Source organism: Streptomyces sp. NPDC017943, from assembly GCF_044328425.1.
Lineage (GTDB): Bacteria > Actinomycetota > Actinomycetes > Streptomycetales > Streptomycetaceae > Streptomyces > Streptomyces djakartensis_A.
In genome coordinates this window covers 752,126-808,820 of the sequence record NZ_JBIRHH010000001.1, presented here as the reverse complement: position 1 = coordinate 808,820, position 56,695 = coordinate 752,126, and the positions used below count along the sequence as shown (strand labels likewise).

49 protein-coding genes (2 of these 49 cut by a window edge) are annotated in these 56,695 nt (G+C 72.5%); 27 read left to right on the top strand and 22 right to left on the bottom strand.

Translation table 11 applies throughout. The features are described 5' to 3' along the window. From ACH4C6_RS03530 to ACH4C6_RS03520, 3 genes are all read right to left on the bottom strand, one after another. A protein-coding gene (locus ACH4C6_RS03530; RefSeq protein ID WP_398106847.1) for an MFS transporter crosses the window boundary here: on the bottom strand, positions 1–1,090 show its 5' portion. The gene continues 101 nt to the left of window position 1, outside the view; the window shows 1,090 of its 1,191 coding nt (coding positions 1–1,090); its start codon is at positions 1,088–1,090; its stop codon lies off the left edge, out of view. A gap of 75 nt (positions 1,091–1,165) precedes the next feature. Further along, positions 1,166–2,272: an AI-2E family transporter gene (locus ACH4C6_RS03525; RefSeq protein WP_398107121.1), complete on the bottom strand. Its 1,107-nt coding sequence runs from the start codon at positions 2,270–2,272 to the stop codon at positions 1,166–1,168. Positions 2,273–2,407: 135 nt separating this feature from the next. Further along, entirely contained in the window at positions 2,408–3,526 is a 1,119-nt protein-coding gene (locus ACH4C6_RS03520; protein WP_398106846.1) for a hypothetical protein, read from the bottom strand. A gap of 173 nt (positions 3,527–3,699) precedes the next feature. Here ACH4C6_RS03520 and ACH4C6_RS03515 point away from each other — a divergent pair, with 173 nt between their 5' ends. Next, positions 3,700–4,854, top strand: a complete 1,155-nt coding sequence (locus ACH4C6_RS03515; protein ID WP_398106845.1) for a cystathionine gamma-synthase — start codon at positions 3,700–3,702, stop codon at positions 4,852–4,854. A 22-nt stretch (positions 4,855–4,876) separates the two neighbouring features. On the opposite strand, the gene ACH4C6_RS03510 is transcribed toward ACH4C6_RS03515, so the two are convergent. The 3 genes from ACH4C6_RS03510 to ACH4C6_RS03500 all read right to left on the bottom strand — a co-directional run bounded on the left by ACH4C6_RS03510 (position 4,877) and on the right by ACH4C6_RS03500 (position 6,369). Further along, complete coding sequence (locus ACH4C6_RS03510) at positions 4,877–5,125, bottom strand: hypothetical protein (RefSeq protein WP_398106844.1); 249 nt, start codon at positions 5,123–5,125, stop codon at positions 4,877–4,879. Between the two features lie 37 nt (positions 5,126–5,162). Beyond that, positions 5,163–5,663 (bottom strand): sigma factor-like helix-turn-helix DNA-binding protein, encoded by a 501-nt coding sequence (locus ACH4C6_RS03505; protein WP_398106843.1) that lies wholly within the window; start codon positions 5,661–5,663, stop codon positions 5,163–5,165. Between the two features lie 199 nt (positions 5,664–5,862). Next, positions 5,863–6,369: a MarR family winged helix-turn-helix transcriptional regulator gene (locus tag ACH4C6_RS03500; RefSeq protein ID WP_398107120.1), complete on the bottom strand. Its 507-nt coding sequence runs from the start codon at positions 6,367–6,369 to the stop codon at positions 5,863–5,865. 164 nt (positions 6,370–6,533) lie between these two features. On the opposite strand from ACH4C6_RS03500, the gene ilvA reads away from it, so the two are divergent. The 3 genes from ilvA to ACH4C6_RS03485 all read left to right on the top strand — a co-directional run bounded on the left by ilvA (position 6,534) and on the right by ACH4C6_RS03485 (position 9,773). Next, entirely contained in the window at positions 6,534–7,763 is a 1,230-nt protein-coding gene (gene ilvA / locus ACH4C6_RS03495) for a threonine ammonia-lyase (RefSeq protein WP_398106842.1), read from the top strand. 178 nt (positions 7,764–7,941) lie between these two features. Continuing rightward, positions 7,942–8,919, top strand: a complete 978-nt coding sequence (locus tag ACH4C6_RS03490; protein WP_398106841.1) for an ATP-binding cassette domain-containing protein — start codon at positions 7,942–7,944, stop codon at positions 8,917–8,919. Beyond that, positions 8,916–9,773 carry an ABC transporter permease gene (locus ACH4C6_RS03485; protein ID WP_398106840.1) on the top strand — a complete coding sequence of 286 codons (858 nt, stop codon included), beginning with the start codon at positions 8,916–8,918 and terminating at the stop codon, positions 9,771–9,773. Before ACH4C6_RS03490 ends, ACH4C6_RS03485 begins: the two co-directional genes overlap by 4 nt. A 58-nt stretch (positions 9,774–9,831) precedes the next feature. On the opposite strand, the gene greA is transcribed toward ACH4C6_RS03485, so the two are convergent. After that, a complete protein-coding gene (greA, locus tag ACH4C6_RS03480; RefSeq protein WP_398106839.1) occupies positions 9,832–10,329 on the bottom strand; it encodes a transcription elongation factor GreA in 498 nt (165 codons plus the stop codon). Between the two features lie 179 nt (positions 10,330–10,508). Next, the gene (locus ACH4C6_RS03475; protein WP_398106838.1) at positions 10,509–10,907 is read right to left on the bottom strand and encodes a DUF4307 domain-containing protein; all 399 of its coding nucleotides are present in this window, start codon (positions 10,905–10,907) and stop codon (positions 10,509–10,511) included. A 147-nt stretch (positions 10,908–11,054) separates the two neighbouring features. Here ACH4C6_RS03475 and mca point away from each other — a divergent pair, with 147 nt between their 5' ends. Both mca and ACH4C6_RS03465 read left to right on the top strand, forming a co-directional pair. Next, positions 11,055–11,936, top strand: a complete 882-nt coding sequence (gene mca, locus ACH4C6_RS03470; RefSeq protein WP_398106837.1) for a mycothiol conjugate amidase Mca — start codon at positions 11,055–11,057, stop codon at positions 11,934–11,936. Further along, positions 11,929–12,216, top strand: coding sequence for a hypothetical protein (locus tag ACH4C6_RS03465; RefSeq protein ID WP_398106836.1), 288 nt, complete (start codon positions 11,929–11,931; stop codon positions 12,214–12,216). The genes mca and ACH4C6_RS03465 overlap by 8 nt, the downstream gene beginning before the upstream one ends. Before the next feature lie 173 nt (positions 12,217–12,389). On the opposite strand, the gene ACH4C6_RS03460 is transcribed toward ACH4C6_RS03465, so the two are convergent. Both ACH4C6_RS03460 and ACH4C6_RS03455 read right to left on the bottom strand, forming a co-directional pair. Beyond that, positions 12,390–15,587, bottom strand: a complete 3,198-nt coding sequence (locus ACH4C6_RS03460; protein WP_398106835.1) for a tetratricopeptide repeat protein — start codon at positions 15,585–15,587, stop codon at positions 12,390–12,392. A 519-nt stretch (positions 15,588–16,106) separates the two neighbouring features. Next, on the bottom strand, positions 16,107–16,673 hold the full coding sequence (locus ACH4C6_RS03455; RefSeq protein ID WP_398106834.1) for a Uma2 family endonuclease: 567 nt from the start codon (positions 16,671–16,673) through the stop codon (positions 16,107–16,109). Between the two features lie 230 nt (positions 16,674–16,903). Here ACH4C6_RS03455 and ACH4C6_RS03450 point away from each other — a divergent pair, with 230 nt between their 5' ends. The 5 genes from ACH4C6_RS03450 (at position 16,904) to ACH4C6_RS03430 (ending at position 25,602) form a co-directional block, all read left to right on the top strand. Further along, entirely contained in the window at positions 16,904–18,934 is a 2,031-nt protein-coding gene (locus ACH4C6_RS03450; RefSeq protein ID WP_398106833.1) for a thioredoxin domain-containing protein, read from the top strand. Between the two features lie 146 nt (positions 18,935–19,080). Next, complete coding sequence (locus tag ACH4C6_RS03445; RefSeq protein WP_398106832.1) at positions 19,081–20,364, top strand: glycosyltransferase; 1,284 nt, start codon at positions 19,081–19,083, stop codon at positions 20,362–20,364. Then, the gene (locus ACH4C6_RS03440; RefSeq protein ID WP_398106831.1) at positions 20,361–22,010 is read left to right on the top strand and encodes an ArnT family glycosyltransferase; all 1,650 of its coding nucleotides are present in this window, start codon (positions 20,361–20,363) and stop codon (positions 22,008–22,010) included. The genes ACH4C6_RS03445 and ACH4C6_RS03440 overlap by 4 nt, the downstream gene beginning before the upstream one ends. Further along, positions 22,007–23,200, top strand: coding sequence for a glycosyltransferase (locus ACH4C6_RS03435; protein WP_398106830.1), 1,194 nt, complete (start codon positions 22,007–22,009; stop codon positions 23,198–23,200). The genes ACH4C6_RS03440 and ACH4C6_RS03435 overlap by 4 nt, the downstream gene beginning before the upstream one ends. 59 nt (positions 23,201–23,259) lie before the next feature. Further along, entirely contained in the window at positions 23,260–25,602 is a 2,343-nt protein-coding gene (locus ACH4C6_RS03430) for a galactose oxidase-like domain-containing protein (RefSeq protein WP_398107119.1), read from the top strand. Positions 25,603–25,684: 82 nt separating this feature from the next. Here the strand turns inward: ACH4C6_RS03430 and ACH4C6_RS03425 are convergent, their stop codons facing one another. Next, positions 25,685–26,425, bottom strand: a complete 741-nt coding sequence (locus ACH4C6_RS03425; RefSeq protein ID WP_398106829.1) for a Mut7-C RNAse domain-containing protein — start codon at positions 26,423–26,425, stop codon at positions 25,685–25,687. Positions 26,426–26,537: 112 nt separating this feature from the next. Further along, positions 26,538–27,251, bottom strand: a complete 714-nt coding sequence (locus ACH4C6_RS03420) for a hemolysin III family protein (RefSeq protein ID WP_398106828.1) — start codon at positions 27,249–27,251, stop codon at positions 26,538–26,540. A gap of 325 nt (positions 27,252–27,576) precedes the next feature. Between ACH4C6_RS03420 and ACH4C6_RS03415 the strand changes: the two genes are divergently transcribed. Both ACH4C6_RS03415 and ACH4C6_RS03410 read left to right on the top strand, forming a co-directional pair. After that, the gene (locus tag ACH4C6_RS03415) at positions 27,577–29,406 is read left to right on the top strand and encodes a phosphoenolpyruvate carboxykinase (GTP) (RefSeq protein ID WP_398106827.1); all 1,830 of its coding nucleotides are present in this window, start codon (positions 27,577–27,579) and stop codon (positions 29,404–29,406) included. A 401-nt stretch (positions 29,407–29,807) separates the two neighbouring features. Next, positions 29,808–30,869, top strand: coding sequence for a hypothetical protein (locus tag ACH4C6_RS03410; RefSeq protein WP_398106826.1), 1,062 nt, complete (start codon positions 29,808–29,810; stop codon positions 30,867–30,869). A 162-nt stretch (positions 30,870–31,031) separates the two neighbouring features. Here the strand turns inward: ACH4C6_RS03410 and ACH4C6_RS03405 are convergent, their stop codons facing one another. Both ACH4C6_RS03405 and ACH4C6_RS03400 read right to left on the bottom strand, forming a co-directional pair. Beyond that, the gene (locus ACH4C6_RS03405; RefSeq protein ID WP_398106825.1) at positions 31,032–31,448 is read right to left on the bottom strand and encodes a hypothetical protein; all 417 of its coding nucleotides are present in this window, start codon (positions 31,446–31,448) and stop codon (positions 31,032–31,034) included. Positions 31,449–31,600: 152 nt separating this feature from the next. After that, complete coding sequence (locus ACH4C6_RS03400; RefSeq protein ID WP_398106824.1) at positions 31,601–32,812, bottom strand: pyridoxal phosphate-dependent aminotransferase; 1,212 nt, start codon at positions 32,810–32,812, stop codon at positions 31,601–31,603. Between the two features lie 125 nt (positions 32,813–32,937). Between ACH4C6_RS03400 and ACH4C6_RS03395 the strand changes: the two genes are divergently transcribed. Then, the gene (locus ACH4C6_RS03395) at positions 32,938–33,696 is read left to right on the top strand and encodes a hypothetical protein (RefSeq protein ID WP_398106823.1); all 759 of its coding nucleotides are present in this window, start codon (positions 32,938–32,940) and stop codon (positions 33,694–33,696) included. Positions 33,697–33,857: 161 nt separating this feature from the next. Then, a complete protein-coding gene (locus ACH4C6_RS03390; RefSeq protein WP_398106822.1) occupies positions 33,858–34,784 on the top strand; it encodes a serine protease in 927 nt (308 codons plus the stop codon). A gap of 20 nt (positions 34,785–34,804) precedes the next feature. Here the strand turns inward: ACH4C6_RS03390 and ACH4C6_RS03385 are convergent, their stop codons facing one another. Further along, positions 34,805–36,418 carry an amidohydrolase family protein gene (locus tag ACH4C6_RS03385; RefSeq protein WP_398106821.1) on the bottom strand — a complete coding sequence of 538 codons (1,614 nt, stop codon included), beginning with the start codon at positions 36,416–36,418 and terminating at the stop codon, positions 34,805–34,807. Between the two features lie 13 nt (positions 36,419–36,431). Further along, the gene (locus ACH4C6_RS03380; RefSeq protein WP_398106820.1) at positions 36,432–37,715 is read right to left on the bottom strand and encodes an amino acid deaminase; all 1,284 of its coding nucleotides are present in this window, start codon (positions 37,713–37,715) and stop codon (positions 36,432–36,434) included. 133 nt (positions 37,716–37,848) lie between these two features. On the opposite strand from ACH4C6_RS03380, the gene ACH4C6_RS03375 reads away from it, so the two are divergent. The 5 genes from ACH4C6_RS03375 to ACH4C6_RS03355 all read left to right on the top strand — a co-directional run bounded on the left by ACH4C6_RS03375 (position 37,849) and on the right by ACH4C6_RS03355 (position 42,223). After that, complete coding sequence (locus ACH4C6_RS03375; protein WP_398106819.1) at positions 37,849–38,889, top strand: sugar kinase; 1,041 nt, start codon at positions 37,849–37,851, stop codon at positions 38,887–38,889. Beyond that, positions 38,886–39,653, top strand: coding sequence for an IclR family transcriptional regulator (locus ACH4C6_RS03370; RefSeq protein WP_398106818.1), 768 nt, complete (start codon positions 38,886–38,888; stop codon positions 39,651–39,653). The genes ACH4C6_RS03375 and ACH4C6_RS03370 overlap by 4 nt, the downstream gene beginning before the upstream one ends. After that, positions 39,650–40,060, top strand: a complete 411-nt coding sequence (locus tag ACH4C6_RS03365; RefSeq protein WP_398106817.1) for a RidA family protein — start codon at positions 39,650–39,652, stop codon at positions 40,058–40,060. Before ACH4C6_RS03370 ends, ACH4C6_RS03365 begins: the two co-directional genes overlap by 4 nt. Positions 40,061–40,163: 103 nt before the next feature. Further along, entirely contained in the window at positions 40,164–41,642 is a 1,479-nt protein-coding gene (locus ACH4C6_RS03360; protein WP_398106816.1) for a GntP family permease, read from the top strand. A gap of 65 nt (positions 41,643–41,707) precedes the next feature. Continuing rightward, a complete protein-coding gene (locus ACH4C6_RS03355) occupies positions 41,708–42,223 on the top strand; it encodes a hypothetical protein (protein WP_398106815.1) in 516 nt (171 codons plus the stop codon). Between the two features lie 22 nt (positions 42,224–42,245). On the opposite strand, the gene ACH4C6_RS03350 is transcribed toward ACH4C6_RS03355, so the two are convergent. After that, positions 42,246–43,592: a M14 family metallopeptidase gene (locus ACH4C6_RS03350; RefSeq protein ID WP_398106814.1), complete on the bottom strand. Its 1,347-nt coding sequence runs from the start codon at positions 43,590–43,592 to the stop codon at positions 42,246–42,248. Between the two features lie 273 nt (positions 43,593–43,865). Here ACH4C6_RS03350 and ACH4C6_RS03345 point away from each other — a divergent pair, with 273 nt between their 5' ends. The 4 genes from ACH4C6_RS03345 to ACH4C6_RS03330 all read left to right on the top strand — a co-directional run bounded on the left by ACH4C6_RS03345 (position 43,866) and on the right by ACH4C6_RS03330 (position 49,643). After that, on the top strand, positions 43,866–46,709 hold the full coding sequence (locus ACH4C6_RS03345) for a LuxR C-terminal-related transcriptional regulator (protein ID WP_398106813.1): 2,844 nt from the start codon (positions 43,866–43,868) through the stop codon (positions 46,707–46,709). A 42-nt stretch (positions 46,710–46,751) separates the two neighbouring features. Further along, positions 46,752–47,657 carry an anti-sigma factor RsbA family regulatory protein gene (locus ACH4C6_RS03340; RefSeq protein ID WP_398106812.1) on the top strand — a complete coding sequence of 302 codons (906 nt, stop codon included), beginning with the start codon at positions 46,752–46,754 and terminating at the stop codon, positions 47,655–47,657. An 81-nt stretch (positions 47,658–47,738) separates the two neighbouring features. Continuing rightward, positions 47,739–48,221, top strand: a complete 483-nt coding sequence (locus ACH4C6_RS03335) for an ATP-binding protein (RefSeq protein ID WP_398106811.1) — start codon at positions 47,739–47,741, stop codon at positions 48,219–48,221. A gap of 117 nt (positions 48,222–48,338) precedes the next feature. Next, positions 48,339–49,643 (top strand): Nramp family divalent metal transporter, encoded by a 1,305-nt coding sequence (locus ACH4C6_RS03330; RefSeq protein WP_398106810.1) that lies wholly within the window; start codon positions 48,339–48,341, stop codon positions 49,641–49,643. A 96-nt stretch (positions 49,644–49,739) separates the two neighbouring features. Here ACH4C6_RS03330 and ACH4C6_RS03325 read toward each other — a convergent pair whose 3' ends face one another. The 5 genes from ACH4C6_RS03325 to ACH4C6_RS03305 are packed head-to-tail and all read right to left on the bottom strand — an operon-like array spanning position 49,740 to position 54,419. Further along, positions 49,740–51,425, bottom strand: a complete 1,686-nt coding sequence (locus ACH4C6_RS03325) for a chitinase (protein ID WP_398106809.1) — start codon at positions 51,423–51,425, stop codon at positions 49,740–49,742. A 31-nt stretch (positions 51,426–51,456) separates the two neighbouring features. Next, positions 51,457–51,846 carry a hypothetical protein gene (locus ACH4C6_RS03320; protein ID WP_398106808.1) on the bottom strand — a complete coding sequence of 130 codons (390 nt, stop codon included), beginning with the start codon at positions 51,844–51,846 and terminating at the stop codon, positions 51,457–51,459. Further along, entirely contained in the window at positions 51,843–52,277 is a 435-nt protein-coding gene (locus ACH4C6_RS03315; protein ID WP_398106807.1) for a DUF3592 domain-containing protein, read from the bottom strand. Before ACH4C6_RS03315 ends, ACH4C6_RS03320 begins: the two co-directional genes overlap by 4 nt. Before the next feature lie 2 nt (positions 52,278–52,279). Further along, positions 52,280–52,840, bottom strand: coding sequence for a hypothetical protein (locus tag ACH4C6_RS03310; protein WP_398106806.1), 561 nt, complete (start codon positions 52,838–52,840; stop codon positions 52,280–52,282). A 19-nt stretch (positions 52,841–52,859) separates the two neighbouring features. Beyond that, positions 52,860–54,419: a hypothetical protein gene (locus tag ACH4C6_RS03305; protein ID WP_398106805.1), complete on the bottom strand. Its 1,560-nt coding sequence runs from the start codon at positions 54,417–54,419 to the stop codon at positions 52,860–52,862. Between the two features lie 385 nt (positions 54,420–54,804). Between ACH4C6_RS03305 and ACH4C6_RS03300 the strand changes: the two genes are divergently transcribed. From ACH4C6_RS03300 to ACH4C6_RS03290, 3 genes are all read left to right on the top strand, one after another. Further along, the gene (locus tag ACH4C6_RS03300) at positions 54,805–55,638 is read left to right on the top strand and encodes a hypothetical protein (protein ID WP_398107118.1); all 834 of its coding nucleotides are present in this window, start codon (positions 54,805–54,807) and stop codon (positions 55,636–55,638) included. 70 nt (positions 55,639–55,708) lie between these two features. Further along, positions 55,709–56,416 carry a Flp pilus assembly protein CpaB gene (gene cpaB / locus ACH4C6_RS03295; RefSeq protein ID WP_398106804.1) on the top strand — a complete coding sequence of 236 codons (708 nt, stop codon included), beginning with the start codon at positions 55,709–55,711 and terminating at the stop codon, positions 56,414–56,416. A gap of 6 nt (positions 56,417–56,422) precedes the next feature. Continuing rightward, positions 56,423–56,695: the 5' portion of a CpaE family protein gene (locus ACH4C6_RS03290; protein ID WP_398106803.1), read on the top strand. Its footprint extends 981 nt past the window's final position; 273 of the gene's 1,254 nt are visible here — the first part of the coding sequence; the start codon lies at positions 56,423–56,425; its stop codon lies off the right edge, out of view.

Below are 56,695 nucleotides of genomic sequence, written 5' to 3'. Positions count from 1 at the left end.
CGAGCGGTTGCGTCAGCAGCCCGACGCCGATCACCGGGACCGAGATCCCGGCGTACGCCACGACGAACAGCGTCGAGATCACCGCCGCCCTCCGGTCCGCCGGAGACGCCGCGGCCACCGCGGACAGCGCCCCGCGGAACGCCAGTCCCTGCCCGACACCGCCGACGAGCGCGCTCAGCACCACCAGCGCCAGCAGGTTCCAGAGCAGGGCGCCCGCGAGCAGCAGCAGCCCGGCGAACAGCACGGCGCAGCCCAGCGGCAGGGACCGGCCGACGCCGACGCGCCCGACCGCGAGCTGCCCGGCGGTCGAGGAGAAGAAGGCCAGCGCGACGACCAGTCCGCTCACGGCGTGGTCGTGCAGATCCAGGGACTCGGCGAGGAACGCCGGGCTGACGGCCGTGAACACCCCGAACAACGCGAACCCGACGAACGAGGCGGTCGCCGCCGGGCCGAACACGGCCCGCACCTGCGCGGGCAGCGCGGGCCGCTGTGGCCGGACGGTGCGCGGCGGCCGCAGCTCCCGCACGGTCTCCGGCAGGCGCAGCAGGACGGCGGCCGACAGCACCACCAGGGCCAGGTGCACGGCGAACGGCAGGGAGAGCGGCCAGGGAGCGTACTGGGCGAGCAGCCCGGCCAGCAGCGGACCGCAACCGAGACCGCCCATGTTGGCGGCGGTCGCCACGAAGGTGGCCCGGGAGGCGCCGCCGCGGGGCGCCAGCTCCATCACGTACGCCGTGGCCGCCCCCGTGAACAGGCCCGCGGACAGTCCCGACAGCAGCCGGCCCGCGTACAGCCAGCCCAGCCCCGTCGCGCACAGGAAGCAGACGGCGCTGGCCGCCGAGAACCCGAGGCCGCCCAGCAGCACCAGCCGCCGGCCCACGGCGTCGGAGGCGTTGCCGGCCAGCAGCAGCACGCCGATGACGGCGAAGGCGTACACCGCGTAGACGACGGTCACGGTGAGCTCGGAGAAGCCGAGTTCCGCCTGGTAGAGGGGGTACAGCGGGGTGGGCAGGGTGGTCCCGGCCATGCACACGGCGAACACGGCGCCGGCGAGCAAGCAGCGGAGCCATCCCGGACGATCACCGTTCATGCGCCGACGGTATCCCTGCGGAGCCCCGCTACCGGGCCGACAGGGCGGCGACCGCGGGGACGCGACGGGCGGCCGTCAGGGGGTGACGGGGGCACCGGCCGTGTCGGTGCCGTCCGGGTCCCCGCCGGCCGCCGGGTCGACGAGCTGTTCGCGGACGTAGTTCCACACCACCGCGATCAGCGCCACGACGGGCACGGCGAGCAGGCTGCCGACGATGCCGGCGAGGCTGCCGCCCAGGGTCACCGCCAGCAGGACCACGGCCGCGTGCAGTCCGAGGCCCCGGCTCTGGATCATGGGCTGGAAGACGTTGCCCTCCAGTTGCTGCACCACGACGATGATGCCCAGCACGATCAGTGCGTCCATGAGCCCGTTGGACACGAGCGCGATGAGGACCGCGACGAACCCCGCGAAGAAGGCGCCGATGATCGGCACGAACGCCGACACGAACGTCAGCACCGCCAGGGGCAGCACCAGCGGCACGTCCAGGACCCACAGGCCCAGGCCGATCAGCACGGCGTCGATCAGACCGACGGCGGCCTGCGACCGCACGAACGCGCCGAGGGTCGCCCAGCCGCGGTCGAAGACGGTCGGCACGTCGGTGGCGAGCCGACCGGGCAGCTGACGGCCGAGCCAGGGCAGGAACCGCGGCCCGTCCTTGAGGAAGAAGAACATTAGGAACAGCGCGAGGACGGCCGTGACGACCCCGTTCACCACGGTGCTCACGCCCGTGACGACCGCGCCGACCATGCTGCCCACGCCCTCCTGGGCGCGGGCGACGGCACTGTCGAACGCCTTGTTGATCTGCGCGTCCCCGATGTTCAGCGGCGGCCCGGCCGCCCACTCGCGCAGGCGCTGGATGCCTTCCACGACCCCGTCGGTCAGCTCGCCGGACTGCGAGGCCACCGGCACGGCGATCAGCGCCACGACGCCCGCGGCGAGCAGCAGGAACAGCACCGTCACCACGGACGCGGCCAGCGCGGGCGGCCACCCGCGCCGGCGCAGGTACCGGGCGACGGGCCAGGTCAGGGTGGTCATCAGCAGCCCGACCACGAGCGGCCACACGATCGACCACATCCGGCCCAGCAACCACAGGGCGACCGCCGTCGCGGCGAACACCAGCAGGAACTCGGCGGACACCCGCGCGCTTATCCGCAGCGCGGCACGGGACTTGTCGGAACTCAGGGGCGCAGTCACGCAGGCACCCTATTGGGTGCCCCCCGGACACCGGACCCCACCCGTCGCCTCCGGTTCCCCGCCCTCAGCCCTGGCCCGGGCCACCCCCCCCCACCGGGCAGGGCCGGTGCCGGGCGCTCCGGCTCAGTGCGGCAGGCTCGCCGGGCTGCCGCCGTTCGCCTCGTAGCCCGCCACCGCCAGCGCCCGGTACACCGCGAACTCCGCCGCCGGGTCGGCGGACAGCGTCCACGGCAGGGCGCCCACATGGCCGTCGACGTGCACCAGCTGGCTCATCGCCTCCGACCAGCGCTCGCTGCGGACCAGGAAGAACACCAGCATGTGCCGCACGTGCGCCAGCATCGGGTCGTCCGGGCGGGCCGAATGGACCGCGTGCAGCGCGCCGTGCACCGCCTTGGTGACGACCTCGCTCTGCCAGAAGCTGCTGACCAGCGTCACCTCGGGAAGGTGCTCGAACACCGCGAACAGCGGCATGGCCGCCAGCAGGGACCCCTGCGGGGCGCGGGCCGCCGCGGCCTCCGCGAACGCGTACGCCTCTTGCCGCGAGCCGTGCCACTTCTCGCACCAGTAGTGCAGCGCGGCCAGATGCGCCCCCATGTGGACCGGGGCGTGGTCCAGGATCTTCAGCCACACCTGCTCGAAGTCCTTCTGCGAGTAGGCCAGTCCGCGGGCCACCGACAGCTCCACGATGGAGGGGACCGGATCGCCCGGGGCGAGCAGCGCGGCCTCGCCGCACGCCGCCCTGGCCTCCTCCATGATGATCCGGAACTCGTCCGACCCGGGCGTGGCCGTGCGCCACGCCTGCTGGACCAGGAACTCGGCATGCACCGCGGCGCCGCCCGCATCCTTGGGCGCCTCGGCCCGCCACACCCGCAGCCACTGGCCGCCCGGCGCGTCGCTCACCCCGCCGGGCCGCCGGGCCAGCTCCAGCGAGGCCGCTCCCGCGAAGGCCTGCACGCGCTGCCAGCGGCGCTCGCCCTCGGCCTCCGTGCCCGCGAGGAGCTGCTGGGCCGCGCGGAAGTCCTGCGTGCGCTGCACCACGTCCAGGACGTCCAGCAGGTCCTGGTCGGGGCCGGGCATGCGGATGTCGAGCTCCTCCTCGCGGAGGAAGCCGTAGTTCGCCGGGTCCGCCGCGTCCGGGTGGTCAGGCGAGACCAGCCCGACCGCACCGCGCCTGCGCCGCAGGAAGGGAAGCAGCACGAAGCCCAGCATGACCAGCGCGATCAGGACCCAGAGAATCTCCATGCGTCAAGCGAACCAGACCGCGCCGACAATTGGCCAACCTGCTCCCCGCACCTATGGAAAACCCCGCCGCGCGGGCGGGCCGGCCCGGGGGAAAACCCTCGGAATCGCCACTGCGGCGCCCGCGCCGCCCCGTCCCCCGGCACTCGGCGTCCCGGCGCACTACCCTCGGGCCCATGAGCGACAGGCACATCAGTCAGCACTTCGAGACGCTCGCGATCCACGCGGGCAACACCGCCGACCCCCTGACGGGCGCGGTCGTCCCGCCGATCTACCAGGTCTCCACCTACAAGCAGGACGGCGTCGGCGGCCTGCGCGGCGGCTACGAGTACAGCCGCAGCGCCAATCCGACCAGGACCGCGCTGGAGGAGAACCTCGCCGCCCTCGAGGGCGGCCGCCGCGGTCTCGCGTTCGCGTCCGGGCTGGCGGCCGAGGACTGCCTGCTGCGCACGCTGCTCGCCCCCGGCGACCACGTGGTCATCCCCAACGACGCCTACGGCGGCACGTTCCGGCTGTTCGCCAAGGTCGTCGCCCGCTGGGGGGTCGAGTGGTCGGTGGCCGACACCAGCGACCCGGCGGCCGTGCGCGCCGCCCTCACGCCCAGGACCAAGGTCGTCTGGGTGGAGACCCCCTCCAACCCGCTGCTCGGCATCACCGACATCGCCGCCGTCGCCCAGGTCGCCCGGGACGGGGGCGCCCGCCTCGTCGTCGACAACACCTTCGCCACGCCCTACCTCCAGCAGCCGCTGGCGCTCGGCGCGGACGTCGTCGTGCACTCCCTGACCAAGTACATGGGCGGCCACTCCGACGTCGTCGGCGGCGCGCTGATCACGGCCGACGCCGGGCTGGGCGAGGAACTGGCCTTCCACCAGAACGCCATGGGCGCCGTCGCCGGTCCCTTCGACTCCTGGCTGGTGCTGCGCGGCACCAAGACGCTCGCCGTGCGCATGGACCGGCACAGCGAGAACGCCGCCAAGGTCGCCGACATGCTGTCCCGCCACCCGCGCGTGACGAGCGTGCTGTACCCGGGCCTGCCGGAGCACCCCGGCCACGAGGTCGCCGCCAAGCAGATGAAGTCCTTCGGCGGCATGATCTCCTTCCGGGTCGAGGGCGGCGAGCAGGCGGCCGTCGAGGTCTGCAACCGCGCCCAGGTGTTCACCCTGGGCGAGTCCCTGGGCGGCGTCGAGTCGCTGATCGAGCACCCGGGCCGGATGACGCACGCGTCCGTGGCCGGCTCGCTGCTGGAGGTCCCCGGCGACCTGGTGCGGCTGTCGGTCGGCATCGAGAACGCCGACGACCTGCTCGGCGACCTTCAGCAGGCGCTCGGCTAGGACCGGGGCGTCCCGGCCGGGGTCACCAGCCGGACAGGGGTGGAGTCGTCTCCGACGGCGGCTCCACCCAGGGCTGGACGGTCAGCGCCCACACGGTGAACGCCGTGGCGGCCGCGACGAGCAGCAGCCACATCAGACGGCGCGCCAGCGCCCTGCGCCGCAGCATCCGGCCGCCCCGGCGCACCGCCTCCGCGTGGATCCCGGGCGGCACGGTGCGCTGCCCCTGCTCCAGCATCCGCCGCAGGGCGGCCTCCCGGTCGCCGCCCCTCATGCCCGGCCCCCGCCGCGCGCCGCACGGGACGAGCCGGTCATGACGGCACCGCCTTGGCCGCCGTGACGGCCGGTGCGCCAGGGCCCGGCCGGTGCAGCAGGGCCGACTTCGCCCGGTGGCAGATCGCCCGCACCCGCTCCGGGGACAGGCCGAGCAGGGCCGCCACCTGCTCCTCGGCGACGCCCTCGTGGAGCCGGAGCACCAGGACCAGCCGCTCCTGCGGGGTGAGGGACGCCAGCGGCCCGGCGGCCGGGGCCCGCCGCCGGAGGGCGGCGTGGTGGTGCCACGCGCCGCGGGCGAAGCGGGTGGCCAGGTACTGCCGGGTGCGGTCGTACGGGTCGTCGCCGCGCAGCCGGTCCCAGCACGCGTACGTGTGGGCCAGCGCCAGGGTCAGCAGGCGCCGCGCGCGGGGGTTGTCGTCCGGGGGCTCGGCGGTGAGCAGGGTGGCGGCGTGCAGCAGCCGCCCGGCCGCGCCCGCGACGAACGCCTCGAACTCACGGGCCCGGCGGGCTGCCTGGACAGCGTGCCGCTCTCGCACCGCGCCTCCCGCCCGACGGCGACCCCGGGGATGCGGTCCCGGCCGCATCCGGCGGGGACCCGGTCTCATATCAGACCGGCGACGCCCCCGCGGTCAAGAGCCGCGCAGCCGAACGACCGTTCACGCGCGCCGCCCGGGCGACGGTGTCGGCGTCCGCCTCCGAGTGCCACGCGCGTGTGCGGCCCGTTCGTACGGGTGGTCAGGACTCCGGCTGGGCCTCCGGGCCCGGCACGCCCTGCGCCGACATCCGGGAGGACAGCGCGCTGTTGAAGCGGGTCAGGAGCGAGCAGAACGCCTCGCGTTCCTCCGGCTGCCAGTCCTGGGTCAGCTCGGCCATCAACTGGCGGCGCGAGGAGCGTACTTCCTCCAGGCGGGCCTGCCCGCGCGGGGAGAGCTGCAGGACCACCGCGCGTCCGTCCTCGGGGTGCGAGGTGCGCTTGACGAGGCCGGTGTCGACGAGCGGAGCCACCTGGCGGGTGACCGTCGAGGAGTCGATCCCCATGCTCGCGGCGAGCGCCTTGACGCCCATGGGGCCTTCCTTGTCCAGACGGTTGAGCAGCAGGTAGGCGGCGCGGTCCATGGAGTTGCGCACCTGCCCCACCCCGCCCAGCCGGGTCTGTTCGGCACGGCGGGCGAACAGCGCCACCTCGTGCTGCAGCGTGTCGAGGAGACCGCTGTCACCGACGGTCGTCATGTCCATCGACATTCCAGGTGTTGTGGGCATGGCCGGGGGCTCACTTCGTGGAGGGCTGGCAGATTGGGGGACAGGGTACGCGGCCGGGGGGCGGGCCGTACCGGCGCTGCGCAAAGCGGGTCTCGGAGGTTGGTCACAACGGTCGTTCCCGCCCGTGAACTGCGATGCTGGGAGTCATGAGCTACAGCACGGCTGACTCCTTGCGCTCGGTCACCCTCGACGACGTGCGCGGTGCCCAGAAGATGCTCGCGGGCGTGGCGCGGGCGACCGCGCTGGAGGGCAGCAGGCACCTGTCCCGGATGGTGGGCGCGCCGGTCCACCTGAAGTGCGAGAACCTCCAGCGGACGGGCTCGTTCAAGCTGCGCGGCGCCTATGTCAGGATCTCCGGCCTGCTGCCCGAGGAGCGCGCGGCCGGTGTGGTCGCGGCGAGCGCCGGGAACCACGCGCAGGGTGTGGCGCTCGCGTCGTCGCTGCTCGGCGTGCGTTCGACGGTGTTCATGCCGCAGGGCGCCCCGCTGCCGAAGGTCAGCGCGACCCGGGAGTACGGCGCCGAGGTGCGGCTGCACGGGCAGGTCGTCGACGAGACGCTCGCCGCCGCGCAGGAGTACGCGGCCGAGACGGGCGCGGTGTTCATCCATCCCTTCGACCACCCCGACGTCATCGCCGGGCAGGGCACGGTGGGGCTGGAGATCCTCGATCAGTGCCCCGAGGCCGCGACGATCGTCGTCGGGATCGGCGGTGGCGGGCTGGCCGCCGGGATCGCGGTGGCCGTCAAGGCCCTGCGGCCCGACGTGCGGATCGTGGGCGTGCAGGCGGCGGGCGCGGCCGCCTATCCGCCGTCGCTGGCGGCGGGACGGCCGGTGACGGTCGACAACCCGGCCACGATGGCCGACGGCATCAAGGTCGGACGGCCCGGTGACGTGCCGTTCGGCATCATCGGCGAGCTGGTCGACGAGGTGCGCACGGTCAGCGAGGACGAGCTGTCCGCCGCGCTGCTGCTGTGCCTGGAGAGGGCGAAGCTGGTGGTGGAGCCGGCCGGGGCGAGCCCGGTCGCGGCCCTGCTGAGCGACCCCGGCTCCTTCACGGGCCCGGTCGTCGCGGTGCTGTCCGGCGGGAACGTCGACCCGGTGCTGATGGAGCGGGTGCTGCGGCACGGCATGGCCGCGCAAGGCCGCTACCTGGCGGTCCGGCTGCGGCTGACGGACCGGCCCGGCGCCCTCGCGCACCTGCTGGGCGTGTTGTCGCAGGCCGACGCCAACGTCCTGGACGTGCGCCACGTGCGGACCGACCCGCGGCTGGGGCTCACGGAGGCGGAGGTGGAACTGCACCTGGAGACCAAGGGGCCGGCGCACTGCGCCGAGGTGGGCCGGTCGTTGCGCGGAGCGGGTTACACGATCATGGACTGAGGTGTCGCGGACCCGGCCGGTCCGCGGCCGGTTCGTGATCACGGAGTGCGACGCGCTGAAACTCATTGTAAGACGCGATACATCGCGTTATGGTGGGTCGCGAGCAACCTCACTGGACGTCCGTCCGGCAACCTCACCGGACGTCCGTCCGGGAATCCCCGAAGACGTGGAGACTCATATGCCAGGCGCCATTCATGCCGAAGGGCTGGTCAAGACCTTCGGTGACGTCAGGGCCTTGGACGGCGTCGACCTCGACGTGCCCGAGGGCACCGTCCTCGGTCTGCTCGGGCCGAACGGCGCGGGCAAGACGACCACCGTCCGCTGCCTGACCACCCTGCTGCGGCCCGACAGCGGGCGGGCGGTCGTCGCCGGGATCGACGTGCTGAAGCAGCCCGACGCGGTCCGCCGCTCCATCGGCCTGTCCGGCCAGTTCGCGGCGGTCGACGAATACCTGACCGGCCGCGAGAACCTCCAGATGGTCGGCCAGCTGTACCAGATGAAGGCCAAGGCGGCGAAGCAGCGCGCGGCCGAGCTGCTGGAGCAGTTCCACCTCACCGACGCCGCCGACCGCCCCACCAAGACCTACTCGGGCGGCATGCGCCGCCGCCTCGACCTCGCCGCCGCCCTCGTCGTCTCCCCGCCCGTGATGTTCATGGACGAGCCGACGACCGGCCTGGACCCGCGCAACCGCCAGCAGCTGTGGGAGGTCATCAAGCAGCTGGTCTCCGGGGGCACGACACTGCTGCTGACCACGCAGTACCTGGAGGAGGCCGACCACCTGGCGCACGACATCGCGGTCGTCGACCACGGCAAGGTCATCGCCAAGGGCACCTCCGACCAGCTCAAGGCCCGCACCGGCGGGGAGCGCGTCGAGCTCGTGGTGCACGAGCGCGAGCACATCGCCACCGCCGCCGAGGTGCTCGCCGGCTTCGGCAAGGGCGACACCAAGGTCGAGGAACACATGCGCAAGCTCACCACCCCGGTCACCGGCGGCGCCAAGCTCCTGGCCGAGGTCATCCGCGAGCTGGACACCCGCGGCATCGAGATCGACGACATCGGGCTGCGCAGGCCCACCCTCGACGACGTCTTCCTGTCCCTGACGGGGCACGTGGCCGAGACCAAGGACGAGGACAGCGACGAGGAGGCCGCGAAATGAGCGCCGTCACCGACACCGTGCGGGTCGCGCCGGCCGCGAACCCGGTCAGCCAGTCGATCCGGGACTCGATGGTGGTCGCCAAGCGGAACCTGATCCGCATGAGCCGCATCCCCGAGATGATCATCTACGGCCTGATCCAGCCGATCATGTTCGTGGTGCTGTTCACCTACGTCTTCGGCGGCTCCATGCAGATCGGCGACAGCACCAGCGCCACCGACTACAAGAACTTCCTGATGGCCGGCATCTTCGCGCAGACCGTCACCTTCGCCACCGCCAGCTCCGGCGCCGGCATCGCCGACGACATGCACAAGGGCCTCATCGACCGCTTCCGCTCCCTGCCCATGGCACGCGGCGCGGTCCTCACCGGACGCACCCTCGCCGACTCGGTGCAGACGGCCCTCACCCTCGTCGTCCTCGCCGCCGTCGCCCTGCTCGTCGGCTGGCGCGTCGGGTCCGACGGCAGCACCAACGCCGCCAAGGTCCTCGCGGCCTTCGGCCTGCTGCTCCTGCTCGGCTACGCGTTCACCTGGATCGGCGCCCTGATCGGCATGTCCGTGCGGACACCGGAGGCGGCCACCTCCAGCGGCCTCATCTGGCTCTTCCCGGTCACCTTCATCTCCAACGCGTTCGTCGACACCAGCCACATGACCCCCTGGCTGCGCCACATCGCCGAGTGGAACCCCTTCAGCGCCACCGTGCAGGCCTGCCGGGTGCTGTTCGCCAACCCGGGCCGGTCCACCTCGGACGCCTGGCCCATGCAGCACCCCGTGTGGGCCTCGCTGATCTACTCGGTCGTCATCATCGTGGTGTTCCGCACCCTGGCGGTGCGCAAGTACCGCTCCGCGACCGCATGACGAAGCCCCCGGCGCCGCGCGGCGCCGGGGGCAGGTCGATGATCCGGGAAGGAGAGGGTCAGCCCTCGTACGGCTCGGCCTTGAGGATCTTCACCGAGGCCTTCTTGCCGTTCGGCAGCTCGTACTCCGCGTCCTCGCCGACCTTGTGGCCGATCACGCCGGTGCCCAGCGGGGACTGCGGGGAGTAGGTCTCGATGTCGGAGCTGGCGTACTCGCGCGAGGCGAGCAGGAAGGTCAGCGTGTCGTCCTCGTCACCGTCGAAGGCGATCGTGACGACCATGCCGGGAGCCACCGCACCGTCGGCGGCGGGCGCCTCACCGACCTTGGCGTTCTCGAGGAGCTGGGTGAGCTGGCGCACACGGAGCTCCTGCTTGCCCTGCTCCTCCTTGGCCGCGTGGTACCCGCCGTTCTCCCGCAGGTCGCCCTCCTCACGCGCCGCGGCGATCTTCGCCGAGATCTCCGCCCGCGCAGGACCAGTAAGGTACTCAAGCTCAGCCTTGAGCTTGTTGTACGCCTCCTGGGTCAGCCAGGTGACGTTCTCGCTGGTCTGGGTCACAGGTGCTCCTCGTAGGTACTGGGAATACAAAGCATCGCCCTACCCAGAAGCATGTTCCTTCACGGAAGGGCGAAACCACGAGCCTAACAATTCAGGGGCCCCAGGGGGAGGACATAAGCGACCAGAATCACGTCCGCGCAGGTCAGCCCCGGCGTATTGCGGGTGACACCCGGTCGCTGTCAGTCGGCGTGGCAGCCCAGCAGCTCGGCCGTCGTCCCCGGCGAGGTGGTGCGCAGCGTGACGACCTTGTCGATGCGGGTCGCGTCGCCCGTGAAGCGGAAGTCGGCCCGGCCGACCTCGGCGCCGTTCTCGGCCTGCGAGCGGACCGTGCAGTAGCCGTCCGTGCCCGCGTCCTTGCGGACCTCCAGGTGCACCCGCACGGACTCCTCGCCCTGCTCGAAGCTGATGACCTCGGCGCTGATCTCGTTCTTGGCGACGTAGTGGTAGCCGAACCAGCCGACGAGCCCCAGCAGCGCCGCCGCGAGGACGGCGCCGACGACCTTGAGCGTGCGGTCGGCGCGCTCGTCCGAGGTGCGGCCGTAGCGGCCCTCGGGCGGCCGCGTGCTCGCCGTGGTCATGATCGTCCTCCAGACAGGGCCGGGACCCGCGTCCCGAAAGGGGCTCCGGGACCCGGTCCCGGAATTATTCGCCCCCCGATTCGGTCACTATAGAAGCCGCCGATTGCGCCGACGCACACCGGGCGCCGACTTACTGAGGATTGAGTCTTGACTGACCAGTTGCGACTGATGGCCGTCCACGCCCACCCCGACGACGAGTCGAGCAAGGGCGCGGCGACCATGGCGAAGTACGTGTCCGAGGGGGTGGACGTGCTGGTCGTGACCTGCACGGGCGGGGAGCGCGGCTCCATCCTCAACCCCAAGCTCCAGGGCGACGCGTACATCGAGGAGCACATCCACGAGGTACGCAAGAAGGAGATGGACGAGGCCCGCGAGATCCTGGGCGTCCAGCAGGAGTGGCTCGGCTTCGTCGACTCGGGCCTGCCCGAGGGCGACCCGCTGCCGCCGCTGCCGGAGGGCTGCTTCGCCCTGGAGGACGTCGACCACGCGGCCGGCGAGCTCGTGCGGAAGATCCGCGCCTTCCGTCCCCAGGTGATCACCACCTACGACGAGAACGGCGGCTACCCGCACCCCGACCACATCATGACCCACAAGATCTCGATGGTGGCCTTCGAGAGCGCCGCGGACACCGAGAAGTACCCGGAGGCCGAGTACGGCCCCGCCTACCAGCCGCAGAAGCTCTACTACAACCAGGGCTTCAACCGCCCCCGCACCGAGGCACTGCACCAGGCCATGCTCGACCGCGGACTGGAGTCGCCCTACGGGGACTGGCTCAAGCGCTGGGACGAGTTCGGGATGAAGCAGCGCACGCTGACCACCCACGTCCCGTGCGGCGAGTTCTTCGAGATCCGCGACAAGGCCCTGATCGCGCACGCCACGCAGATCGACCCCGACGGCGGCTGGTTCAAGGTGCCCATGGAGATCCAGAAGGAGGTCTGGCCGACCGAGGAGTACGAGCTGGCGAAGTCCCTCGTCGATACCTCCCTCCCCGAGGACGACCTCTTTGCGGGCATCCGCGACAATGCCTGACATGAGCGCAAGCGCAAGCCTGGCAATGACGCACCTCGTCACCCTCGCCAAGGAGGTCGACGAGGACAAGGTCACCCCCGGCGTCCTCGGCTTCATCGTCTTCGCGGCGATGGCCCTGGCCGTGTGGGCCCTGATGAAGTCCATGAGCCGGCACATGAACAGGGTCGAGTTCACCGAGGTCCCCGACCCCCGGGAGCCCTCCGCCACGGACGCGTCCCCGCAGGGACCCGCCGGCACCGCGGACGCGGAGCCCTCGGGCCAGGGCAGGAAGCAGGGCTGACCCCGTCCGGCCGGGTCCCCCCCGGCCGGACGCGCACCCGTCGGCGGCACGCACCGCCGCCGACGGGCGCCGCGCGCATCCCGGAACCGGCCGGCTCGGCCCGCGCCCTCCGGACTCACGCGGCGCCCCGCCCGGCACCTCACGCCCGGGGGCACCTCACGCCCGGGGGCACCTCACGCCCGGGACCGCACCGGTACGCCCATCACCTCGCGGGCGTGCCTGCTCGGCGTCATGCCGAGGCCCCAGGCCTGCCATCCCGACTCCAGGCTCACGCCGCGCTCCAGCAGCAGCGCCCACGCGCCGGCGTAGTCGTCGAGCTTGTCGTCGCGCAGCGGGTGGTCCGCCCGGGACAGCCGGGACAGCTCCTCCTGCGCCACCGCCGTGCCGACCTCCACACCGCCCGGCGCCGCGTACGGAAGCAGCGTGCAGCGCAGGAAGCCCGCCCAGTCCCCGCCCCGGCGGTCCCCGTACGACGCGAAGAGCTCCACCGCCTCGTCACACAGGGCCAGCGCCTGCTGCGTGCGGCCGTTGCCCGCGTCCACCACCGCCAGCTCCAGACACGTCCACGCCTCCCCGTGGGCCACCCCGATCCGCTGGAAGTCCGCGCGGGCGTCGACCAGCAGCTGCCGGGCGAAGCCGGAGTTGCGCAGCGAACCCGTCTGCTGCGCCCGCTGGTCGCGGGTGACCCGCGCCGAGTGGTGACGGGCGCAGGCCAGCCCGTACACGTCCCGCATGCGGGAGAACATCGTCCGCGAGCGCTCCAGCTCCCGCACCGCCCGGTCCAGGTCGCCCGTCTCCTCCAGCGCCTGACCCAGGTAGTACAAGGTCCACGCCTCACCGCGCGCGTCCTCGTTGTCGCGGTGCCGCGCCGCCGCCCCCCGCAGCTCCTCCACCGCCTGCGCCGCCTCCCCCGACACCAGCAGCACCCGGGCCAGCTGCGTCAGCGCCCACGCCTCACCGCGCGCGTCACGGGTCCGGCCGTACAGCTCCAGCGCCGCCCGCAGCTCCGCCTCCGCCCGCGCCACGTCCCCCATGCGCAGACCCAGCTGACCCAGCTGGAAGTGCGCCCACGCCTGGCCGTGCACCGACTCGCCCCTGCGGTGCAGCACCAGCGACTCCGTCAGCAGCTCCAGCGCCTCACCCAGCCGCGCCCGGTCCCGCTCCACCGCCGCGAGGGCATGCATCGTCCACGCCCGGTCCGCCGCCAGCTCGGACGAGGACTGCAGGGCCAGAGCCTCGCGCAGTTTCTGCGAGGCCTCCGTCAGATTCCCCTGGTGGTGCAGCGTGATGCCCAGGGAGCACAGCGCCCGGGCCGCCCCCGCGTCATGGTGGGCCTCCCGGTACAGGTCGACCACCGACGCGAGCGTCGTACGCGCCTTGTCCAGCTCGCCCAGCTGCCGGGCGGCGATACCCGTGCGCCACTGCACCGAACGGACCAGCAGCCCTTCGTCCACCGCCTGCGCCAGCTCGCTGATCTCGCCCAGCCGGTACAGGTCGCCGCGCAGCAGGCAGTAGTCGCACAGCGCCCCCAGCAGGTTCAGCACCGCCCCCCGGTCCACGCCCTCGGTGTGCCGCAGCGCCGCCGTGATGAAGCTCGACTCGTCGTCCAGCCAGCGCAGCGCCTCGTCGAGCGAGGTGAAGCCGTACGGGCTGAAACGGTTGGTGCGCGTCGACATGTTGCCGTCGACCATGCGCAGCACCGAGTCGGCCAGCTCCGCGTAGTTCACGATCAGCCGCTCCTGCGCCGCCGCTCGCTCGGCCGGGTCCTCCTCGTCCAGCAGCCGCGCCCGGGCGAAGGAACGGACCAGGTCGTGCAGCCGGTAGCGGTCGCCGCGCACCGGGTCGACCAGACCCGCACGGGACAGGGCCCGCAGCTGACGCGTCGCCTCCGCCTCGTCCGTGGCCAGCAGCGCGGCCGCCGCCGCGGCGCCCAGCGAGGCCCGACCCGCCAGGGCCAGCCGGCGCAGCAGCCGGCGCACCGCCTCCGGCTGGTCGGTGTAGCGCAGCCACAGGGCCCGCTCCACCGGCTCGACCGGCCCGTACGCCGCCAGATCCGCGGCCAGCGCACGCGGGGAGCGCACACCGAGGCACGAGCCCGCGATCCGCAGCGCCAGCGGCAGCCCGCCGCACAGCTCGCGCACCCGGTCAGCGGACTCCGCGTCGTACGGCCCGGACCGGTCCTCCGCCACCGCGCCCAGCAGCTCCTCCGCACCGGCCGCGTCCAGCGGCTCCACCGCCAGCCGGTGCACCCGCGCCGGCAGGTCCGCCGGCTCCAGCGGCTCCCGCGCGGTCACCAGCACCAGGCTGTCGGACCGCTCCGGAACCAGGGCGCGGATCTGCCCGGCGTCCGAGGCGTCGTCCAGGACGATCGTCACCGGCACGCCCGTCAGATGCTGGTGATACAGCTCGGTCAACCGCCTGACCTGCTGGTCGGGCGAGGAACGCTCCCGGAACAGCAACTGCTCGCGCGGAGCGCCCAGCCGGTTCAGCAGATGCAGCAGGGCGTCACGCGTGGACAGCGGCGCACCGCCCGGGCCCTCCGCGCGCAGGTCGACGACGCAGGCGCCGCGGAAGTAGTCCTTCAGCTCGTGCGCGGCGGCCACCGCGAGGGCCGTCCGGCCGCTGCCGGGCGTGCCGTGCAGGACCACCACGGTCGCCCGGGTCTCCGTACTCGCCCGGGCCGCCTGCACCCACTGCCGGATCTGCGCCAGCTCCCGCCGCCGCCCCGCGAACGGCTCCACTGCCCGCGGCAACTGCGCGAACGACTGCGCCAGCACGCCCCGCCCGCGCGCCGCCGCGCTCTTGTCCGCGCCCCGCAGCCGCGGCCCCGCCTTCTTCGGCCCGGTGGACGCGGCGAGCATCCGCTGCTGGTCCAGGAACGGCCGGATGCCCCGCACCTCCAGCGCCGTCAGCCACTGCAACCGCAGTTGCTCCGGACCACCGGGCTGGCCGAGCGCCCCGGCCCTGTGGTGCGCGGCCGGCACGTGCGCGCCGGCCACCTTCGCGACGGTCGCCGCCGCGCCCACCACCCCCACCGTCGCGCCCGCGCCCAGGGCCGTCCCCGCGCCCGTGCCCAGCGCCAGGTCCGCGACGACCGCCGCCACCGCCGCCGCTCCCGCCACCAGCAGGGGAGTGCCCGCGCCGTCCCGTGCGTAGCGCTGCCCGAAGGTCAGCTGCCCGGCCGCGGCCTCGTCCAGGGCGCGCGTGTACGCCTCGTACTCCTCCGACGCGCTGCGCGCCAGCTCGTCGAGCGCCGCGCGCCCCCGCGCGAGCAGCACGCCGCCATCGGTGCGCCCGCCGGAACGCCGCACCTCCTCCTCCACGGCCCGGGCCAACAACCGCTCGGCCTCCCCCCGATGACCGTCCCGCATGTCACGTCCCCCTCCGGTGGCAACGGCGTTCCCGTCAAGTGTGCTGTGCCCCGCACGCCCTGGGGAGAGGGCACGGTGATCCCGGGGCCCGCACCCGACCCGCGCCTCCTGCCCCGTCTCCCACGGACGTCCTCTTGGTCGATGTGGCGCTATCGCTCCGTACGGCGCGGGAACTGCATGCCCAGTACGGCCAGGGCGAGCGTCTGTCCGAGAGACGCGAGCAGGAGCAGGGGCTGACAGGCAGCCTCGTCCGCCGTCATACTCCGCTACGTCCCAGGGGGACGGGATCAACGGCGAGTACTACAGCCAGGCGAAGGCCGTGATCGACAACAAGCTCAACGAGGGCCCCGGCGAGAACGCACAGGTCGGCACCTGGTTGAAGCTGTCCAGATTCCCGCCGGGCCGTCTACGACAGGTCCGGGCCGAGTTGGGGGTCGATGCCCAGAGGTCCCCGGTTGCGGACATGTCTCAGCCCGCCGGGCGTCGGAGGCGCCGAGGGTGCGGGCGATTCCTCGTTGCTCACAGGGTCCCGAGGTCGACCGTGACAGGGAAGGGCGCGGTGGCCTTCACGGTGCCGGTGAACACCTCGCCGTCCCGGTAGGCCCTGGTGGCTGGGTCGAGGACGTAGGTGTAGATGATCGGAATGCCGGTGGCGGACTGCTCGATGCGCCAGTAGAAGGGGATGCCGGCTTTGGCGTACTGGTCCACCTTCACGATCCGGTCGGTGGTCTCCGAACCGGGCGACACGACTTCGACGACCAGCAGTACGTGCTCGGGGCGGGTGGGCGTGAGGTCGATGGTCTCCGCCCGGTAGACCGTGACGTCCGGTCGCCGGTTGGTGAGTGGAACGTCCTGCAGGCGGACGTCGAAGTCCGTGTCGGCGTTCCAGTCCGGGCCCGCGGCGGCGTCCAGGGCATTGGCCAAGAACCGAGCCAGCCGGTTGAGCCGCTTGGAGGCGCTCGGGCTCACGACGACCATCCCGTCCACGATCTCGATCCCGGCGCACTGCTCCTCGGACCAGGAGTCGTACTGTTCCGCGCTGATCTGCATGTGCATCCACGCGGGCGCCACCATCTCGGCGGTCATGAAGTACCTCCTTCGAGGGTGCGGTGCTGCTCGGCTCAGCGTACTGCCCGCTTCCAGTCGGGCACCGGCTTTGGTCGGGGCAGAACCTCCAGCGTCCGCAGGGCGGGCCTGGAGGTGAAGAGGCGATCCTCATTCACCGCGAGATGGCGCATGGCTGCAAATCGGCCAAGTAGGACGAGGGCTTCCGGGTCGAACTGGCAGGACCGTGTCGGCGTGAGAGGCTGGGGCGTATGAACCGGTTGGCTGGTGTGACCTCGCCTTATCTGCTTCAGCATGCCGATAATCCGGTCGACTGGTGGCCTTGGGTGCCGGAGGCGTTCGAGGAAGCGAGACGGCGCGATGTACCCGTGCTGTTGTCAGTCGGATACTCTGCGTGCCACTGGTGCCATGTGATGGCACACGAGTCGTTCGAGGACCAGCGGACCGCGGAGTACCTCAACGCCCACTACGTGAGCGTGAAGGTCGACCGCGAAGAGCGCCCCGACGTGGATGCCGTCTACATGGAGGCCGTGCAGGCCGCGACCGGGCACGGTGGGTGGCCCATGACCGTGTTCCTGACGCCCGAGGCCGAGCCGTTCTACTTCGGTACGTACTTCCCGCCCGAGCCCCGGCAGGGCATGCCCTCGTTCCGGCAGGTGCTCCAGGGTGTCAGCCAGGCGTGGGAGGAGCGGCGGGACGAGGTCACCGAGGTGGCCGGGAAGATCGTCCGGGACCTGGCCGGGCGGGAGATCTCCTACGGGGACGCGCAGACGCCGGGGGAGCAGGAGCTGGCCCAGGCGCTGCTCGGGCTGACCCGGGAGTACGACCCGCAGCGCGGCGGGTTCGGCGGGGCGCCGAAGTTCCCGCCGTCGATGGTGCTGGAGTTCCTGCTGCGCCACCACGCCCGCACCGGCGCCGAGGGCGCCCTGCAGATGGCGGCCGACACCTGTGAGCGGATGGCCCGAGGCGGCATCTACGACCAGCTCGGCGGCGGGTTCGCCCGCTACTCGGTCGACCGCGACTGGATCGTGCCGCACTTCGAGAAGATGCTGTACGACAACGCCCTGCTGTGCCGGGTCTACGCCCACCTGTGGCGTGCCACCGGCTCGGAGCTGGCCCGGCGGGTCGCGCTGGAGACGGCCGACTTCATGGTCCGCGAACTGCGCACGAACGAGGGCGGGTTCGCCTCCGCGCTGGACGCCGACAGCGACGACGGCACGGGGCGGCACGTCGAGGGCGCGTACTACGTGTGGACGCCGGAGCAGTTGCGCGAGGTGCTGGGCGAGCAGGACGCCGAGGTGGCCGTGCGGTACTTCGGTGTGACCGAGGAGGGCACCTTCGAGCACGGTCAGTCCGTGCTGCAACTGCCTGTGGAGGACGGGCTGTTCGACGCGGAGCGGATCGCCTCGATCCGGGAGCGGCTGCTGGCGGCGCGGGCCGGGCGTCCGGCGCCCGGCCGGGACGACAAGGTCGTCGCCGCGTGGAACGGGCTCGCGATCGCCGCGCTGGCCGAGACGGGCGCCTACTTCGACCGGCCGGACCTGGTCGAGGCCGCCGTGGCCGCCGCCGATCTCCTGGTGCGGCTGCACCTGGACGAGCAGGCGCGTCTGACGCGTACCAGCAAGGACGGGCACGCGGGTGCCAACGCCGGTGTCCTGGAGGACTACGCGGACGTGGCGGAGGGGTTCCTGGCGCTGGCGTCGGTCACCGGGGAGGGCGTGTGGCTGGAGTTCGCCGGGTTCCTGCTCGACCATGTCCTGGCCCGCTTCACGGACCCCGAGTCGGGTTCGCTGTTCGACACGGCCGCCGACGCCGAGCAGTTGATCCGGCGGCCGCAGGACCCGACCGACAACGCCACGCCCTCCGGCTGGAGTGCGGCGGCGGGTGCCCTGCTGAGCTACGCCGCGCACACGGGTTCCGTGCCGCACCGCACGGCCGCGGAGAAGGCCCTGGGGGTCGTGAAGGCGCTGGGGCCGCGGGTGCCCCGGTTCATCGGCTGGGGGCTCGCCGCCGCGGAGGCCCTGCTGGACGGTCCGCGCGAGGTGGCGATCGTGGGGCCGTCGCTGGACGACGCGGGCACGCGGGCCCTGCACCGCACGGCACTGCTGGGGACGGCGCCGGGGGCGGTCGTCGCCGTGGGCGTCCCGGGGAGCGAGGAGTTCCCGCTGCTCGGCGACCGTCCGCTGGTCGGTGGTGAACCATCCGCCTATGTCTGCCGTAACTTCACATGTGACGCGCCGACGACGGAAGTTGAACGGTTGCGTGCGGTGCTGAGCAACTGAAGTCGGAAATCAACGGAAACACGCTCTTTATCGGAACAGCCCCCGGGCTTCACAGTTCCCCCCTAATCTCTGCACGGTGACGTGACGGGAGAGGGCCGCATCGGCACACCGTCACGACGGGGGCTCGAGGATCTGGGGGGATCTGCTTGCTGACGTCTGTCTTCATCGCTGCCGTTTCGCTGGCTCTGTTCTGGATGGCGGCGTTCACCCTGTGGTGGCAGATGCACGCCTGGCGCACGCCGGAAGTGCTCGCCTCCACGCGGTTCACCAGTCCGGACGGGGACGAGCACGTCTCGTTCTCGCTGCTGCTGCCCGCGCGGCACGAACAGGCGGTGCTGGACCACACCATCCAGCGGCTGCTGGAGTCGAGCCACACCGACTTCGAGATCATCGTGATCGTCGGGCACGACGACCCGGAGACCACCGCCGTGGCCGAACGGGCCGCGGCGCGCGACCCACGGGTCCGGGTCGTCGTCGACACCCACGAGAAGAAGAACAAGCCGAAGGCCATGAACACGGCGCTGCCGCACTGCCGCGGCGGCGTCGTCGGCGTCTTCGACGCGGAGGACCAGGTCCATCCCGAGCTGCTCGCCCACGTCGACCACGCCTTCCGCACCACCGGCGCCGACGTCGTGCAGGGCGGGGTGCAGCTGATCAACTTCCACTCCAGCTGGTACAGCCTGCGCAACTGCCTGGAGTACTTCTTCTGGTTCCGCTCACGGCTCCACCTGCACGCGCAGAAAGGTTTCATTCCGCTCGGCGGCAACACGGTCTTCGTCCGCACCGACGTCCTGCGGCAGGCGGACGGCTGGGACCCGGACTGCCTCGCCGAGGACTGCGACCTCGGGGTGCGCCTGTCCAGCGTCGGCAAGAAGGTCGTCGTCGCCTACGACTCCGACATGGTGACCCGGGAGGAGACCCCGGGCTCGCTGATGTCCCTGCTGAAGCAGCGCACCCGCTGGAACCAGGGCTTCCTCCAGGTGTACCGGAAGAAGGACTGGAAGCAACTGCCCACCCTCGGGCAGCGGCTGCTCGCCCGCTACACCCTGATGACGCCGTTCATGCAGGCCTTCACCGGCCTGATCATCCCGCTGAACGTGGCGATCGCGCTCTTCCTCGACGTGCCCGTCGGCATCGCCTTCATCACCTTCCTGCCGGCCGTCACCGCCCTGGTGACCTTCGTCTTCGAGATCGTCGGACTGCACGACTTCGGCAGGCAGTACGGGCTGCGCGTGCGCCTCGTGCACTACCTGAAGCTGGTCCTGGGCGGCCCCTTCTACCAGGTCCTCCTCGCCGGCGCGGCCCTGCGCGCGGTCTGGCGCGAGCAGCGCGGCCGCAACGACTGGGAGCTGACCAGCCACGTCGGGGCGCACCTCGACGAGACGGCCGTGACCCGGCAGGACGTGACCCGAGAGGACGTTCCCGCGTGACCTCCACCCTTCCCGCGGCGGCCTCCGCGAAGGTCCCCGCGCAGCGCCGGCCCGCGCCCGGCACCCGCGCGCACCGTCGTCCCGAGCCGCCGAGCCGGCTGCGCTCCTCACGGCCCGACTTGCTCCTGTGCGGCGTGCTGCTCCTGGCCATCCTCGTCGTGCAGGGCTGGAACATCGCCGACTACCCCGCCCTCAGCGACGACGAGGGCACCTACCTCGCCCAGGCCTGGTCGGTGCAGCAGGGCGACGGCCTGGCCCACTACACCTACTGGTACGACCACCCGCCGCTCGGCTGGATCCAGATAGCCCTGCTGACCTGGATCCCGGCGCTGATCAGCCCCGAGTCGATGACGGTGGGCACCATGCGCGCCGCGATGCTGGTGATCAGCGGCATCAGCGCGGTCCTGGTCTATGTGCTCGGCCGCAGGCTGGCCCTGCCCCGCTGGGCGGCCGGGCTCGGCATGGCGCTGTTCGGCCTGTCCCCGCTGTCGGTGGTCCTCCAGCGGGAGATCTTCCTCGACAACCTCGCGGTGATGTGGACGCTGCTGGCGTTCACCCTGGCCGCCTCCCCGAGCCGCCACCTGTGGCACCACTTCGGCGCGGGCATCGCGGCCGCCACGGCCGTGCTGACCAAGGAGACGATGCTCGTCGTCCTGCCGGCCCTGTTCCTCACCATGTGGCGGCACAGCCACCGCGACACCCGCAAGTTCGCCCTCACCGGCGCGGTGACGGCCTGCACCCTGATCGGCTTCTCCTACCCGCTGTTCGCCCTGCTCAAGGGCGAGCTGCTGCCGGGCGCCGGGCACGTCTCCCTCTGGGACGGCGTCACGTACCAGATGACCAGGCCCGGTTCCGGCTTCATCCTGGACCGGGGCTCCGGCTCCTGGGGCGTGCTCCAGTCGTGGCTGTACTACGACAGGATCCTGCCCCTCGGCGGCCTCGCGGGCGCCCTGCTGCTCCTGGTCATCTGGCGCTGGTCGGTCACCGCCCGCGCCCTGGCCGGACCGGCCCTGGCCGTCGCGATCCTCGCCGCGCTCGCTCTGCGCCCGAACGGCTACCTGCCCGCGATGTACGTCATCCAGGCCCTGCCGTTCCTCGCCCTGGTGCTGGCCGGCGGGACCGCCTCCGTCGCCCACGCGGTGCTCAGGCGCCGGCGCTCCGAGGCGGAGAAGCGGCACGTCAGAGCGGGCCGGTACGCGCTCGCCACCGTCCTCGCCCTGGCGGCCGGCGCCTACGTGGTGCCCCGCTGGTACGACGGCGCGCACACGGCCGTCACCACCGACGCCAACGCCCCCTACCGGGCGGCCTCCGCATGGCTGGCCACCGAGGTCGAGGACCCGGAGCGCACCCGTGTGCTGGTCGACGACGCCCTCTGGCTGGACCTGGTGCACCAGGGCTACCGGCCCGGCCTCGGCGTCATCTGGTTCTACAAGGCCGACCTCGACCCTGCGGTGACGAAGACGATGCCGCGCGGCTGGAAGGACCTGGACTACGTCGTCGCCTCGCCCACCGTGCGGCGGGACGCGGCCGACCTGCCCAACGTCAGGGCCGCCATGAAGCACTCGGACGCGGTCGCCACCTTCGGCACCGGCGAGGACCGCATCGAGATCCGCCGCATCCACACGTCCGCCGGAGGCGCGCGATGAGCCAGGAGTACACCGCCCCCCGCGAGGTCGTCGAGACCGCCGAGGTCCCCGAGCCGGGCGCCGTCACCCTCGTCGTACCGACCTTCAACGAGTCGGCCAATGTACGGCAGTTGCTGCGTCTGATCACCGACTCGGTGCCGTCCCGGCTGCCCTGCGAGGTGGTCTTCGTCGACGACTCCACCGACGACACGCCCGCGGTCATCGAACAGGCGGCGCAGGACTGCCCGTTCCCCGTGACGGTGCTGCACCGCGAGGAGCCGGCCGGCGGGCTCGGGGGCGCCGTCGTCGAAGGGCTGAAGGCGGCCACGTCCGACTGGATCGTCGTCATGGACGGCGACTGCCAGCACCCGCCGTCCCTCGTGCCCGACCTGGTCGCCACCGGCGAACGCGCCAACGCGGGGCTGGTCGTGGCCTCCCGGTACATCGAGGGCGGCAGCCGGGCCGGGCTCGCGGGCGGCTACCGCATCGCCGTCTCGCGCGGGGCGACCTGGCTGACCAAGGCGCTCTTCCCGCGGCGGCTGCACGGCATCAGCGACCCGATGAGCGGCTTCTTCGCCATCCGCCGCAGCGCGGTCACCGCCGAGGTGCTCCAGCCGCTCGGCTACAAGATCCTGCTCGAACTCGCCGTGCGCAGCCGGCCCCGCACGGTCACCGAGGTGCCGTTCGTCTTCCAGGACCGGTTCGCGGGGGAGTCGAAGTCGACCGCGCGGGAGGGGATGCGCTTCCTGCGCCACCTGGCCGGGCTGCGCGCCGCCTCACCGGTCGCGCGGATGGTGGGCTTCGGCCTGATCGGGCTGACCGGCTTCGTGCCGAACCTGCTGGGCCTGTGGGCGCTGACCGCGCTCGGCATGCACTACGTACCGGCGGAGGTCCTCGCCAACCAGCTCGGCGTCGCCTGGAACTTCCTGCTCATCGAGCACCTGCTGTTCCGCGAGCGGCGCCGGCACCGGCGCTGGTGGGACCGGGCCGGGCGGTTCGCGCTGCTGGCCAACGCCGACCTGGCCCTGCGCCTGCCGCTGATCGCCCTGTTCGTGCACCGGCTGCACCTGGGCGTGCTGTCCGCCACCGCGCTCGCGCTGGTGACGACGTTCGTCCTGCGCTTCGCGGCGACCGAAGCGCTGGTCTACCTGCCGCGCCGGGGGCGTGAGAAGCCCGCGCGCAGCGACCGCACCGCAAGGAGAGCCGCGTGAACCTCCGTCGCAGAACGACCGCCCTGCTGTCCGTGGCCGGCCTCACCGCGGGTCTGCTGATGACCGCACCCCAGACCGCGTCGGCCGCCAACCTGATCAAGAACCCCGGCTTCGAGACCGCCGGCACCGGCGACATGCCGTACTGCTGGGAGAGGTCCGGCTGGGGCGACAACGACTTCACCTTCACCACCACCGCCGACGCGCACACCGGCACCAAGGCCATGAAGGTCGAACTGACCCGCCGCGTCGACGGCGACCGCAAGGCCCTGATCACCGAGTCCGCCGCCTGCGCCCCGGTGGTGACGCCGGGCAAGCAGTACGACCTGGGCCTCTGGTACAAGACGACCACGCCCGACGCGGCGATCACCCTGTTCCGGCACGACACCACGGCCGGCTGGCAGTACTGGACCGACCTCAAGACCCTGGACCTGGCGGGCGGCTGGACCGAGGCCACGGTCCGCACCCCCGAGGTCCCGGCCGGCACCGACCGCATCTCCTGGGGCGTGTCGGTCTACGGCACCGGCTCGGCCACCACCGACGACTACACGATGGACCAGGTGCCCGACCCGGTCCTGCCGCCGCAGTGCACGGGAACGGCCGCACAGTGCGCCGACGGCAGGTGGGACGTGCTGCCCACGCAGAACCCGGTCCGCTCGATGCACTCGGTCGTCCTGCGCAACGGCAAGGTGCTGCTGATCGCCGGCTCCGGCAACGACGAGTCGCAGTTCGAGGCCGGCACCTTCACCTCCGCCGTGTACGACCCGGCGAACGGCTCCTACAGAATCGTCCCGACGCCGAAGGACATGTTCTGCGCCGGGCACGTCCAGCTCCAGGACGGCCGGGTGCTGGTGATGTCCGGCAACAAGGGCTACCCGACGGCGGACGGCCGCGTCGGCTACCAGGGCTACAAGGACAGTTACGTCTTCGACCCGGAGACCGAGACCTACACCAGGACCAACGACATGAACGACGGCCACTGGTACCCGTCGGCGACGATCCTCGGCAACGGCGACGTCATCTCCTTCGGCGGCCTGCGCGAGGACTCCACCGGCTCGGTCACCGCCGAGCTGTTCTCCGAGGCCGAGCAGCGGTGGCAGCCGCTGTGGAAGGTCAACCAGACCTGGTCGTACTGGGGGCTGTACCCGTCGATGATCCTCATGCAGGACGGCCGCCTCTTCTACTCGGGCAGCCACGTCTTCGGCAACAACATCCCCGGCACCGGCTCGGCGATCTACGACTACGGCGCCAACACCACCACCCAGGTGCCGGGCCTGCGCAACAAGGACGAGCGCGACCAGTCGGCCAGCGTGCTGCTGCCCCCGGCGCAGGACCAGAAGGTCCTCACCCTCGGCGGCGGCAACATCGACTCCAATCCGGAGGCCAACCGCCTGACCGACATCATCGACCTCAAGCAGCCGAACCCGTCCTACGTGGCCGGGCCGCCGATCCCGCAGGGCACGGTCGACCTCGGCAACGGCCCGGTCCCGCAGACCGGGAACCAGGGCAAGATGTACGTCTCCGCCGTGCTCCTGCCCGACGGCAAGGTCCTGGAGACGGGCGGCGCCCTGCACAACCGCGCCGACCCGGTCTACGAGACCTCGCTCTTCGACCCCGCCTCGGAGACCTTCGACCCGGTGGCCGTCGACCCCGAGGCGCGCGGCTACCACTCCTCGGCGTTCCTGCTGCCCGACGGCCGCGTGATGACCACCGGCGACAACCCGGGCAACGGCTCCTGGAACCACGACGTGTCGGTCTACAGCCCGCCCTACCTGTTCAAGGGCCCGCGCCCGCGGATCACCTCGGTCATCGACACCGAGTGGACCTACGGCGACACCCAGCGCATCACGGTCGACCGGCCCATCGCCAAGGCCGAGCTGATCCGCCCGGCCGCGGTCACGCACTCCTCGGACCCGAACCAGCGGTTCGTCGACCTGCCGCTGTCCGTCGACGGCGACAACGTCGACCTGAACGTGACGAGCAACCCCAACCTGGCCCCGCCCGGCTGGTACATGCTCTTCGCGGTGGACGCGAACGGGGTGCCGTCGGTCGCCGAGTGGGTGCACCTCCAGGGCCCGCAGGCCCTGAAGGCGACCGACGCCTCGGCACACGTCCACGACTTCGCCGACGCACCGCGGGGCAAGGCCACGGGGCCCGGCAGGAAGCGGGTGTCGCAGCAGGTCGGTCCGACGGTCTCCGGCTGCGACCGCCACTACGGCTCGATCAACGTCTGCGTGCCGACGCGCTTCCCGGCGGAGGTGAAGAGGACGGCCGCGGCCCGCTGCGAGTGGCTCAGGACGAACGACTACGGCCGCCTGAAGGTCAACGGCAAGGACGACCCCTTGGGCCTGGACCGGAACAGGGACGGGATCGCCTGCGGCAAGGGGGACGTGACCAGGCGCTGAGAGCGCCTTCGAGGAACGCGCCTCACGGGCGGGGGGGGAACCGCGCGACCGGCGACGACGGCCGCGCGGTCCTCCACGCTCCTCAGCCGTCCACGGCGCTCGGGCCGAAGCTCGCCACGGCCCGCTCCACGATCGCCTCCAGCTGCTCGTGATGCGCACCCTTCCAGTAGGCCCGCCCGCACGCACCGCACCGCGCGAACACGTCGTAGGTCGCCTGCGTGCCGTGTTCGAGCTGGTCGGCGACCTCCTCCTTGGTCGCCCGGCGCAGCAGCCCGTTGCAGGCGGTGCAGCGCGTCCAGGGGCGCAGGTCGGGCCGGAACCGGTCCAGGACGTCCTCGAGCTGCTCCTCGGGCCGGGTGCTGTACACGAACGCCCCGGCCCACAGCTCGCGCCGGCGCAGCAGCCCCCGGTCGCGGCTCAGCATGACCCGCTGCTCGGCGGCGGAACGGGCGGCCAGTGCCGGGTCGCCGATGTCGGTCGACTCGTAGGCCGTGTCGACGCCGAGCAGGCGCAGCCGGCGGGCCAGCGTGCCGAGGTGGACGTCGAGGAGGAAGCGCAGAGGAGCGCCCGGCACGTGCTGCGGGCGGGTGACGGCCCGCACCTCCACCGACTCCCCGGCGACCGGGACGTGCGAGACCGGGACCTCGCGGCCGTCGGCGAGCAGGACGCCCACCTCGGTCAGCGGCACGCCCAGGGACTCGACGACGTGGCCGAGGCTGGAGACGCCGTCGGTGGCGGCCCGCACGGTGCCGTCCCGGCGGGCGCGGGGGACGAAGACGTGCAGGAGGGGCGCGAATTCGACGTGGATCTCGGGACCGTTCACCCGGTCAGGATGTCACGGGGACGGGCGCCGGCCGTGGGAGTTTCCGGCCGGCGGCCCGCGCCTGGGTCGAGGGCCGCGCGCAGCCCGTGCCGCGGGACGTCCGCCCACGGCTCTACCCGTGCTGGTAGGCGACCAGGGAGATGCCCACGTAGTGCGCGATGAAGGCCGCGAGCGTGAAGGAGTGGAACACCTCGTGGAAGCCGAACCAGCGGGGGGACGGGTTCGGCCGCTTGATGCCGTAGACGACACCGCCCGCGCTGTAGAACACGCCGCCGATCACGATCAGGACGAGGACGGCGATGCCGCCGGTGCGCATGAAGTCGGGCAGGTAGAACACGGCGGCCCAGCCCATGGCGATGTAGCACGGCGTGTAGAGCCAGCGCGGGGCGCCGACCCAGAAGACGCGGAACAGGATGCCGGCCGCGGCCGCGGCCCAGATGCCCCACAGCAGCCACCGGCCCTTGGCGTCCGGCAGGAGCAGCATGGTCAGGGGGGTGTAGGTGCCGGCGATGATCAGGAAGATGTTGGCGTGGTCCAGCCGGCGCAGGATGCCGTCCATGCGGGGGCTCCAGTCCCCGCGGTGGTACAGCGCGCTGACACCGAACAGCAGGCACGCCGTCAGCGCGTAGATCCCGCAGGCGATGCGTCCTCTGGTCGAGTCGGCGAGCGCGGTCAGGACGAGTCCCGCGACGAGCGCGGCCGGGAACATGCCCAGGTGGAGCCAGCCGCGGAGCTTCGGCTTCACCGGGTGCGGCAGGTGCAGCGCCTGCGGACCGCTGCCGTCGTCCGGCGTGTCCGTGGGCGCGTCGGGGGCGAACGCAGTCATGTCGGAATGGTAGCTACGGAACCGTAAGTGGCCTATCGGCAGGGTCCCTTCGCCGGCCGCGTGTGGGCGGTCCCACCTCGTCCCGGCCGATGGTCACGCAAATGGACGGTCAGGTGAACGCAACGTGCACGCAAAGCGCCCGTGAGAAACCGTGGCGATCCTCACGTTGCTCACCTGTGCGCTCCTCTGGACAGATGGGCACTTCCATCGGATGATCAAATGAGTGCGGTCGGCACCGGATGAGCGCCGAGTCACCGACAAGCATCCGGGTCGCAGCCCCCACGGGGCCTCCACAACGACACACATCCCTCATCTAGGAGCAATCGTGGCGCGCGACATCGCGGCTCCCACCGTCCCCACCACCCATCAGGGACTGATCTCGTGGGTCAACGAGATCGCAGAACTGACGCAGCCGGACAACGTGGTCTGGTGTGACGGATCCGAGGCCGAGTACGAGCGGCTGTGCGAGGAGCTCGTCCAGAAGGGCACCTTCCGGAAACTCGACCCGATCAAGCGCCCCCACTCCTACTACGCCGCCTCCGACCCGACCGACGTCGCCCGCGTCGAGGACCGGACCTTCATCTGCTCCGAGAAGGAAGAGGACGCGGGCCCGACCAACCACTGGAAGGCACCCGCCGAGATGCGGGAGATCTTCCAGGGCGCCGGCGGCGAGGGCGGCCTGTTCCGCGGCTCGATGCGCGGCCGGACCATGTACGTCGTGCCCTTCTGCATGGGCCCGCTCGGCTCGCCGCTGTCCGCGCTCGGCGTCGAGATCACGGACTCGGCGTACGTGGCCGTCTCGATGCGCACCATGACGCGCATGGGCCAGGCCGTGCTGGACGAGCTCGGCTCCGACGGCTTCTTCGTCAAGGCCGTCCACACCCTGGGCGCCCCGCTGGAGGCCGGCCGGCAGGACGTGCCGTGGCCGTGCAACCAGACCAAGTACATCTCGCACTTCCCCGAGGACCGCGAGATCTGGTCCTACGGCTCGGGCTACGGCGGCAACGCCCTGCTCGGCAAGAAGTGCTACGCGCTGCGCATCGCCTCCGTCATGGCCCGTGACGAGGGCTGGCTGGCCGAGCACATGCTCGTGCTGAAGCTGACCCCGCCGCGCGGCGAGGCCAAGTACGTCGCCGCAGCCTTCCCGAGCGCCTGCGGCAAGACCAACCTCGCCATGCTGGAGCCGACCGTCCCCGGCTGGACCGTCGAGACCATCGGCGACGACATCGCCTGGATGCGCTTCGGCGAGGACGGCCGCCTCTACGCCATCAACCCCGAGGCCGGCTTCTTCGGCGTCGCCCCCGGCACCGGCGAGCACACCAACGCCAACGCGATGAAGACGCTGTGGGGCAACGCCGTCTTCACCAACGTCGCCCTCACCGACGACAACGACGTGTGGTGGGAGGGCATGACGGAGGAGGCCCCGGCCCACCTCACGGACTGGAAGGGCAACGACTGGACGCCCGAGTCGGGCGTCCCGGCCGCGCACCCCAACGCCCGCTTCACCGTCCCGGCGTCGCAGTGCCCGATCATCGCGCCGGAGTGGGAGGACCCCAAGGGCGTGCCGATCTCGGCGATCCTCTTCGGCGGCCGCCGCGCCACCGCCGTGCCGCTGGTGACGGAGTCCTTCGACTGGAACCACGGCGTCTTCCTCGGCGCCAACGTGGCCTCCGAGAAGACCGCCGCCGCCGAGGGCAAGGTCGGCGAGCTGCGCCGCGACCCGTTCGCGATGCTGCCCTTCTGCGGCTACAACATGGGCGACTACATGGCCCACTGGGTCGACGTGGCCAAGGACAAGGACCAGTCCAAGCTGCCGAAGATCTACTACGTCAACTGGTTCCGCAAGAACGACGAGGGCGCCTTCGTCTGGCCCGGCTTCGGCGAGAACAGCCGCGTCCTGAAGTGGATCGTGGAGCGCCTGGACGGCAAGGCCGACGGCGTCGAGACCCCCATCGGCGTCCTGCCGACCAAGGAGTCCCTCGACACCGACGGCCTGGAACTGGCCGAGTCCGACCTGGAGTTCCTGCTCACGGTCGACAAGGAGGTCTGGCGCGAGGAGGCCGCCCTTGTCCCCGAGCACCTCAACACCTTCGGCGACCACACGCCGAAGGAGCTGTGGGACCAGTACCGCGCCCTGGTGGAGCGCCTGGGCTGAGCCCCACCCCGAACTCCGCGGCCGGCACGGATGTGCCCTGACCAGTGATCGTCACGGCCGGCCGCGGGACGAACCGGCGGGACCCGCACAACGGCGTGCGGGGTTCCGAGCCCGTCGCCGCCCTCCGTCCGCCCCGACGGAACCCGGTGGCGACAGGCACACTCCCGCCCGCTTCGGCGCGGCCCGCCCCGCGGGCTCACGAACGTGCCGATGCATGACCGAGCGCCCCGGCCGACGCCCCGCGTCGCCCGGGGCGCCCGGGCGTCTCCGGCACAAGCCGGGTGCACGGCCGAGCGCACGGCCGGCGCCCGGGCCTCCGCGCCGGCTGCTCCGACGGGCCGCGTACGGTACGTGTAGTGGGCACCTGATCGTCGTCCCGGTGCCGAGGAGACCTGGGCACCATGGCAGCAACCACCCACTGGCTGGGCGACCCGCCCGCGGAGCACCACCCGCTGACCGCCTGGGCGTTGTCCCGGATCGCCGCGACGGTCGCCGAGGACGCCCGGGTGGACGCGGTGGTCGAGATCTCCTACGAGGAGCGGGAGTCCGCGCCGGAGCTCGCTGGGCCGTTCGGTTGCGGGACGACCGGCGGGCCCGCCCCCCGGTGGCCCGGGGGGACACGGGCCTTCCGGCTGGAAGGGGTCTCGTCCGCCCTCCTCCGGGAGGAGGACTCCTGCGAGCCGTGGGCCGCCCTGTTCGACCCCGCCCGGCTGATCCGGGGCATCGGGGCGGTGACGCGGGCCGAGCGCGGTGAGGGGGGCGTCGAACTCTCCCTGGTTCCGCACCCGCTGTTCGCCGACCCCACCGACGCATGGCTGCCGCCCGGTGCCCGGGGCCTGGTCGTGCGGCTCGATCCGGTCACCGGTTTCCTGTCGTCCGCCACGCTCCACGACGACCGCGGCCCGCTGGCCACGGCCCGGGTCGAGGAACCGGGCGTCCGCGACGTGAGGTCGTCGGCCGCCGCGGGGCGGGTGGTGGCGCGGATGGCCAGGACCCTGGTCGAGCCCGTCCGGCTGACGGCCGACGTCGCCGTCGAGGCCGACCCGTACGAGGACCTGACCTTCGCGGGCGAGCCGTCGGCCCGGTCCTGGACGGTCTCGGCCTCCGGGCGGGAGCTGACGGTGACCGGGGACTACGCGCCGGACGCGACGAGCCCGGCGGCGGCCCGGCTGGCCGAACTGCTCGCCCCGGCCAGGATCGTGTCCCACCTGGCGCACGTCACGGCCGTCTCGGCGACCTCCGTGCGGGCGGGTGTCCGTCCGCTGCGCGCCTTTCCGCTCAGCGCCTGGGCCTCTGACGAGAGCCTGACCTGCGATTTCACGATCGACCCGGAGACGGGTGTCCTGGTGCGGGCGGAAGCGACGGCTGAGGGGACGGCTGGGGCGACGGGCGGCGAGGAGGCGGACGGCCGCGTGGTCCTCCGTCACGTCGTCACCGCCCTCGGCGCTTCGGCCCAGGGCTGATCCGGGCCGTCCCGGGCCGAGTCCGTCGCGCCGTCCGGACGGACCGCCCGGCCCGGCGTGACGACGCCCGGTGGCCCTCACGAGCACGTGCGTGGCGCCCGGTCCGCGCGTCGCTGCGGGTGCGCGCGGACCGGGGCCGTCGGGGGGAGCCCCGAAGGGGGCTCAGCGGGAGGCGAGTGCGCGGGGCTCCAGGGCCGCCGTGTGGGCGTCCATGCGCTCGGCGGCCAGGATCGCGGCCGCCGTGTCGGCGCGCGAGGCGGCGACGACCAGCGCGCGGCCCGCCAGTGCGTGCGCCTTGCGGTGCAGGGCGGCGGCACTGCGCTCGCGCCGCGTGCCGGTCACCCGCGCCGGGGCGGGGCCGCCCCTGAGCCGGCCCACCTGCTCCGCCAGCCGCTCCGCCGCCGTGTCCAGGTCGGCCGAGTCCTCCCGTGCGCGCAGCTCGTCCGTGACGGCGAGCAGGGCGGCCAGGTGCCCGGCGAGCTGGATGTCCAGCTCCTCCTCACGGGAACGGTGGGGGTAGTCCGGGTTGGGGCCGTCAGCCGTGTGGTGGACCGACTTCGTGCGGATCGGTTCGTACATGGGAGGGCCTCCTGAGTTCAACAGGAAACCATCCTAGCTTGGATTTCGTCTAAAGTTGAGTCGTTCACAAGATCGGACTGTCTGTACACATACGGTGAGCGGGCCGTCGGCCGGCAAGCCGGCGGGGTCGGTCGGCCGGAAAGCCGGCCGGGTCAGGTCTGGCCGTAGCCGTCCAGGAAGTGGCCGATCCGGCTCACCGCGTCGCGCAGGTCCCCGACCGTCGGCAGGGTCACCACCCGGAAGTGGTCCGGCTCGGGCCAGTTGAAGCCCGTGCCCTGCACGACCATGATCTTCTCGCGCCGGAGCAGGTCGAGCACCATCCGGCGGTCGTCCTTGATCTTGAAGACCTTGGGGTCCAGGCGTGGGAAGAGGTACAGCGCCCCCTTCGGCTTCACGCAGCTCACCCCCGGGATCTGCGTCAGCATCTCGTACGCCACGTCCCGCTGCTCGCGCAGCCGCCCGCCCGGCAGGACCAGGTCATTGATCGTCTGGCGTCCGCTGAGCGCGGCGACGACCCCGTGCTGTCCCGGCATGTTGGCGCACAGGCGCATGTTCGCCAGGATCGTCAGGCCCTCGATGTAGGAGTCGGCGTGCGCGCGGGGCCCCGAGATCGACATCCACCCGACCCGGTAGCCGGCCACCCGGTACGCCTTCGACATGCCGTTGAAGGTGAGGGTCAGCAGGTCGGGGGCGACCTTGGCGGTCGGGGTGTGCACGGCCTCGTCGTACAGGATCTTGTCGTAGATCTCGTCGGAGCAGACCAGCAGGTTGTGGCGGCGGGCGATGTCGGTCAGGCCCTTGATCATCGCCTCGTCGTAGACCGCGCCCGTCGGGTTGTTCGGGTTGATGATGACGAGGGCCTTGGTGCGGTCGGTGACCTTGCGCTCGATGTCGGCGAGATCCGGCATCCAGTCGGACTGCTCGTCGCAGCGGTAGTGGACCGCCGTGCCGCCGGAGAGGGAGACGGCCGCCGTCCACAGCGGGTAGTCCGGGGCCGGGACGAGCACCTCGTCGCCGTCGTCCAGCAGGCCCTGCATCGCCATCACGATCAGCTCGGAGACGCCGTTGCCGATGAAGACGTGCTCGACGTCCGTCTCGATGCCGAGGGTCTGGTTGTGCATGACGACGGCGCGGCGCGCGGCCAGCAGGCCCTTGGCGTCCCCGTAGCCGTGCGCCGAGGAGACGTTGCGGAGGATGTCCTCCAGGATCTCCGGCGGGCACTCGAAGCCGAACGCCGCCGGGTTGCCGGTGTTCAGCTTGAGGATCTTGTGGCCGGCCGCTTCCAGCCGCATCGCCTCCTCGAGCACCGGGCCCCGGATCTCGTAACAGACGTTGGCGAGCTTGGTCGACTGGATCACCTGCATGCAGGGAGCTTACGGCCCGGTAACGCGGGGCGGGTCGTGTTTTCCGCCACGTGAGACGGGGCGCTTTGGTGGGATATCGCCGCGCGCTGTCCCACCAGCGCCTTCGGTCCCTGGAATGCGCCGCCATGCCCGAGCAGTTCGAGTACGCCGATGGAGCGACGGGCGGCGGCCCGCCGGGGCCGCCGCCCGTCTATCTGCCGCGCGGCGCCGCCCGCCCCGTGTACGAGGCCTACGCGGATCCGGCGGCCGCGCACGGCTGGCAGGACGGCTACGGCGCCGGGGGAGCCGCCTCGGCCGCGGGCGGTGGCGCGGACGGCGCCCCTGCCGACGGGCTTCCCGGCGGTGCGGACGGCTCGCGGGAGCCCTCCGCCGGACCGCCGCGGCGCCGTCCGGGCGCGGGGGGCGGGTCCCGGCGCAAGCCCCGGCAGGGAGCCGCGCGCCGTCCGGTGGCGGCCGGCGCCGTGGGCGCCGTGGCGGTGGCCGCCGTGGTCGCCCTGGTCGCCGCCGTGGGCGGGTCCTCCCCGTCCGGTTCGCCCTCCGGCGGGACGCGGGGCGGTCAGGGCGGGCGCACGGCTCCGGCCGCGCAGGAGTCCCCGGCAGCGTCGCCCACCGGCACCGCGTCCGTGCCGCCTGCCGTCCCGCTCACCGATGCGCCGGACGGCCCGGACACGTCCGGCGGGCCGTCCGCGTCCGCGTCCGCGAGTCCCGCCCGCGTCGCGGGTGCGGACCCGGCCCCGTCCGCCACCGACGGCGCTCCGCCCGCGTCCGGCGGCACGGCGACCGGGGCTCCGGAGGACCCCTCGCCCACGGTCGCGTCCGCGGGCCCCGGCCGGTCCGGCGGGAAACCGGGGCGCGGACCGGGCGGGACGAAGGGGCCCAAGTAATCGGCCGGAAAGGCCGGTTGGGACGCCCTGTGACGGAACCTGCCGTTCCGGTCGTGGAACAGGTGCTTGTGCGGACCCCTTGCGGCGATCACAATGCACATGACAACAGTGCGGGCGGCCGGAGGATCTCCGGCCGCCTCCGTCGCAAGAGGGGACCCCCCATGAGAAAACCTCTCGCCGCCGCGTTCCTCGCCCTGGCGATAGCCGGGGCCGGCGCGGCTCCCGCGACCGCCGCCGACGTCGCCCCCACGGGCGTCGGCAAGGCCGCGGACGCGGGCCCGGCCACGTCTGCCGTGTCGGACGTGGTCGCGTCCGTCGGGCAGGCGCTGTCCGGGCTCACCCGGCCGTCGGCCCAGGCCGTCACCTTCGCCGGCACCGTCGCGCTCAGCAACTGCTCCGGCTCCGTGGTGCGCATGCCGGACTCCGAGAGCGACGACCCGGCGCTGGTGATGACCAACGGCCACTGCCTGGAGTCCGGCTTCCCCAGCCCCGGACAGGTGCTCGTCGACCGGTCGTCCAGCCGTACGTTCAGCCTGCTCAACGCCTCCGGCTCGCGCGTCGCCACCCTGCGCGCCGCGAAGCTCGCCTACGGCACGATGACCGACACGGACGTCGCGCTGTACCAGCTCAGCACCACCTACGGGCGCATCAAGAGCGCGTACGGAATCGACGCGCTGACGCTGACCGACGCCCACCCGGTCGCCGGCACCGCCATCAGCATCCCCTCCGGGTACTGGAAGCGGATCTACAGCTGCACCATCGACGGGTTCGTGCCCACGCTGAAGGAGGGCGGCTGGACCTGGAAGGACTCGGTCCGCTACACCTCCGCCTGCAACACCATCGGCGGCACGTCCGGCTCGCCCGTCGTCGACCAGGCCACCAACAAGGTCGTCGCCATCAACAACACCGGCAACGAGGACGGTGAGCGCTGCACGGTGAACAACCCGTGCGAGGTCGACGCAGGCGGCAACGTGACGGTCCGCCAGGGCATCAACTACGCCCAGCAGACCTACGGGATCCCCGCCTGTTTCGGCATCGACAGCAAGCTCGACCTGAGCGCGAGCGGCTGCACCCTGCCCAAGCCGTAGGGAAGGGGCCGGCCGGGCGGTCACGCGGGGGGAGTCCCGCGCACCGCCCGGCCCGCCAGCACGTCCGTGCGCCGGCCGTCCTCGATCACGAACCGGCCGTCCACCAGGACGTACGGAATGCCCGTCGGCAGGGTGCGCGGCGCGGCGAACGTCGAGCCCGCCGCCACCGTCGCCGGGTCGAACAGCACCAGGTCGGCCACGTACCCCTCGCGGACCAGGCCCCGGTCGGGCAGGCGCAGCCGCGCGGCCGGGCGCGAGGTGAGGTGCGCGACGCACTCCTCCAGCGTCAGCACTCCCAACTCCCGCACGTAGTGCCCGAGGTAGTGCGGGAAGGTGCCGTAGGCGCGCGGATGCGGCTTGGCGCCCTGGAGGATGCCGTCCGAGCCGCCGGTGTGCACCCGGTGGCGCATGATCTCCCGGACGTTCTCCTCGTGGCCCACGTGCTGGAGGATCGTCGGGGCCAGCCGGTCCGCCAGCAGCAGGCCCCGCGCCGTCACCCACGGCTCCTCGCCCCGCAGTGCCGCGGACTCCTCCACCGTCCGGCCGACGAACGGGGCCAGGGCCGGGTCGTTCACGCCGGAGATCTCGATGGTGTCCCACTCGACGGGCACGCCGTGGCAGCCGTCGGAGCCGACGACCTCCAGGTGGTGGCGGATGCGCTCGGCGGTGGCGTCGTCCGCCAGCCGCCCGAGGGTCTTCTCCGGGCCGCCCTCGCTCGCCCAGCTCGGCAGGACGGCCGCGAGGGTGGTGCAGCCGGGGGTGTAGGGATAGGTGTCGAGGCTGATGTCCGCGCCGTCCGCGAGAGCCCGGTCCAGCAGGGCCAGCAGCTCGGGCGCCCGGCCCTTGTTCACGCCGAAGTTCATGGTGGCGTGGGCGAGATGCAGCGCACAGCCCGCCTCCCGGGTCAGCGCGACCATCTCCCGGTAGGCCTCCAGGGCGCCCGCGCCGTAGGAGCGGTGGTGCGGGCAGTAGTAGCCGCCGTAGGACGCCACCACCCGGCACAGCTCGGTCAGTTCGGCGTCCCGCGCGTACATGCCCGGGGTGTACGTCAGTCCCGACGACATGCCGACGGCGCCCTGCTCCATGCCCTCGGCCACCAGCTGCCGCATCCGCTCCAGCTCCCGCGGGGTGGCCGGCCGGTCCTCCCAGCCGACGGCGAGTGCCCGGACCGTGCCCTGCGGGATCAGGTAGGCCGCGTTGACGGCGATCCCGCGGTCCAGCCGGTCGAGGTACTCGCCGACCGTGCGCCAGTCGAAGTCGATGTCGTCCCCGGGGCCGTTCCACCCGGCGATCGCCCGGCGCACCTCGCCGAGCGTACGGTCGTCGACCGGCGCGTACGACAGGCCGTCCTGGCCGATGACCTCCAGGGTGACGCCCTGGGCGGCCTTGGCGCTGTGGTCGGGGTCGCGCAGCAGCGCCAGGTCGCTGTGGGCGTGCATGTCGACGAAGCCGGGGGAGAGGACCAGCCCCTCGGCGTCCAGTTCCCGGCGGGCCCTCGGCCGCTGGCAGCCGGCCGCCGCGGCCTCCTTGACGATCCCCACGATGCGGCCGCCGTCGATCACGACGTCGGCCCGGTAGACGTCCGCGCCGGAGCCGTCGACGACGTCGGCGTCCCGGATGACGAGCTCTTCCATCGCCGCCGACCTCCTAGAAGAACGTGCGCACGTAGTCGACGACCGTGCCGTCCGCCTCGGCGACGGGGATCAGCTGCCACTTGTCGAACGAGGTGCACGGGTGGGACAGCCCGAGCCCGACCCAGTCGCCGACCTCCAGGTCCGCCTCCGGCGCGGTGCTCAGCCAGGCGTGCTGGTCGGACAGGGCCGTCACCGTGACGCCGGTGGCGGGGCGCTCGGCGCCCTCGCGGCGCAGCACCTGGGCGACGGGCAGGTCGAGGTCGTGGGCGGCGTCCCGCTTGCCCGCGTTGAGGAAGGCCTGCTCCGTGGAGGGCCGCGACACCACCTGGGCCCACAGGCGGAACGCGGGCTCCAGGGCGCCCTCCTCGGGGACCCGGTTGAACGGGGTGAGCTTGCGGTAGTGGCCGTCGTCGTGGGAGACGTACGCGCCCGAGCGGAGCAACTTCAGCACGGGCGAGGACAGTTCGGGGATCTGAGCGAACACGTCGGCGACCGCGTCGAACCAGGCGCTGCCGCCCGCGCTGACCACGATCTCGTCCAGGCCCGTGAACCGCCCGGCCTTGTCGAAGGCTGCGGCCAGCGCCACCAGCCGCCGCAGCCACGCCGTCACCCGCTCGGTGTCGGCCTTCGGCACCTCGCCCTCGTAGCCCGCGACGCCGGCCAGGCGCAGGGTCCGCGTGGCGGCCACCGCGTCCGCGACCGCCGCGCACCCGGTCTCGGTGCGGACGCCGGTGCGGGCGCCCTCACCGGCGGCGAGCTCGACGACGACGTCCACCGGGCGGGTGGCGCCGGCGTCCCGCAGCGCGGCGTCCATCAGCTCCACGCCGCGCACCGAGTCGACGTAGCAGACGAACCGGAAGTCCGGGTCGGCGTCCAGCTCGGCGGCGATCCACCGCAGGGCCGCCGCGTCGACCAGCTCGTTGGCCAGGAACACCCGCCGGACCCCGAACGCCCGCGCGACCCGCACCTGGTGCGGCACGGCGAGCGTGATGCCCCACGCCCCGTGCTCGATCTGCCGCTGGAACAGCTGGGGTGCCATGGAGGTCTTGCCGTGCGGGGCGAAGGCCAGGCCGTGCCGGGCCGCGTAGGTCTCCATGAGCTCCAGGTTGTGCTCCAGCCGCTCCGCGGACAGCGCGAGCACGGGGGTGGCGAACCCGTCCGTGAAGAGGTTGCGGCGCTGGGCGGCCAGCTCGCCGACGGTCAGCCCGTCGGCGTCCGGCGGAAGCCCCTTGAAGCGGTGGTCGACCCGCTCGGCGGCCAGCCGGGCGAGGGAATCGGCTGCGGTGTCGGCTGGCATGAACCCTCCTGATCAGCGGTGTTGCATTACTTGCAACATTCATTGCGTATAGCGCTCAACGCTGTCTAACATCTCGGCCACCCCCGGTCAATGGATCAGCCATCCACCGGACCACCGAGGAGCTACGAGCATCGTGACCCCCACCGGACCCTGCAACGCCCCCGACGTCGTGGACGTCGTCGCGCTCGGCGAGTCCATGGTCACGTTCCTGCCCTCCCGGCCGGGCCGCCTCGCCGACGTGCCGTCCTTCGACCGCGGGATCGGCGGCGCGGAGTCCAACGTGGCGTGCGTGCTGGCGGCAGCGGGCCACTCCACCCGGTGGGTCAGCGCCGTGGGCGCCGACGGCTTCGGCGACCACCTCGTCGCGGAGATCGGCGGGTACGGCGTCGACGTCGCGTCCGTGCGGCGCGACCCGGCCCGCCCGACCGGCATCTACTTCCGCACCGCGGGCGACCGCGCGGACGACGCCCACGAGGTCGCCTACTACCGGGCCGGCTCGGCCGCCTCGGCCATGTCCACCGCCACGGTCGACCTGGCGGCGGCCCGCGCCGGACGCGTCCTGCACCTGTCCGGGATCACGGCGGCCCTGTCCGGAACCTGCCTCGACCTGCTGTGGGAACTGACCGAGCCGGGAACGGAACGCCCGCTCGTCTCCTTCGACGTCAACCACCGCCCGGGGCTGTGGGCCGAACCGGACCGGGCGCGGGTGCTGCTCGACCTGGCCCGCCGCGCGGACGTCGTCTTCGTCGGCGCCGACGAGGCCCTCGACGCCTGGGGCCTGAGCGGGGCGGCCGCCATCCGGGCCGCGCTGCCCGAGCCCGCCCTGGTGGTCGTCAAGCTGGGTGCGGACGGCGCCGTCGCCCTCGGCGGGGACACCACACGTGTGCGCGCCCCCCGGGTCGACGTCGTCGCCGCCGTCGGCGCCGGGGACGCCTTCGCCGCCGGGTTCCTGTCCGCCACCCTGCGCCGGCTGCCCGTGCGGGACCGGCTGCGGCACGGGCACCTGACGGCCGCCGCCGCGCTCACCGTCCCCGGCGACCTCGCCGCGCCGCCGGCCCGGGACCACGCCGACCGCCTCGCCGCCCTGGACGAGGACGCATGGGGGAGACTGCGACTCGGCCCGGGCTGGACCGAGGACGCACAGCGGGCCGACGAGGAGGTACGTACGTCATGAGCCAGACCGTCGACCGCGCGCTGAGCATCCTGCCGCTGCTCGCCGAGGGCCCCGCCGACCTGGGGCAGGTCGCCGACCGCCTCGGCGTGCACAAGTCCACCGCCCTGCGCCTGCTGCGCACCCTGCACGAGCACGGCCTGGTCTACCGCCAGTCCGACCAGCGCTACCGGCTGGGCGCCCGGCTCTTCGCTCTCGCCCAGGAGGCGATGGAGAACCTCGACGTCCGCGAGATCGCCCACCCCCACCTGGTCCGCCTCAACGAGAGCTGCGGGCACACCGTGCACCTCGCCGTGTACGAGGAGAACGAGGTCCTCTACATCGACAAGGTCGACAGCCGCTACCCGGTGCGCATGTACTCGCGGATCGGCAAGCCCGTCGCCATCACCGTCGCCGCGGTCGCCAAGCTGCTGCTGGCCGACCTGCCCGAGCACGAGCGGCGGGCCGTCGCCGAGAAGCTCGACTACCCCTCCTACACGTCCCGTTCGACCCCCCACGCCGGCGCGTTCCTGCGCGAGCTGGAGAAGGTGCGCGAACAGGGCTGGGCCACCGACCTCGGCGGCCACGAGGAGTCCATCAACTGCGTCGCGGCGCCCATCCGCGGCGCCGACGGCCGGGTCGTCGCCGCCATGTCGGTCTCCGCGCCGAACGTCGTCGTCACCGCCGACGAACTCCTCACCCTCCTGCCGCTGGTGCGCCGCACGGCCGACGCCATCAGCGGGGAGTACTCCGGCAGAACACCAGTGAAGGGCACCACCACCGCATGACCGACAAGATCGCACTCACCCCGAAGACCCACACCACCCCGCCGGCCCGGTTCTCCCACGGGGTGAGGAAGGGCAACATCCTCCAGGTCGCCGGGCAGGTCGGCTTCCTGCCCGCCGAGGAGGGCAAGGCGCCCACGCCCGCCGGCCCGGCCCTGCGCGAGCAGACCCTCCAGACCCTCGCCAACGTCAAGGCCATCCTGGAGGAGGGCGGCGCCTCCTGGGACGACGTGATGATGATCCGCGTCTACCTGACGGACGTGGCCCACTTCCCCGAGTTCAACGGGATCTACGACGCGTACTTCGCGGAGCAGGGGCTGACCCAGCCGCCCGCCGCGCGCACGACCGTCTACGTCGGCCTGCCCGCGGGTCTCCTCGTCGAGATCGACGCGCTGGCCGTCCTCGGCTGACCCACCCCCACCCCGCCTTCCCCGAGGCGCGGCGCCTTCGATGCGCCGCGCCGCGCTCCCCCCTACCCAGAAGCTGCATGCCCTTACGCAGAGGACCCCCCGTATGTCCCATCCGCTCGCCGCGTCCGCCCCCGCCGAAGCCCCGCCGCACACCGGAGGACTGCTCCTCCTCGTCGACGGCACCGCCGGGCTCCTGCTCACCGCCGCGCTCGGCATCGCACTGCTGCTCTTCCTCATCATCAGGACGAGGCTCCAGCCCTTCGTCGCCCTGCTGGCGGTCTCCATAGCCGTCGGCCTCGCGGCCGGCCTGTCCGTCACCGAACTCTTCGGCACCGTCCAGAAGTCGGACGCCGTCTCCACCATCGAGTCCGGCATGGGCGGGATCCTCGGCCATGTCGCCATCATCATCGGCCTGGGCACCATGCTCGGCGCGATCCTCGAAGTCAGCGGCGGCGCCCAGGTGCTGGCGACCCGTCTGCTCGGCCTGTTCGGCGAGAAGCGCGCCCCGCTCGCCATGGGCCTGACGGGCCTGATCTTCGGCATCCCGGTCTTCTTCGACGTCGGCATCTTCGTCCTGGCGCCCATCGTCTACGCGGCCGCCAAGCGGTCGGGCAGGTCGATCCTGCTGTACTGCCTGCCGCTGCTCGCGGGCCTGTCGGTCACGCACGCCTTCCTGCCGCCGCACCCCGGCCCGGTCGCCGCCGCCGGCCTCCTCCACGTCGACCTCGGCTGGGTCATCCTCATGGGCATCGTCTGCGGTCTGCCCGCCGTAGTGGCCGCGTGGGGCTACGCCGCGTGGATCGGCCGGCGCGTCTTCGTCGCCGTGCCGCAGGACATGGTCGACGCGGCGCAGGAGGCCAGGCAGGCCGTCGTGGACGAGCAGCGCGCCGCCGGGGTGGAGCCGCGCGAGGACCCGGTCCCCCTCGGCACGGTCCTCGGCATCATCGGCACGCCCCTGGTGCTCATCCTCGCCGCCACCTTCTCCTCGATCGCCCTGAACCCCTCCACCCTCCGCTCGGTGGTCGAGTTCTTCGGCAACCCGTTCGTGGCGCTGACGATCGCCCTGTTCCTCGCGTACTACCTGCTCGGCATCCGCCGCGGCTGGTCCCGCAAGTCCCTGGAGACGGTGTCGACGGCGTCCCTCAAGCCGGTGGGCAACATCCTGCTGGTGGTCGGCGCGGGCGGCGTCTTCGGCGCCGTCCTCAAGGCGAGCGGCGTGGCCCAGGCCCTGTCGGACACGTTCCACGGCGTCGGCCTGCCGGTGATCGTGCTGTCCTACCTGATCTCCGTCGTGCTGCGCGTCGCCCAGGGCTCGGCGACGGTGGCGATCGTGACGACGGCCGGCATCGTCGCGCCGCTGCTGTCCGAGGGCGACCACTCCCAGGCGTTCGTCGCCCTGGTCATCATGGCCATCAGCGCCGGTTCCATCTTCGCCTCGCACGTCAACGACGGCGGATTCTGGATGGTGGCCAAGTACTTCGGCATCAGCGAGCGCGACACGCTCAAATCGTGGACGGTGCTGGAGAGCGTGCTGTCGCTCGCCGGGTTCGCGGTCGCGGCGGTGCTGAGCCTGTTCGTGTAGGGGTCTGATAACGAAGTCGGGTCCGACTGTGTGCCGCACAGGTTTGTCGACCATACTGCTGGGCTGTGGAGCAGCGCATAGGTTCGAGCAGCCAGCCCCTGGAAGGCGCCGGATTCGATCCGGCCTTCATCCCCGGGCTCACGTCACCCGCGTCCCCACGGGCGAAGGACGGCGAGCCGGTGGACGAACCCGAGACGGCCGAGGCGGAGCAGGCCGAGGACGCCGAGGCGGCCGCCGCCGGGCCGGAGGAGACGGACACGGTGTCCTCCTCCGGGCCGGAGGACACCGTGTCCGGCGGGCCCGTGTTCGAGGCGTCCGACCGCCGCGCGCGGATGACCGCCGACCACAGGGGAGTTCGCCTCTGCCTGGACGACCAGGAGTGCGAGTTCCGCTGGGACGAGATCGGCGCGGTGGAGACGGAGACGGCCCGCTTCGGCAAGCGGTACACCGTCACCGTCCACACCCCTGACCGGCGCTGGTACCCGATCGAGATCGAGGCGCCGGCCAGGAGCCACTTCAAGGAGTGGGACGAGCAGTTGGACGCGGTCCTGGACGCCTACTTCGAGGAGAACGCCGAGTAAGGGGCGCGAGGAACCGCGCACCTCAGCTGCAGTACTGGGCTTCCTTCCCGATGGACCTGTACATGCAGTCGGCGTTCTCCAGCAACTGCAGGACCGCGTCGCGGTTGCGGGAGGTCTCCCGCTCGATCACCTCGTCGGGCGGGTAGAACCCACCCCCACCGGACCGGGGGTACATCTCGAAGGTGTACGCGAAGATCTTGTGCGTCCCCCAGAGGTAGTCGTCGATCGACCCGTCCGTGATGTAGAGGTCGCTGGACTGCTCCGCCGTGTAGCCGTTGCTCGCGGCCATCTTCCGCCCGACCGCCTTGAACGCCGCGTTGTCGTCCGCGGTCATGCCGGTCGTGGTGTCCGAGTACGTGTAGCCGAACGGCCACAGCACCAGTTCGCTGTAGGTGTGGAAGTCCACCCCGGCCGTGATCTGCTGCTCGCCGCCGACGACCCTGCTGCGCACGAAGTCGGCCACGACCTTCACCTCGGGCGCGGACTCCGCCGCCCGGCCCCGGTAGGTCTCCGAGGACGTCGAGCCGGAGGAGCCGCCGCAGCAGCCCCAGCGGTAGTTCCAGTTGCGGTTCAGGTCGGTGCCGACGTAGGACGAACCGGAGTTGGGCTGGCGGTTCTTGCGCCAGGAGCGGTAGGAGCCGGTGGCGATGTCGTACTCGCCGCCGTCCGGGTTGATGTCCGGGACGATCCAGATCTCGCGGTTGTTCACCATGCTGGTGACGCGGGAGTCGGATCCGTAGCCGGAGGTCAGCTCGCGCAGCAGGTAGAGCGCCATCTCGACCGTCAGGTGCTCACGGGCGTGCTGGTGGTGGGTGAACAGGACCTCCGGCTCGGACTCGTCCGCGGCCACGTTGTCGCTGATCTTGACGGCGACGATGTTGCGGCCCTGGTACGAGGTGCCGATGACGCGCTGGCTCGCGATGGAGGGATTGGCGGCGACGATCGCGTTGATCTCGCTCGTCATCTCCGCGTAGTTGTGGTACTTCGAGTCGCCCGACGGGAAGTCGAAGAGCCGGACGTCGTCCTTGCCCGCCGACCGGTCGGGCACCGCGCCGAGCGGGGTGACCTCGTAGCCCTGGGCGCGCAGTCTCCTGATCTGGTCGGCGCGGCCGGAGACCACGACACCGTGGCTGTCGGCCTCGTCGACGCTCACGCCGGTGCGCTGGAGCGCCGTGCGGTCCTCGGCCGTCGCGTGCAGGTGGACCTCGTACTGCCGGATGTCATCGGCCGAGGAGGCGGCCTTCGGTGCGCTGTCGGCGGTGGCGTCGGAGGTCGTCCCGTAGAGGGGAGCCGCGAGGGCGAGGGCGAGGAGGGTGGCGAGCGCGGCGGTGCGTCTGCCGGCGCCCGGTCCTGACGTGCGAAGTCGCATGAAATCTCCTGGTGGGAGGTGGGGTTGTTCCGTGCGACGTGCGTGGTGCGGGTGGCGCACATCGTTCTGCCAATGGCATGAGCAGGTCAAGACTGAAAGCGGCCGCGCAGTGTACGCGTGCGGTGTGGTGGTGGGGGAGGAGCGGCACAAGTGCACCCGGGGGTGTGATCCGCGCGAGCCTATCGACCCGTGACCGGGAGAGGGTGGGGGCTCGCGCATGGGGAGCCGGGACGACCGGACCCCGGGACCACACCCCCGAAGGACTGGCTGATCATGGGCGGATCAGCGCCACGACGGGAGCATTCCCTGCCGGCCGAGACGACCAGCTTCGTCGACCGGCGTGGCGAACTGACCGAGGGCCGCGAACTGCTGGCCCGCGCACGGCTGGTGACGCTGACCGGGCCGGGCGGCGTCGGCAAGACCCGGCTGGCCGCGCGCCTCGCGGCCCGGGTACGGCGGGCCTTCCCGGACGGCGTCCGGATCGTGCACCTGTCCGGGCTGCACGACCCGGACCTCGTCCCGCTCGCCGTCGCCGACGCGCTCGGGCTGCACGACCACTCCAGCCGGCCGCAGCCGGACGCCCTGGTCGAGCAGGTGCGCGAGCGGCGGCTGCTCCTGGTCCTGGACAACTGCGAGCACCTGGCGGCCGCCTGCGCCCGGCTGGCGGCGGCGCTGCTGCGCGGTGCCGAGGGTGTCCGGATCCTCGCCACCAGCCGGCACCGGCTCGGGCTCACCGAGGAGCATCTGATGGAGGTGCGTCCGCTGCCGGTGCCCGATCCCGACGGCGACCTGTCGGCCGCCGAGGGCTACCCGGCCCTCACCCTCTTCGCCGACCGGGCCGCCGCCGTCGTCCCCGGCTTCCGCCTCACCCCCGCCAACCGGGCGGCCGTGGCCCGCCTGTGCCGCCGGCTGGACGGTCTGCCCCTCGCCATCGAACTCGCCGCCGTCCGCATGCGCGTGCTCGACGCCGAGCAGCTGCTGGCCCGCCTCGACGACCGCTACCGCGTCCTGACCACCGGCAGCCCCGCGGCCCAGCCCCGCCACCAGACCCTGCGCGCGGCGGTCGCCTGGAGCCACGACCTGTGCACCGGCCCGGAGCGGCTGGCGTGGGCCCGCCTGTCGGTCCTGGCGGGCACGTTCGACGCGGGGACCGCGGAGACGGTGTGCGCGGACGCCCCACCCGTGACGCCGCCCGGGCCGGAGTCATTGCCCGGCCCGGACGGGCCGCCCGAGTGGTCGCCCGGGCCGGAGCCGTTGCCCTGCTCGGACGGGCCGGCCGTGTCGCCTCCCGGGCCGGAGCCGTTGCCCTGCTCGGACGGGCCGCCCGTGTGGCTGCCCGGGCCGGAGCCGTTGCCCTGCTCGGACGGGCCGCCCGTGTGGCTGCCCGGGCCGGAGTCATTGCCCGGCTCGGACGGGCCGCCCGTGTGGCTGCCCGGGCCCGAGCCGTTGCCCGGCCCGGACGGGCCCTCCGTCTCGCCGCCCGTCTGGTCGCCCGGGCCGGAGTCATTGCCCTGCTCGGACGGGCCACCCGGGCCGGGCCCGGTACTCGTTGCGGGGGCCGGGACCGGCGTGGGGCCGCTGTTCCGCCCCCTCGTGCCGCCCGTGGCCGAGCCGCCGTCCGGACACCCGGCGCCGTCCGTGTCCGGCCCTCGGGACGCGGAGGACCGGCGTGCCGGGCCCCGTCGGGACTTCCTGCGTGCGGACGACGTCCTGGACGCCCTGGCCGGGCTCGTGGACAAGTCCGTGCTGGAGCGGGAGACGGGGCCCGGCGGGGTGCGCTACCGGATGCTCGACACCCTGCGGGAGTACGGGCTGGAGCAGTTGCGGCGCGTCGCGGGGGAGGAGGCCGCCCGGCGGCGGCAGCGCGACCACGTCCTGCGGCGGGTCGAGGCGTACGAGCGGGCGTGGTTCGGGCCCGGCCAGCCGGAGGCCGTCGCCCGGCTGCGCGCCGACCGGGACGCCCTGCGCGCGGCACTGGACTTCAGCCTGACCACACCCGGCGAGGCCCTCGCCGGACTGCGCCTCGCGGGCACGCTCTGGTTCTACTGGCACGCCTGCGGCGCCTCCCGCGAGGGCCTGCACTGGCTCGACCGCGCCCTCGCCGCCTGCCCCGAGCCGACCCGGGAGCGGGCCCGCGGCCTGTGGGTGGCCGGTCTGCTCGCCGCCGCCACGCAGGACCTCCCCCGGGGCCGCCGGCACGCCGCCGACGCCCTCGCCCTGGCCCGCGCCCTGGGCGACGCTCCCGAGGCCGCGCACGCCGAGTACGTCATCGGCGTCATCCGGCTGTTCGGTGACGACCTGCCCGGGGCGCTGACCCACTTCGAGGCGACCGTCGCCCGCGGCCCGGTGCCCGGCCAGCACCTCAGTCTCGTGGGCCTCGACCAGGTCGAACTGGCCTGCGCGCTGGGCTTCCTCGGCGAGGCCGACCGGGCCGTGGACGTCTGCGAGCGGGCCCTGCGGCTGTGCGAGCGGCACGGCGAGCAGTGGGTGCGCTCGTACGTGACGCGCATGCTCGCCCTGGCGCACACCGTGCGCGGCGACTGGGCCCGGGCCGAGCGGCACGCCCGTGAGGCGCTGCGGCTGAAAGCCGCCGTCCACGACGTCATCGGCATGGCCCTCACCCTCGACCTGCTCGCCTCCGTCGCGGCCGAACGCGGCGCCCACGAGCGCACCGCCGTGCTGCTGGGCGGCGCCGACCGCCTCTGGTCCGGCATCCACGCCGGCCGCTGGGGCTCGCGCGCCCTCAACTCCGCGCGCGGACGCAGCGAGGAGCTGGCGTGCCGGGCCCTGGGACAGGAGGCGTTCGACCGGGCCCACCGGCACGGCGGCGGCCTCACCCTGGCCGACCTCACCGGCCACGCGCTCCAGGAGCCCGGCCGCCCCCGCCCCGGCGGGCCCGACGCGCCGCAACCCGCGCAGGACGGCCGCGCGGCCCGGCTCACCCGCCGCGAGGACGAGGTCGCCCGGCTCGTCGCCGAAGGACTCGCCAACCAGCAGATCGCCGACCGCCTGGTGATCGCCCGCCGCACCGCCGAGGGTCACGTGGAACGCATCCTCGGCAAGCTCGGGTTCAGCAACCGCAGCCAGATCGCCGCCTGGGTGGCGGCCCGGCGCTGACCCGCCGCCCACCTCCATCCGCACCCACCCCGAGGGGATCGCATGACCGACGGACGACCCGCCCCGTTCGACCACCGCATCACCGTCTTCGGCTCCGACGACGCCTTCCTCGCCGCCGCCCTGCCCTTCCTGGCCGAAGGGCTCGCCGCCCCCGGCGAACCCCCGCCCGTGGCCATCGCCGCACCGCACCACCTGGACCTGCTGCGCGACGCCCTCGGCGGCGACGCCGACGACGTCGTCCGCATCCCGCACACCGACTGGTACACCGGATCCGCCGCCAACGCGGTCGCCCAGGCCGCCGGCTACCTCACCGCGCACGCCGGTCCGGGCGGCGGCATCCACCTGCTCATGGAGCCGGTGTGGGGCGGCCGTGCCGGACGGTCGGCGCGCGAGACCACCGAGTGGATCCGCTACGAGGCCCTCGCCAACCTGCTGTTCGCGCCCCTGGCCACGACGGCCCTGTGCGCCTACGACACCCGCACCGCCGGGCCCGCCGTCGTCGCCGCGGCCCTGCGCGCCCACCCGGGCACGGGGGTGTACCGGGAGCCGGAGCGGATCGCGGCCGAACTCGACGCCGTCCCCCTGCCGCTGCCCCCGGCCGGGGCCCGGACCCTCCCGGCCGGGCCGGACGCGGCGGCCGTGCGGAGCTGGGCCGAGGGGCGGGGCCTGCCCGCCGCGGAGGCCGAACTGTTCGCCGCCGCCGTGGCGGAGACCGCCGCCGCCCTGGCGCCCCTCGACGGTGCCGCCCTGGTGTGGGGCGAGGCGCCCGCGTGCGTGTGCGAACTGCGCTCCGCACGCCGCGTCGACGACCCGCTCGCCGGATTCGTCCCGCCCCCGGCCGACGGCGGCGAACCGGCACCCGGCCTGTGGTACGCGCGCCAGGTATGCGCGTACGTGGACATCCGCGACGACAGCGACGGCGCCACGGTCCGCCTGCAGTACGCGTAGGCCCCCCACCTGCGCGAGCAGGTACGGGAACGGGTAGTCCTCCCCCTGCGCCCGGTCGTACCCGAGGATCACCCTGGAGGCATGCTGCAACTCTCCGGGTGCCCCGTCCCGGACCCCGACGCCCACCACGGCCCGTTCCCCCAGCCGCCCCTGGGAGCGGGCCACCTCAGCGTCGAGTACGCCCCCGGGCCCGTCACCGTCCGCGAGGCGCGCGCGGAGGTGCGCAGGGCACTGGAGGACTGGGGCCTCGACGAGCGCGGCGAGGTCGTGGACGTGGCGGAGCTGCTCGTCGGCGAGCTGGCCACCAACGCGCTGGTGCACGCCGGGACTCCCTTCCGGCTCACGCTCACCGCCGCACACGGCGTCCTGCGCTGCGAGGTCGCCGACACCGAGCGGCGGGTGCCCCGGGTCGTCGAGGCGGGCACCGGGGAGAGCGGCCGCGGGATGTTCCTGGTGGACGCGCTGGCCCGGCGCTGGGGCTGTCACCGGGACGGGCCGGGCAAGACCGTGTGGTTCGAACTCGGCACGTGCCGTGCGGACGGCTGCGGCGGGCGGCAGCCGTGACGCCCCACCGGGCCGGGCCGCTCACCGGATGCGGTGCTCGCGCCGTTCCCCGCGCCCCCGAGCCGGACGGCCACCGCCCTCTTGTCGGCCGCGGCGCCATGCGGTTTCTTGATCTGCATGGCTGACACCACGGAGAACCAGGCCACCCACCCCCCACAACCCCGGAAAGCCGGCTGGAAGTACATCGGCCCGGGCATCGTCGTCGCGGCGACCGGTGTCGGCGCCGGCGACCTCGTCGCCACCCTCATCGCGGGCAGCAACTTCGGCTACACCCTGCTGTGGGCCGCGATCATCGGCTGTCTGGTGAAGATCTCCCTGGCCGAGGCGGCGGGCCGCTGGCACCTGTCCACCGGCCGCACCCTCTTCGACGGCTGGGCGAGCCTGGGCCGCTGGACGACCTGGTTCTTCGCGGTCTACGTCGTGGTGTGGGGCTTCGTGTACGGCGCGGCGGCGATGTCCTCCAGCGCGCTCCCGTTGCAGGCGCTCTTCCCGGGCGTGATGGACCTGAAGTGGTGGGGCATCGCCTGCGGGCTGGTCGGGCTGGTCTTCGTCTGGTTCAACAAGTACGCGGTGTTCGAGAAGGTCATGACCATCCTGGTCGGCGTCATGTTCGTGGTGACGGTGTACCTGGCCGTCCGGGTCACGCCGAACCTCGCGGACGCCTTCGCCGGTCTGCTGCCCGTCCTGCCGGACGAGAAGGACTCGATCCTCAACACCCTGGGCCTGATCGGCGGCGTCGGCGGCACCATCACCCTCGCCGCGTACGGCTACTGGGTCAACGCCAAGGGCTGGACGAACACCGGCTGGATGAAGGTCATGCGGCTGGACAACCGGGTCGCCTACCTCACCACCGGCGTCTTCGTCATCGCGATGCTCTTCGTCGGCGCCGAGCTGCTGCACTCGGCGAACGTGGCCATCGCCAGCGGCGACAAGGGCCTGGTCCAGCTCGGTGACATCCTGGAGGAGCAGTACGGCGAGGCCACGGCCACGTTCTTCCTCATCGGCTTCTTCGCCACGTCCTTCACCTCGCTGATCGGCGTGTGGCACGGCGTGAGCCTGATGTTCGCCGACTTCGTGGCCCGGCTGACGGGCAAGGGCCAGGCCAAGGGCGAGGAGGTCGCCTCGGGCGAGCGGGAACGCTCCTGGTCCTTCCGCGGCTATCTGCTGTGGCTGACCTTTCCGCCGATGCTCCTGCTCTTCGAGGGGCAGCCGTTCCGCCTGGTCATCATCTACGGCGTGCTGGGCGCGGCGTTCATGCCGTTCCTCGCCGGCACGCTCATCTGGCTCCTCAACACCTCGCGCACCCCGCGCGAGTGGCGCAACGGCCCGCTCAGCAACGTGATGCTGGCCGTGGCCGGGCTGCTGTTCCTGGTGCTGTGCCTGAAGCAGATCTGGGACCAGCCCTGGGGCGACTTCTTCTAGCCGGACGGCCGCGGCAGCCGTCCCGGGCGGACTGACGGACCGACGGGGTGGAGGGGAACCGGCCCCCTCCACCCCGTCGCTGGTGCCGAGCGGGTGCTACGGCAGGGCGTGCACGTGCGGTCCGACCGCGTTGGACCAGGCGTTGCCCGCGGTGGCGTCCCAGTTGGTCGACCAGGTCATCGCACCCCGCAGGTCGGGGTAGGTCCGCGGCGGCTTGAAGGAGCCGCAGTTGACGGCCTTGGTCAGGCAGTCCAGGGCGTTGTTGACCACGCTCGGCGCCACGTAGCCGCTGCCCGCGCCGCGGGTGGAGGCCGGGACGCCGAGGCCCACCTGGGAGGGCGCGAGGCCGTTCTCCAGCTGGATGCAGGCCAGCGCCGTGAGGAAGTCGACCGAGCCCTGGCTGTAGACCTTGCCGTCGCAGCCGAGCATCGAACCGCTGTTGTAGTACTGCATGTTGACGACCGTGAGGATGTCCTTGACGTTCAGCGCGGTGCGGAAGTACGCGTTGGACGTCGACTGCATGTCGATCGTCTGCGGGGCCATGGTCAGGATCAGCGACGGTCCGGCCTTCGCCGACAGCGACCGCAGCGCCTGGGTCATGTAGGTGGCGTTGAGGCCGTTCTCCAGGTCGATGTCGACGCCGTCGAAGCCGTACTCCTGCATCACCGCGTAGACGCTGTTGGCGAAGTTGGCCGCCGAGGTGGCGTCGTTGACGGCGACGGTGCCGCGCTCGCCGCCCACGGAGATGATGACCTTCTTGCCGGCCGCCTGCTTGGCCCGGACGTCCGCCTTGAACTGGTCGACGGTGTAGCCGTTCAGGCCCGCCGTGTCCAGGTTGAAGGTGACGGCGCCGGGCGTCGAGGTGGCGTCGGCGAAGGAGACGGCGATGATGTCGTACTGGCCGGGGACGTCGGAGATCCTCTGGACGGCCGCACCGTTGTTGAAGTTCTGCCAGTAGCCGGTCACCACGTGCTTGGGCAGGGCGGGACCGGGCCCGTTCGGCTTGTTCGTGGTCGCCGTGACGGCCGCCGACTTGGGCGACTCACCGGCCGCGTTCGTCGCCGTGACCTGGAAGGAGTAGGCCGTGGAGGCGGCGAGGCCGGTCACGGTGGCGGAGGTGCCGGAGACGGCCGTGACCTTCGTGCCGTCGCGGTAGACGGTGTAGCCGGTCGCGCCCGAGACGGTGTTCCAGGCGAGGGACACCGACGACGTCGTGGTGCCGGAGACCGTGAGGCCGGCCGGTGCCGCGGGGACGGTGGGGCCCGGGTCGGTGCCGCCGCCCCCGTCGGGGCCGAAGACCGACACGTCGTCCGCGTAGTAGGCGGCCTGCCCGTACCAGCCGTGGGTGTAGACGGTCACCGAGGTCGTCGAACCGCCGGTCTTGAACGTCGTCGACAGCTGCTTCCAGGCGGTGGAGTCCGGGCTCCAGGTCGACACGTCCGTCGTGCCCGTGCCGGAGACGCCGAGGTAGGCGTACCCGCCGCGGACCCAGGCGCCCAGGTTGTAGGTGGAGTTGGGCTTCACCGCCACCGTCTGACTGCACCGGGCGTTGTCCTGCCCCGAGGGGGTGGCCTGCAGCGCGGCCGACCCGGAGTGCACGGGGGAGGAGACCGTCGTGCCGCTGCCCGCGGAGCAGGTCCAGTTGCTCAGGCCCGCCTCGAAGCCGGCGTTCCTGGCGTTGTTGACGTCGGCGGCCGAGGCCTGGCCGACGGTCGTGACAGTGAGGGCCAGGGCTGCCATGAGGGCACCCGACCACAGCCGCAGGGATCTGTGTGGGGACATGACAAGAAAATGGTCCAGACCAAAGCGGCTGTCAAGAGGTCCAGACCAACCTGTCGAGCAGCAGCCCCACCGCGCACCCCGCCAGCAGCACGCCCGTCGACATCCACAACGCCGGTCCGGTGAGGTCGAGCACGTCGGGCCGCAGGCCCAGCAACAGCAACTGCGCCGCCACGGGAGCCGCGCAGGCCGCCGCCAGATGCCGGGCGGGCACCTCCCGCCACGGCTCGGGGTGCACCCGCGCCGCCGCCCAGGTCGCCAGCACCACGCACACCAGGTTCGGCAGGTGCACCAGCGCCACGGCCGCTCCGAACGAGCCGACCCCCTCGGGCCCGACCAGAGGGTCGTGCAGCAGGGTCGTCTGGAGGTACTCGGCGACCACCAGCACCACGATGCCGACGGCCCAGCAGCGGACGAGCGTCATGGGTTGCCTCCGGAGATCTCGGCGTACAGCAGGACGGCGAAGCCCAGGGCGCCCAGGCCGCAGCCCAGCGTGAGCGCCAGCGCCTGGAGCACCGGGGACCAGCTGCCCCGGCCCGCGACGGTCGCCGTGCCCGCGGGATCGCGCGGGTCGTAGGTGACGGTGACCGCGGTGCCCTCCGTCGTCGACCAGGCCGCCAGGTCCTCGAACTCGACGCGGTCCCCGTCGGCCGTACGGAAGGCGAAGACGTGCCGCCGGGCGTCGGAGCGGCCGTAGGGCTCGGTCTCCACCCGGACGCAGCTGCCCTCGGCGCGGGCGCCGCGCCGCAGCACCCGCACCACCGTCACCAGCCGCCGGGCGTACCGCGCCGCCAGTGCCCCGAACAGCGCGACGAGCAGCGCGGGGACGACGTAGCCGGAGCCGGGCACCTCCACGGTCAGTGCACCTGAACCGAGTCGATGATCCGGTCCAGGTCGCCGGCGGGCAGAGCGCCCCGCCGGGCGTCGATGCGGACGGCGAACGCCGTGTCGGACGAGTCGAGACCGGTGAGGACGACCCCCTTCACCGGCGTGCCCTTGGCGGGGCCCCCGTCCTCACCGGTCGCCTCGAAGGAGAAGTCGATCCGCTTGGCGTCGTCCGTGCCGGCCAGGTCGACGTCCTTCTGGCCCTCGACCTTCGCGCCCATCTGGATGCCGGCCTCGGCCGCGATGGCGGCCTGCTCGGCCGAACCGGCCTCGGTGAAGCCCAGTTGCACGGTGAGGACCGCGGACTTCCTGCCGCCCTCCGTGCGCACCGCGGCCGCCGCGTTGTGCCCGCCCCGTTCGGCGGCGCTCTGCTCCTGCCAGCCCTCGGGGTAGGACACGTCGACGCCCTTGGTCCTCAGCGTGCCCCAGCCGTCGGGCACGGAGCCCGCACCCGGGTCCGGGTCCCCGCATCCGGTGAGGGCCAGGGCGGTCGTCAGCAGGGCGGCGGCCAGGCAGGCGCGGCGGGTCGTCATCGGCAGGTGCTCCGTCTCGTCAGTTCGCGCAGTAGCTGTAGGGGAGATAGGAACGGCCGTCCCCGTGGGGCGCCCCCAGGAACTCGGCGCCGGTCAGGGTCTCCGCCTTCTTCTCCGTGCTGATCGTCATGCCCAGACTGAGCCCCAGATTCAACTCGAATCCGTACTCGGCCGCGTTCACCTCGCCGGTGTACGTCATCCGGCTCGACCTGCCCTGGTCGAACATCAGCTGCCCGAAGGGGTCGTCGGCGCCCGGCCGGGCGGTGGGCGCGTGGTCGGAGAACATGTACTGGAAGGGCGTCGCGATCTGCTCGTTGCTGCTGTCCAGCCACTGCTCGGCGACCGCCCGGTCCCGGTCGCCGGCCGGCCCGGGGTCGAAGGTGAGCGTGTTCGTGACGATCTCGATGCCCGTCTGCGAGTCGGTGCCCTTCACCCCGGCGTTGCCGCCGCGCTTGTCCCCGTCCTTCTTGCCGTTGTCGCCGCCCGCCTTGGCGCCGTCCTTCTGGCCGCCCTCCTCCACCGTGCGGGTCATGTCGACGCGGACCAGCTTGCCGGTCTTCTTGTCGTAGGTGACCGTGATGGTGCCCGTCAGCGTCGTGTTGGCCGTGTACTCGCCGCTGAGCGCGCCCGCCTCGTAGCTCACCTTCGAGCCGTACTCGACGGACGAGGCGTACGTGTAGGACTTGGTGTTCTTGTAGGCGTTGTCCGTCCAGGTCACCTCGGGGGCGTACTTGAAGGAACCGCCGAGGGCGGCGCTCAGCTTCTTCTCGTCGCCCGCGGAGATCTTCAGACCCGCCGACGCCGAGGCCTCCAGGCCGACCTTGCCGTAGGTGATCTTCCGGTTGTCGCCGAGGTGCTCCTTGATCCGGTTCTGGGTGTCCTCCTCGTCCTTGAGGGGGCCCGTGCCGAAGAGGTAGAGGATGCCGTCACCGAGGCTCGCCTCCGCCCCGCCCGGCATGGTCCGGCGCATCTCGTACATCTGGAGCTTCTCCACGTCGTCGCGGAACCGCTCGGCCTCCTCCGGGCTCTGGAACACCCAGGTGTCGCCGTTGGTGACCTTGATGCCGAGCCCCAGCTCCACCTTGTCGGCGCCGAACCGGCCCACCTTCATGCCCGGCTTGAAGTCCTTCTTGGCGGCGACCGAGGCGGCGTCCGTGAAGGTGAGGTAGACCAGCTGGTCGCCGTCGTCGACCTTGCCGTCGCCGTTCACGTCCGTCTTCGCCTTCAGGCGCTGCTCCTGGAAGCCGTACTCCTTGCCGATCTCCCAGAAGAGGATCTTCGCCTTGGAGCCCGCCTTGTCGGTGACCGACGAGACCTGGCACAGCGCCGGTTCGAAGTCCGCGTCGGTCAGCGGCCTGCCCCGGCCCGTGCCGCCCGTGCCGCAGTCACCGCCCCCGGCGACCCGGCAGACCTGGGCGGCGATCCTGTCGTAGATCAGCTGCCCGACCCCGGTGGCCGACACCGCCAGCACGACCGCCGCGCTCACGACGACCATCCCCAGGTACTCGGTGCCGGTCGCCCCGCGGTCGTCGAAGACCGGTCTGCGTCCGTACGCCCGTATGCCACCCCCGTCGGCCATACGGCACCCCTCCTCGCGGCGAACCACCTCTGCGTGGACCGCGAGCGTAGGGACGCACCACCGCCCGGGGCGTGGGCCTCAGGGCCCAAACGAAGGCCCACCGTCAACTCCGGGCCCGTTGGGCCCACCGTCCCGGCCCGCCCCCGGACACCGACGGCGACCGGCAAGATGCTCAACCTGCCCCGTTATGACGCGTCTTGTGCAACGACAGTTGCTCCTCAGCTACACAAACGCTGTTCTCCGGTCACAGAGCCGTGGTTACAGTGCTGAGGTAGTCACGCAGTGAAGTCGACACGGCGCGCCGGAGTGACACCCGGCGTTCCGACGGGCATGGGGAAACGGGGAGCTGCGCGTGCCAACTGCCATTGCCGTGACCAGCGCCGACATGGCGCTGCCGCCACAGGACGACCGCACCCTGCCCGCCGCCGTGCTCCGGGACGTGGCCGCACGGCCCCTGGAGGAGGCCCTCACCGATCTCCAGGCCCTGGTCGAGCACCACGGGCACGTGATCGTGGTCTGCTCGCCGGCCGCGCCCACCGCCGTGCGGCGCCGGCTGCACACCCTGCGCGCGCTCATGGAGACCGACCGCGTCGCCGTGTTCCAGCCGGACCTGCCTCCGCTCGGACTGGCCGTCCTGGCCCGCCAGTTGCGCCAGCTCGCGTCCTGCGACCTCAGCCCCGGTGTGCTCGCCTCGGCCGGGCGGCTGCTGGTGCACTACGTCCACGCCGGGGCGCTGCTCAACTCCGTCACCCGGCTCGACCGGGTCCCCGTCGGCCTGAAGTCGCACGCCAAGTCCTGGGTGCCCGGCAGCCAGTTCGGCGTCCTCGCCCACCCCGAGCCCCACCTGGTGCGCATCACCCCCGAAGCCGCCCTGCCGGGGCCCGAGTTCGGCACCTGGATGCTCGTCGCCAAGGGGCAGCTCCCGTCCGACTGGGTCAGCGCCACCCTCGCGCCCTCCTGGAAGGTGCAGGGGCTGCGCGAGGTGCCGCTCCCGGCCGAGTCACCCACCTGGTGGGGCACCGGCAAGCTGATCGAGTTCTGCAGCTACCTGCCCGACCTGTCCGTGCTCTACCAGCTCGTCACCTCCGTACGGCGCAGCCGCTGCCACTGGTGCGGCATCGACGTCATCGGAGACCGCTGCGTCTTCTGCTCGGCCACCCCGCCCGTCCACGACAGCCCGCCCCCGAGACAGCTCGAGAGCCGAACGGCCGTCGGGTGAGCCCTGACCCCGCTCGTCAGCACTGCTCCGATCCCGCTCGACCGATATCCCCAACGAGGTTGTACGGTTCATGAACTCCCGTCAGCGCCGCGGCGTGATTCTCCTGCTCCTGTCGGTCGTCTGCGCCCTGGGCGCCTTCACCGGCGTGCTGTCCGTCATCAGCGACGTCGAGTCCAAGGTCGGGCCCGAGGTCACCGCCTACCGGCTCAAGTCCGACGTGCCGCCCTACACCACCCTTGCCACGGGCCAGTTCGAGAAGATCGAGATGCCCGAGCGGTGGCTCTCGGACAACGCGGTCACCGATCTGCGCGAGATACAGGGCAAGATCGCCGTCACGACGCTGCGCGCGGGCTCCCTGCTCCAGTCCGACATGATCGTCCGCCGGCCGGCCCTCCGCCCCGGGCAGCAGGAGGTCGCCATCATGATCGACGCGGCGACCGGCGTCGCGGGCAAGATCACGCCCGGCGCCTCGGTCAACGTCTACGCCACCTTCGAGGGGCAGCGCGAGGGCGACCCCGACCAGTCGAAGATCATCGTCACCGATGCCGAGGTCCTCGACGTCGGCGAACTGACCGCGCTGAAGCCCGACGAGGGCAGCCGCACCCAGCAGCCCACCGACGCCGTCCCGATCACCTTCGCGCTGTCCGCCCGGGACGCCCAGCGCATCACCTACGCCGAGTCGTTCGCCAAGCGCGTGCGCCTCGCCCTCGTCGCGCCCGGCAGCGACACCACCGTCCCCGAGCAGGACCGGACGTACGAACTCGCGAAGGACAAGTGACCGCGCATGCCCACGAGGATCCTCCCGGCAGTCGGCGACGCGGACGCCGTCCGGTCCCTCACGACGCTGCTCAGCCAGCTCCCGGACGCCGAACCGGTCGCCCCGGTGGTCGACTCCACCCAGCTCGTCGACACCCTGGCCCGCCTGGCGGCCGAGTCCGTCGACGAGCTGCCCGAGGTCGTCGTCGTGCACGAGCGCATCGGACCGGTCCCCGCGCTGGAGCTGATCCGCGAAGTGGCCCTGCGCTTCCCGGCCGTCGGTGTCATCCTCGTCACCTCC

Excerpts from the sequence above, each read along its gene's own strand:
- ACH4C6_RS03520 (WP_398106846.1), bottom strand. The coding sequence starts at position 3,526 with ATGGAGATTCTCTGGGTCCTGATCGCGCTGGTCATGCTGGGCTTCGTG.
- ACH4C6_RS03515 (WP_398106845.1), top strand. The coding sequence starts at position 3,700 with ATGAGCGACAGGCACATCAGTCAGCACTTCGAGACGCTCGCGATCCAC.
- ACH4C6_RS03510 (WP_398106844.1), bottom strand. The coding sequence starts at position 5,125 with ATGAGGGGCGGCGACCGGGAGGCCGCCCTGCGGCGGATGCTGGAGCAG.
- ACH4C6_RS03500 (WP_398107120.1), bottom strand. The coding sequence starts at position 6,369 with ATGTCGATGGACATGACGACCGTCGGTGACAGCGGTCTCCTCGACACG.
- ilvA (WP_398106842.1), top strand. The coding sequence starts at position 6,534 with ATGAGCTACAGCACGGCTGACTCCTTGCGCTCGGTCACCCTCGACGAC.
- ACH4C6_RS03490 (WP_398106841.1), top strand. The coding sequence starts at position 7,942 with ATGCCAGGCGCCATTCATGCCGAAGGGCTGGTCAAGACCTTCGGTGAC.
- ACH4C6_RS03485 (WP_398106840.1), top strand. The coding sequence starts at position 8,916 with ATGAGCGCCGTCACCGACACCGTGCGGGTCGCGCCGGCCGCGAACCCG.
- ACH4C6_RS03475 (WP_398106838.1), bottom strand. The coding sequence starts at position 10,907 with ATGACCACGGCGAGCACGCGGCCGCCCGAGGGCCGCTACGGCCGCACC.
- ACH4C6_RS03465 (WP_398106836.1), top strand. The coding sequence starts at position 11,929 with ATGCCTGACATGAGCGCAAGCGCAAGCCTGGCAATGACGCACCTCGTC.
- ACH4C6_RS03460 (WP_398106835.1), bottom strand. The coding sequence starts at position 15,587 with ATGCGGGACGGTCATCGGGGGGAGGCCGAGCGGTTGTTGGCCCGGGCC.
- ACH4C6_RS03455 (WP_398106834.1), bottom strand. The coding sequence starts at position 16,673 with ATGACCGCCGAGATGGTGGCGCCCGCGTGGATGCACATGCAGATCAGC.
- ACH4C6_RS03450 (WP_398106833.1), top strand. The coding sequence starts at position 16,904 with ATGAACCGGTTGGCTGGTGTGACCTCGCCTTATCTGCTTCAGCATGCC.
- ACH4C6_RS03435 (WP_398106830.1), top strand. The coding sequence starts at position 22,007 with ATGAGCCAGGAGTACACCGCCCCCCGCGAGGTCGTCGAGACCGCCGAG.
- ACH4C6_RS03430 (WP_398107119.1), top strand. The coding sequence starts at position 23,260 with ATGACCGCACCCCAGACCGCGTCGGCCGCCAACCTGATCAAGAACCCC.
- ACH4C6_RS03420 (WP_398106828.1), bottom strand. The coding sequence starts at position 27,251 with ATGACTGCGTTCGCCCCCGACGCGCCCACGGACACGCCGGACGACGGC.
- ACH4C6_RS03410 (WP_398106826.1), top strand. The coding sequence starts at position 29,808 with ATGGCAGCAACCACCCACTGGCTGGGCGACCCGCCCGCGGAGCACCAC.
- ACH4C6_RS03405 (WP_398106825.1), bottom strand. The coding sequence starts at position 31,448 with ATGTACGAACCGATCCGCACGAAGTCGGTCCACCACACGGCTGACGGC.
- ACH4C6_RS03400 (WP_398106824.1), bottom strand. The coding sequence starts at position 32,812 with ATGCAGGTGATCCAGTCGACCAAGCTCGCCAACGTCTGTTACGAGATC.
- ACH4C6_RS03395 (WP_398106823.1), top strand. The coding sequence starts at position 32,938 with ATGCCCGAGCAGTTCGAGTACGCCGATGGAGCGACGGGCGGCGGCCCG.
- ACH4C6_RS03390 (WP_398106822.1), top strand. The coding sequence starts at position 33,858 with ATGAGAAAACCTCTCGCCGCCGCGTTCCTCGCCCTGGCGATAGCCGGG.
- ACH4C6_RS03385 (WP_398106821.1), bottom strand. The coding sequence starts at position 36,418 with ATGGAAGAGCTCGTCATCCGGGACGCCGACGTCGTCGACGGCTCCGGC.
- ACH4C6_RS03380 (WP_398106820.1), bottom strand. The coding sequence starts at position 37,715 with ATGCCAGCCGACACCGCAGCCGATTCCCTCGCCCGGCTGGCCGCCGAG.
- ACH4C6_RS03370 (WP_398106818.1), top strand. The coding sequence starts at position 38,886 with ATGAGCCAGACCGTCGACCGCGCGCTGAGCATCCTGCCGCTGCTCGCC.
- ACH4C6_RS03365 (WP_398106817.1), top strand. The coding sequence starts at position 39,650 with ATGACCGACAAGATCGCACTCACCCCGAAGACCCACACCACCCCGCCG.
- ACH4C6_RS03360 (WP_398106816.1), top strand. The coding sequence starts at position 40,164 with ATGTCCCATCCGCTCGCCGCGTCCGCCCCCGCCGAAGCCCCGCCGCAC.
- ACH4C6_RS03350 (WP_398106814.1), bottom strand. The coding sequence starts at position 43,592 with ATGCGACTTCGCACGTCAGGACCGGGCGCCGGCAGACGCACCGCCGCG.
- ACH4C6_RS03345 (WP_398106813.1), top strand. The coding sequence starts at position 43,866 with ATGGGCGGATCAGCGCCACGACGGGAGCATTCCCTGCCGGCCGAGACG.
- ACH4C6_RS03340 (WP_398106812.1), top strand. The coding sequence starts at position 46,752 with ATGACCGACGGACGACCCGCCCCGTTCGACCACCGCATCACCGTCTTC.
- ACH4C6_RS03335 (WP_398106811.1), top strand. The coding sequence starts at position 47,739 with ATGCTGCAACTCTCCGGGTGCCCCGTCCCGGACCCCGACGCCCACCAC.
- ACH4C6_RS03330 (WP_398106810.1), top strand. The coding sequence starts at position 48,339 with ATGGCTGACACCACGGAGAACCAGGCCACCCACCCCCCACAACCCCGG.
- ACH4C6_RS03325 (WP_398106809.1), bottom strand. The coding sequence starts at position 51,425 with ATGTCCCCACACAGATCCCTGCGGCTGTGGTCGGGTGCCCTCATGGCA.
- ACH4C6_RS03320 (WP_398106808.1), bottom strand. The coding sequence starts at position 51,846 with ATGACGCTCGTCCGCTGCTGGGCCGTCGGCATCGTGGTGCTGGTGGTC.
- ACH4C6_RS03310 (WP_398106806.1), bottom strand. The coding sequence starts at position 52,840 with ATGACGACCCGCCGCGCCTGCCTGGCCGCCGCCCTGCTGACGACCGCC.
- ACH4C6_RS03305 (WP_398106805.1), bottom strand. The coding sequence starts at position 54,419 with ATGGCCGACGGGGGTGGCATACGGGCGTACGGACGCAGACCGGTCTTC.
- ACH4C6_RS03300 (WP_398107118.1), top strand. The coding sequence starts at position 54,805 with ATGGCGCTGCCGCCACAGGACGACCGCACCCTGCCCGCCGCCGTGCTC.
- cpaB (WP_398106804.1), top strand. The coding sequence starts at position 55,709 with ATGAACTCCCGTCAGCGCCGCGGCGTGATTCTCCTGCTCCTGTCGGTC.